The organism is Streptomyces sp. NPDC051940 (assembly GCF_040680895.1).
Lineage (GTDB): Bacteria > Actinomycetota > Actinomycetes > Streptomycetales > Streptomycetaceae > Streptomyces.
On sequence record NZ_JBFAXR010000018.1, the window covers coordinates 1 to 56,023 of the forward strand.

At 72.3% G+C, this 56,023-nt stretch carries 51 protein-coding genes and 2 pseudogenes (1 of these 53 cut by a window edge); 15 read left to right on the plus strand and 38 right to left on the minus strand.

Annotated elements, in window-relative coordinates; genetic code table 11:
• Positions 1 to 133: 133 nt before the first annotated feature.
• From AB0M28_RS10210 to AB0M28_RS10220, 3 genes are read right to left on the minus strand one after another with little or no spacing between them, the layout of a single operon-like run.
• Complete coding sequence (locus AB0M28_RS10210) at positions 134 to 934, minus strand: DUF3710 domain-containing protein (RefSeq protein ID WP_365400791.1); 801 nt, start codon at positions 932 to 934, stop codon at positions 134 to 136.
• A complete protein-coding gene (gene dut, locus AB0M28_RS10215; RefSeq protein WP_365400794.1) occupies positions 894 to 1,409 on the minus strand; it encodes a dUTP diphosphatase in 516 nt (171 codons plus the stop codon). Before dut ends, AB0M28_RS10210 begins: the two co-directional genes overlap by 41 nt.
• Positions 1,406 to 1,990: a PaaI family thioesterase gene (locus AB0M28_RS10220; RefSeq protein WP_365400797.1), complete on the minus strand. Its 585-nt coding sequence runs from the start codon at positions 1,988 to 1,990 to the stop codon at positions 1,406 to 1,408. Before AB0M28_RS10220 ends, dut begins: the two co-directional genes overlap by 4 nt.
• 38 nt (positions 1,991 to 2,028) lie before the next feature.
• Between AB0M28_RS10220 and AB0M28_RS10225 the strand changes: the two genes are divergently transcribed.
• Positions 2,029 to 2,475: a DUF3093 domain-containing protein gene (locus AB0M28_RS10225; RefSeq protein ID WP_365400800.1), complete on the plus strand. Its 447-nt coding sequence runs from the start codon at positions 2,029 to 2,031 to the stop codon at positions 2,473 to 2,475.
• A 47-nt stretch (positions 2,476 to 2,522) separates the two neighbouring features.
• On the opposite strand, the gene AB0M28_RS10230 is transcribed toward AB0M28_RS10225, so the two are convergent.
• The 4 genes from AB0M28_RS10230 to AB0M28_RS10245 all read right to left on the minus strand — a co-directional run bounded on the left by AB0M28_RS10230 (position 2,523) and on the right by AB0M28_RS10245 (position 5,855).
• Positions 2,523 to 3,218: a hypothetical protein gene (locus AB0M28_RS10230; protein ID WP_365400992.1), complete on the minus strand. Its 696-nt coding sequence runs from the start codon at positions 3,216 to 3,218 to the stop codon at positions 2,523 to 2,525.
• Between the two features lie 75 nt (positions 3,219 to 3,293).
• Positions 3,294 to 3,593: a DUF4193 domain-containing protein gene (locus AB0M28_RS10235; RefSeq protein ID WP_153452506.1), complete on the minus strand. Its 300-nt coding sequence runs from the start codon at positions 3,591 to 3,593 to the stop codon at positions 3,294 to 3,296.
• A 328-nt stretch (positions 3,594 to 3,921) separates the two neighbouring features.
• Positions 3,922 to 5,196 carry a HAMP domain-containing sensor histidine kinase gene (locus tag AB0M28_RS10240; RefSeq protein WP_365400804.1) on the minus strand — a complete coding sequence of 425 codons (1,275 nt, stop codon included), beginning with the start codon at positions 5,194 to 5,196 and terminating at the stop codon, positions 3,922 to 3,924.
• A 5-nt stretch (positions 5,197 to 5,201) separates the two neighbouring features.
• Positions 5,202 to 5,855 carry a response regulator transcription factor gene (locus AB0M28_RS10245; protein WP_365400807.1) on the minus strand — a complete coding sequence of 218 codons (654 nt, stop codon included), beginning with the start codon at positions 5,853 to 5,855 and terminating at the stop codon, positions 5,202 to 5,204.
• A gap of 329 nt (positions 5,856 to 6,184) precedes the next feature.
• Between AB0M28_RS10245 and AB0M28_RS10250 the strand changes: the two genes are divergently transcribed.
• Entirely contained in the window at positions 6,185 to 6,358 is a 174-nt protein-coding gene (locus AB0M28_RS10250; RefSeq protein ID WP_365400810.1) for a hypothetical protein, read from the plus strand.
• Positions 6,359 to 6,453: 95 nt separating this feature from the next.
• On the opposite strand, the gene AB0M28_RS10255 is transcribed toward AB0M28_RS10250, so the two are convergent.
• Positions 6,454 to 7,266 carry an inositol monophosphatase family protein gene (locus AB0M28_RS10255; protein WP_365400813.1) on the minus strand — a complete coding sequence of 271 codons (813 nt, stop codon included), beginning with the start codon at positions 7,264 to 7,266 and terminating at the stop codon, positions 6,454 to 6,456.
• Positions 7,263 to 8,396: a ferrochelatase gene (locus AB0M28_RS10260; protein WP_365400816.1), complete on the minus strand. Its 1,134-nt coding sequence runs from the start codon at positions 8,394 to 8,396 to the stop codon at positions 7,263 to 7,265. The genes AB0M28_RS10255 and AB0M28_RS10260 overlap by 4 nt, the downstream gene beginning before the upstream one ends.
• A 157-nt stretch (positions 8,397 to 8,553) precedes the next feature.
• Between AB0M28_RS10260 and AB0M28_RS10265 the strand changes: the two genes are divergently transcribed.
• The gene (locus tag AB0M28_RS10265; protein ID WP_365400819.1) at positions 8,554 to 9,807 is read left to right on the plus strand and encodes an MFS transporter; all 1,254 of its coding nucleotides are present in this window, start codon (positions 8,554 to 8,556) and stop codon (positions 9,805 to 9,807) included.
• Entirely contained in the window at positions 9,758 to 11,086 is a 1,329-nt protein-coding gene (locus AB0M28_RS10270; RefSeq protein ID WP_365400822.1) for a D-arabinono-1,4-lactone oxidase, read from the plus strand. Before AB0M28_RS10265 ends, AB0M28_RS10270 begins: the two co-directional genes overlap by 50 nt.
• Positions 11,087 to 11,093: 7 nt before the next feature.
• On the opposite strand, the gene AB0M28_RS10275 is transcribed toward AB0M28_RS10270, so the two are convergent.
• Positions 11,094 to 11,855, minus strand: coding sequence for a hypothetical protein (locus AB0M28_RS10275; RefSeq protein ID WP_365400825.1), 762 nt, complete (start codon positions 11,853 to 11,855; stop codon positions 11,094 to 11,096).
• 572 nt (positions 11,856 to 12,427) lie between these two features.
• On the opposite strand from AB0M28_RS10275, the gene sepH reads away from it, so the two are divergent.
• Positions 12,428 to 13,516 carry a septation protein SepH gene (gene sepH / locus AB0M28_RS10280; protein WP_365400828.1) on the plus strand — a complete coding sequence of 363 codons (1,089 nt, stop codon included), beginning with the start codon at positions 12,428 to 12,430 and terminating at the stop codon, positions 13,514 to 13,516.
• Between the two features lie 101 nt (positions 13,517 to 13,617).
• Here sepH and AB0M28_RS10285 read toward each other — a convergent pair whose 3' ends face one another.
• A complete protein-coding gene (locus tag AB0M28_RS10285; RefSeq protein WP_365400831.1) occupies positions 13,618 to 14,445 on the minus strand; it encodes a sulfurtransferase in 828 nt (275 codons plus the stop codon).
• A gap of 329 nt (positions 14,446 to 14,774) precedes the next feature.
• Between AB0M28_RS10285 and AB0M28_RS10290 the strand changes: the two genes are divergently transcribed.
• Positions 14,775 to 15,500, plus strand: coding sequence for a VOC family protein (locus AB0M28_RS10290; RefSeq protein WP_365400834.1), 726 nt, complete (start codon positions 14,775 to 14,777; stop codon positions 15,498 to 15,500).
• A gap of 9 nt (positions 15,501 to 15,509) precedes the next feature.
• On the opposite strand, the gene AB0M28_RS10295 is transcribed toward AB0M28_RS10290, so the two are convergent.
• Positions 15,510 to 16,301: a LysR substrate-binding domain-containing protein gene (locus tag AB0M28_RS10295; protein ID WP_365400837.1), complete on the minus strand. Its 792-nt coding sequence runs from the start codon at positions 16,299 to 16,301 to the stop codon at positions 15,510 to 15,512.
• 83 nt (positions 16,302 to 16,384) lie between these two features.
• On the opposite strand from AB0M28_RS10295, the gene AB0M28_RS10300 reads away from it, so the two are divergent.
• Together AB0M28_RS10300 and AB0M28_RS10305 are read left to right on the plus strand one after the other, a co-directional pair.
• Positions 16,385 to 16,774 carry a DUF5997 family protein gene (locus tag AB0M28_RS10300; RefSeq protein WP_365400839.1) on the plus strand — a complete coding sequence of 130 codons (390 nt, stop codon included), beginning with the start codon at positions 16,385 to 16,387 and terminating at the stop codon, positions 16,772 to 16,774.
• A gap of 78 nt (positions 16,775 to 16,852) precedes the next feature.
• Complete coding sequence (locus tag AB0M28_RS10305) at positions 16,853 to 17,413, plus strand: type VI secretion system tube protein Hcp (protein WP_365400842.1); 561 nt, start codon at positions 16,853 to 16,855, stop codon at positions 17,411 to 17,413.
• Between the two features lie 50 nt (positions 17,414 to 17,463).
• Here AB0M28_RS10305 and AB0M28_RS10310 read toward each other — a convergent pair whose 3' ends face one another.
• On the minus strand, positions 17,464 to 18,261 hold the full coding sequence (locus tag AB0M28_RS10310; RefSeq protein WP_365400845.1) for an FCD domain-containing protein: 798 nt from the start codon (positions 18,259 to 18,261) through the stop codon (positions 17,464 to 17,466).
• A gap of 459 nt (positions 18,262 to 18,720) precedes the next feature.
• Between AB0M28_RS10310 and AB0M28_RS10315 the strand changes: the two genes are divergently transcribed.
• Entirely contained in the window at positions 18,721 to 19,920 is a 1,200-nt protein-coding gene (locus AB0M28_RS10315) for a Gfo/Idh/MocA family oxidoreductase (protein WP_365400995.1), read from the plus strand.
• Between the two features lie 15 nt (positions 19,921 to 19,935).
• Here the strand turns inward: AB0M28_RS10315 and AB0M28_RS10320 are convergent, their stop codons facing one another.
• Genes AB0M28_RS10320 through AB0M28_RS10330 form a run of 3 tightly spaced genes read right to left on the minus strand, consistent with a single transcriptional unit; the run spans position 19,936 to position 23,044 of the window.
• Positions 19,936 to 20,766: a carbohydrate ABC transporter permease gene (locus AB0M28_RS10320; RefSeq protein ID WP_365400848.1), complete on the minus strand. Its 831-nt coding sequence runs from the start codon at positions 20,764 to 20,766 to the stop codon at positions 19,936 to 19,938.
• Positions 20,766 to 21,764 carry a sugar ABC transporter permease gene (locus tag AB0M28_RS10325; protein WP_365400851.1) on the minus strand — a complete coding sequence of 333 codons (999 nt, stop codon included), beginning with the start codon at positions 21,762 to 21,764 and terminating at the stop codon, positions 20,766 to 20,768. The genes AB0M28_RS10320 and AB0M28_RS10325 overlap by 1 nt, the downstream gene beginning before the upstream one ends.
• Complete coding sequence (locus tag AB0M28_RS10330; RefSeq protein WP_365400853.1) at positions 21,764 to 23,044, minus strand: extracellular solute-binding protein; 1,281 nt, start codon at positions 23,042 to 23,044, stop codon at positions 21,764 to 21,766. The genes AB0M28_RS10325 and AB0M28_RS10330 overlap by 1 nt, the downstream gene beginning before the upstream one ends.
• 450 nt (positions 23,045 to 23,494) lie before the next feature.
• On the opposite strand from AB0M28_RS10330, the gene AB0M28_RS10335 reads away from it, so the two are divergent.
• Positions 23,495 to 25,873: an Ig domain-containing protein gene (locus AB0M28_RS10335; RefSeq protein WP_365400856.1), complete on the plus strand. Its 2,379-nt coding sequence runs from the start codon at positions 23,495 to 23,497 to the stop codon at positions 25,871 to 25,873.
• A 67-nt stretch (positions 25,874 to 25,940) separates the two neighbouring features.
• On the opposite strand, the pseudogene AB0M28_RS10340 reads toward AB0M28_RS10335, so the two are convergent.
• The 5 genes and pseudogenes from AB0M28_RS10340 to AB0M28_RS10360 all read right to left on the minus strand — a co-directional run bounded on the left by AB0M28_RS10340 (position 25,941) and on the right by AB0M28_RS10360 (position 30,946).
• A pseudogene (locus tag AB0M28_RS10340) lies at positions 25,941 to 26,962 on the minus strand (hypothetical protein).
• 251 nt (positions 26,963 to 27,213) lie between these two features.
• A complete protein-coding gene (locus tag AB0M28_RS10345; protein ID WP_365400859.1) occupies positions 27,214 to 27,945 on the minus strand; it encodes a DUF6069 family protein in 732 nt (243 codons plus the stop codon).
• 5 nt (positions 27,946 to 27,950) lie between these two features.
• Positions 27,951 to 28,976 (minus strand): RNA polymerase subunit sigma-70, encoded by a 1,026-nt coding sequence (locus AB0M28_RS10350; protein ID WP_365400862.1) that lies wholly within the window; start codon positions 28,974 to 28,976, stop codon positions 27,951 to 27,953.
• Positions 28,977 to 29,131: 155 nt separating this feature from the next.
• Positions 29,132 to 29,971, minus strand: a complete 840-nt coding sequence (locus AB0M28_RS10355) for a hypothetical protein (protein ID WP_365400865.1) — start codon at positions 29,969 to 29,971, stop codon at positions 29,132 to 29,134.
• A gap of 279 nt (positions 29,972 to 30,250) precedes the next feature.
• Positions 30,251 to 30,946, minus strand: coding sequence for a hypothetical protein (locus tag AB0M28_RS10360; protein ID WP_365400868.1), 696 nt, complete (start codon positions 30,944 to 30,946; stop codon positions 30,251 to 30,253).
• A gap of 223 nt (positions 30,947 to 31,169) precedes the next feature.
• On the opposite strand from AB0M28_RS10360, the gene AB0M28_RS10365 reads away from it, so the two are divergent.
• The gene (locus tag AB0M28_RS10365) at positions 31,170 to 32,411 is read left to right on the plus strand and encodes an ATP-binding protein (protein WP_365400871.1); all 1,242 of its coding nucleotides are present in this window, start codon (positions 31,170 to 31,172) and stop codon (positions 32,409 to 32,411) included.
• Positions 32,408 to 33,148, plus strand: coding sequence for a response regulator transcription factor (locus tag AB0M28_RS10370; RefSeq protein WP_365400874.1), 741 nt, complete (start codon positions 32,408 to 32,410; stop codon positions 33,146 to 33,148). The genes AB0M28_RS10365 and AB0M28_RS10370 overlap by 4 nt, the downstream gene beginning before the upstream one ends.
• 88 nt (positions 33,149 to 33,236) lie before the next feature.
• Here the strand turns inward: AB0M28_RS10370 and AB0M28_RS10375 are convergent, their stop codons facing one another.
• From AB0M28_RS10375 to ltnD, 9 genes are all read right to left on the minus strand, one after another.
• Positions 33,237 to 33,857, minus strand: a complete 621-nt coding sequence (locus AB0M28_RS10375) for a hypothetical protein (protein ID WP_365400877.1) — start codon at positions 33,855 to 33,857, stop codon at positions 33,237 to 33,239.
• Between the two features lie 155 nt (positions 33,858 to 34,012).
• Positions 34,013 to 34,645, minus strand: coding sequence for a hypothetical protein (locus AB0M28_RS10380; protein ID WP_365400880.1), 633 nt, complete (start codon positions 34,643 to 34,645; stop codon positions 34,013 to 34,015).
• 399 nt (positions 34,646 to 35,044) lie between these two features.
• Positions 35,045 to 35,803, minus strand: a complete 759-nt coding sequence (locus tag AB0M28_RS10385; protein WP_365400883.1) for a FadR/GntR family transcriptional regulator — start codon at positions 35,801 to 35,803, stop codon at positions 35,045 to 35,047.
• Between the two features lie 10 nt (positions 35,804 to 35,813).
• Positions 35,814 to 36,860: a D-erythronate dehydrogenase gene (denD, locus tag AB0M28_RS10390; RefSeq protein WP_365400886.1), complete on the minus strand. Its 1,047-nt coding sequence runs from the start codon at positions 36,858 to 36,860 to the stop codon at positions 35,814 to 35,816.
• Positions 36,857 to 37,651, minus strand: coding sequence for a 2-oxo-tetronate isomerase (gene otnI / locus AB0M28_RS10395; protein WP_365400889.1), 795 nt, complete (start codon positions 37,649 to 37,651; stop codon positions 36,857 to 36,859). The genes denD and otnI overlap by 4 nt, the downstream gene beginning before the upstream one ends.
• A 76-nt stretch (positions 37,652 to 37,727) precedes the next feature.
• Positions 37,728 to 39,038, minus strand: a complete 1,311-nt coding sequence (locus AB0M28_RS10400; protein WP_365400892.1) for an MFS transporter — start codon at positions 39,036 to 39,038, stop codon at positions 37,728 to 37,730.
• A gap of 121 nt (positions 39,039 to 39,159) precedes the next feature.
• Complete coding sequence (locus AB0M28_RS10405; RefSeq protein WP_365400895.1) at positions 39,160 to 39,843, minus strand: aldolase; 684 nt, start codon at positions 39,841 to 39,843, stop codon at positions 39,160 to 39,162.
• Positions 39,840 to 41,123, minus strand: coding sequence for a 3-oxo-tetronate kinase (otnK, locus tag AB0M28_RS10410; protein ID WP_365400898.1), 1,284 nt, complete (start codon positions 41,121 to 41,123; stop codon positions 39,840 to 39,842). Before otnK ends, AB0M28_RS10405 begins: the two co-directional genes overlap by 4 nt.
• 1 nt (position 41,124) lies before the next feature.
• Complete coding sequence (gene ltnD / locus AB0M28_RS10415) at positions 41,125 to 42,090, minus strand: L-threonate dehydrogenase (RefSeq protein ID WP_365400901.1); 966 nt, start codon at positions 42,088 to 42,090, stop codon at positions 41,125 to 41,127.
• 259 nt (positions 42,091 to 42,349) lie between these two features.
• On the opposite strand from ltnD, the gene AB0M28_RS10420 reads away from it, so the two are divergent.
• Positions 42,350 to 45,118, plus strand: coding sequence for a LuxR C-terminal-related transcriptional regulator (locus AB0M28_RS10420; protein WP_365400904.1), 2,769 nt, complete (start codon positions 42,350 to 42,352; stop codon positions 45,116 to 45,118).
• Here the strand turns inward: AB0M28_RS10420 and AB0M28_RS10425 are convergent.
• The gene (locus tag AB0M28_RS10425) at positions 45,087 to 45,506 is read right to left on the minus strand and encodes a hypothetical protein (RefSeq protein ID WP_365400907.1); all 420 of its coding nucleotides are present in this window, start codon (positions 45,504 to 45,506) and stop codon (positions 45,087 to 45,089) included. The two genes, AB0M28_RS10420 and AB0M28_RS10425, sit on opposite strands and share 32 nt — an antisense overlap.
• 207 nt (positions 45,507 to 45,713) lie before the next feature.
• On the opposite strand from AB0M28_RS10425, the gene AB0M28_RS10430 reads away from it, so the two are divergent.
• On the plus strand, positions 45,714 to 46,709 hold the full coding sequence (locus AB0M28_RS10430; RefSeq protein ID WP_365400910.1) for a DUF948 domain-containing protein: 996 nt from the start codon (positions 45,714 to 45,716) through the stop codon (positions 46,707 to 46,709).
• A 63-nt stretch (positions 46,710 to 46,772) separates the two neighbouring features.
• Positions 46,773 to 48,707, plus strand: coding sequence for an SGNH/GDSL hydrolase family protein (locus AB0M28_RS10435; protein WP_365400913.1), 1,935 nt, complete (start codon positions 46,773 to 46,775; stop codon positions 48,705 to 48,707).
• Between the two features lie 10 nt (positions 48,708 to 48,717).
• On the opposite strand, the pseudogene AB0M28_RS10440 reads toward AB0M28_RS10435, so the two are convergent.
• The 7 genes and pseudogenes from AB0M28_RS10440 to AB0M28_RS10470 form a co-directional block, all read right to left on the minus strand.
• Positions 48,718 to 49,025, minus strand: a pseudogene (locus AB0M28_RS10440) (hypothetical protein); the annotation flags it as partial.
• A 546-nt stretch (positions 49,026 to 49,571) separates the two neighbouring features.
• Positions 49,572 to 50,381, minus strand: a complete 810-nt coding sequence (locus AB0M28_RS10445) for a hypothetical protein (protein ID WP_365400916.1) — start codon at positions 50,379 to 50,381, stop codon at positions 49,572 to 49,574.
• Positions 50,381 to 51,637, minus strand: coding sequence for a VWA domain-containing protein (locus AB0M28_RS10450; RefSeq protein WP_365400919.1), 1,257 nt, complete (start codon positions 51,635 to 51,637; stop codon positions 50,381 to 50,383). Before AB0M28_RS10450 ends, AB0M28_RS10445 begins: the two co-directional genes overlap by 1 nt.
• 369 nt (positions 51,638 to 52,006) lie before the next feature.
• Positions 52,007 to 52,657, minus strand: a complete 651-nt coding sequence (locus AB0M28_RS10455; protein WP_365400922.1) for a thymidine kinase — start codon at positions 52,655 to 52,657, stop codon at positions 52,007 to 52,009.
• A gap of 65 nt (positions 52,658 to 52,722) precedes the next feature.
• Positions 52,723 to 53,895, minus strand: coding sequence for a nucleotide pyrophosphatase/phosphodiesterase family protein (locus AB0M28_RS10460; RefSeq protein WP_365400925.1), 1,173 nt, complete (start codon positions 53,893 to 53,895; stop codon positions 52,723 to 52,725).
• 13 nt (positions 53,896 to 53,908) lie between these two features.
• The gene (locus AB0M28_RS10465; RefSeq protein ID WP_365400928.1) at positions 53,909 to 54,502 is read right to left on the minus strand and encodes a DUF5998 family protein; all 594 of its coding nucleotides are present in this window, start codon (positions 54,500 to 54,502) and stop codon (positions 53,909 to 53,911) included.
• Between the two features lie 88 nt (positions 54,503 to 54,590).
• Positions 54,591 to 56,023: the 3' portion of a GNAT family N-acetyltransferase gene (locus AB0M28_RS10470; RefSeq protein WP_365400931.1), read on the minus strand. It continues 1,273 nt past the right edge of the window; only the last 1,433 of its 2,706 coding nucleotides appear in the window; its start codon lies off the right edge, out of view — the gene reads right to left on this strand; it ends in the stop codon at positions 54,591 to 54,593.

Here is a 56,023-nt window from a genome sequence, read left to right on the forward strand (position 1 = left end):
TCTGGCGGCCCGGGGACCGCGAACTTCGCCATCTGCCACCGCCGCTGGGCTGGGTCCCGGGCACCGCCTTGTGGACCGCCTCCGGCGAGCTCCGCCCAGAGGGAACCGCCCGGCGGCCGGAAACGCGAACCCGCTACCGGATCTCGGAGATCTCCGGACCCCGCTGCAGCGAGTCGATACCGCCCGCGAAGCGCGACCCCTCCGCCTCGTCCTGCTGCACGCCGTCGGGCACCATCTGGGCGTCCGTGGGCAGCTTCAGGACGATCGGGTCACGAGGCGCCATCGGCGAGTCACCGCGCGTGATCACCGCGCCCCGGAAGATCTGCTCGAGCACCCCGGCCGCGGCCGGCTGCACCGCGCCCTGACCGGAGATCACACCGCGCAGGAACCAGCGGGGCCCGTCGACACCGACGAAGCGCACGACCTGCACGCCGCTCTTGCCGTCGGGCAGCTGCACGGGCACCTGCGCCCGCAGCTCCCAGCCGAGCGGTCCCTCGACCTCGTCGACGATGCCGCCCTGCTGGGTGATCCCGGACGCGATCTCCGACCGCACCTCGCCCCAGATCCCCTCGTTGCGGGGCGCCGCGAACGCCTGCAGCTGGATCGCGCTGTCCCGCAGCACGACCGTCGCGGCGACGATGGCCTCTCCGGCCACCTCGACCCGCAGCTCCATGCCGTCGACACCGGGGACCTGCAGGCCGCCCAGGTCGATCCGCCCGTCCCCGGGCTTCTCGACCTCGCTGATGTCCCACGGCCCCTCGGGCCGCGGTGCGGGAGGCAGGGCGTACGAGGACGCCTCTTCTTCCTCCGCCTGCTCCTCGGCCTGATCGTTCAGGCCGTCGGCGAGCTCGTCGACAGCATCCTCATGCTGCTTGCGACGACGTCCGAACACGTCATTGTCCTTCCCGGTCGGCAACGACCGAAGCGTACCCATGGGCGACCGCGGATTGCCCCAGCGAGGCATGACCTCCTGTGGATCCGTGTCCGCCCTCGCCCCTGGCAGAGCCCGGAAGCTCCTCCACCTCATGGAATCGCACGGTCTCCACCCGCTGGACGACCAGCTGGGCGATGCGGTCGAAACGCTCGATCCGCACGCTGCGCCGCGGGTCGAGGTTCTGCAGAATCACCTTGACCTCCCCACGGTACCCGGCATCCACCGTTCCCGGTGCGTTGACCACCGTCACCCCGCACCGGGCCGCCAGCCCGGACCGGGGGTGCACGAAGGCCGCGTACCCCGCGGGGAGCGCGATGGACACCCCGGTCCCGACCATCGCCCGCTCACCGGGCGGGAGTTCCACCGTCTCGGTGGAGACGAGGTCGAGTCCGGCGTCCCCGGGATGCGCGTACGACGGGAGCGGGACCTCGGGGTCGGTCCGGCGGATGAGCACGTCCACGGGTTCACGGGTCACGGGTTCACCTCGAAGGCGCGTACGCGGCGGAGCTGGTCGGGGTCGGCCATGGCGGCCTGGATCTCCTCCGGCCTGCCGTGCTCGATGAAGTGGTCGACCTTGACCTCGATGAACAGGGCGTCGGCCCGGACCGCGACCGGTCCGTCGGGGCCGCCGATCCGGCCGGTGGCGGTGGAGTAGATCTTGCGGCCGACGACGCCGGTGACCTGCGCGTCCAGGTGCAGGACGGTGTCCACCGGCACCGGGAGCAGGTAGTCCGTCTCCAGCCGCCCGGTGACCGCGATCGTGCGCAGCAGCCAGTTCAGCGAGCCCAGGGTCTCGTCCAGGGCCGTCGCCAGCACACCGCCGTGCGCGAGCCCGGGTGCCCCCTGGTGCGCCTTCCTGACGGTGAACTCGGCGGTGACGGTCACCCCCTCGCCGGCCCGGGCGGCGAGGTGCAGTCCGTGCTCCTGGCCGCCGCCGCAGCCGAAGCACTCGTCGTAGTGGGGGCCGAGCAGCTCGCCGGGCGCGGGGGCCTCGGGGTGCCGCACCGGCGCCACCGCCCCTTCGGGCGGCCGCGGGGAAGTGTTACGGGGGCTCACGCGTCAGACCCTACCTGCGTACATGCAAAGCTTTGGTCATGGAGAGTTACGACGAGCGGCTCAGCGCGCCGCGCTCGTGGTGGGTGGTGGCGGCCCTGGTGGGCGTCAGCATGGGTCTGATCTTCCTGCCGTTCGGCACCCTGGCCATGCTGGCCGCCCTGGTGGGCGGCATCGCCCTCGCCTCGGTCGGCGTCTCGGCCTACGGCTCGGCCCGGATCCGGGTGGTCTCCGGCTCGCTGGTGACGCCCACGGCCCGGATCCCGGTCTCGGCCCTGGGCCCGGCGGAGCCGCTCGACGCGGAGGAGGCCCGCGCCTGGCGTACGCACCGGGCGGACGTCCGGGCGTACATGCTGCTGCGCAGCTACATCCCGACCGCGGTCCGCATCCCGGTCACGGATCCCGAGGACCCGACGCCGTACGTGTACCTCTCGACGCGCTCGCCCGAGCGCCTGGCGGCGGCCCTGGAAGCGGTCCGCGCCGGCTGACGCGGCAGGAGCGCCCCGGCCGGGTCCAGCCCGGCCCGAGGGCCCTCTCAGGCCTCCAGCGCCCGCTCGCCCCGCACGGTGCCCCCCTCGAGGGGGACAGCGCCCCCCTGGAGGGGTACGGCGGTGAGATCGCCGTCCTCCGCGGACGGCAGGGCGCCCCACGGCAGCTGGCGGGGCCGCAGATCGGCGCGCACCCGCTCGGCGAGCCGATGGGTGTCGCGCCGGTTCATGATCGCCCCGGCGGCCGCCCCGACGAGGAACGGGATCAGCACCGGGAGGTTGCGGATCAGCCGCTTCAACACCTGCTGCCGCAGCTGCTTGGCCAGCTCCCCGCCGAGCATCGAGTGGACGCCCTTGGCCCGCTCGGCCTTGCGGCCGCCGTCGGACGCCCACACGGTGACGAACGCGTTCGCCCGCTGCATGGCGGTGCCGGGCGGACGCAGCCCGTAGACCTCGTGGAGCTCGGCGAGCAGCTTGATCTCGATCAGGGCGACCCCGATGATCTCGCCCGCGAGCTCCGCGGGCATGGCCGGTGGGACGGGCAGCATCGAGGCGGCCCCGACGCCCGCTCCCACCGTGGAGGTGCCTTTCACGGCCCCGGCGACGAGCTTGTCGGCAAGCTCTTCGGGTCCGAGGCCGGGAAACTGGCGGCGCAGGGTCGCCAGGTCGCGGACGGGGATCCGCGGCGCGCCGTCGACGATGGCGTCGGCCGCCAGGTCGAGCGCCCTGCGGGCGCGGCGCAACGCGGCTGCACGGGCACGCCCCGGGGGGCGTGCCTCACCGGTCTTCTCCCCGTCTGCCACGGCCTGTGCCGCCTGTCAGGCGGCGCAGTCGCGGCAGATGGGGTTGCCGTTCTTCTCCGCCGCGAGCTGGCTGCGGTGGTGTACCAGGAAGCAGCTCATGCAGGTGAACTCGTCAGCCTGCTTGGGCAGCACCCGAACCGCCAGCTCCTCGTTGGAGAGGTCCGCACCGGGCAGCTCGAGGCCCTCCGCGGCCTCGAATTCGTCGACGTCGACCGTCGAAGTGGCCTTGTCGTTACGACGGGCCTTCAGCTCTTCGATGCTGTCCTCGTTGACGTCGTCGTCGGTCTTGCGTGGAGTGTCGTAGTCCGTAGCCATCGCTCTTCTCCCCCTCTGGGTGTCTGTGGTGTCTCCAGCGCTCGTAACGCGTGAGAGGCCGGACTTGTGCCCGACCCGAGGCGGAGATTTTGCCTCACATCAAGGTCTGTTATGCAATCGACACCCACTCGGGCCCCTGAAGAGGTGATCCTGGCAGGTGGCGAACGGGACCGTACACGATCCGGATGGCCTGCGCGCGCACGCCATGCCCGGTACTTCCCGTGAGCGCTGTGCGGGTAAACCCGGATCATCACGGGAAAATTCCGGACATTGCTGATCACGCAACGCAGTCGCCCCAAGGGCCACCGGCTGTGATCGATCACACACCTTAGACGGGCAGCGAGACACGCACGACCAGACCCCCGCCTTCGCGCGGCTCCGCCGTCACGGCACCCCCGTGGGCCCGCGTGATGGATCGCACAATGGAGAGCCCCAGACCGACGCCCTTGTCGCTGCCTGTACGCTCTGTGCGCAGCCGGCGGAAGGGCTCGAAAAGATTGTCCACCTCGTACGCCGGGACGACCGGGCCGGTGTTGCTCACCGTCAGCACGGCCACGCCGTCGTGGGCCTGCGTCGTCGCCTCGACCCAGCCCTCGCCCGGCACGTTGTAGCGGACGGCGTTCTGCAGCAGGTTCAACGCCACCCGTTCGAGGAGCACACCGTTCCCCTGTACGTATGCGGGCTGGCGGACGCCGCGCAGCTCCACGCCCTTGGCGTCGGCCTCCGAGCGCACCTGGTCGACCGCCTGCGAGGCGACCTCGGCCAGGTCCACGGGCTTGCGGTCGACGATCGCGTTCTCGGAGCGGGCGAGCAGCAGCAGGCCCTCCACGAGCTGCTCGCTGCGCTCGTTGGTGGCCAGCAGCGTCTTGCCGAGCTGCGCCAGCTCCGGCGTCGCCTCGGGGTCGGCGAGCTGGACCTCCAGCAGCGTCCGGTTGATGGCCAGCGGCGTGCGCAGCTCGTGCGAGGCGTTGGCGACGAACCGCTGCTGCGCGTTGAACGCCCGGTCCAGCCGGTCCAGCATGTCGTCGAAGGTGTCCGCGAGTTCCTTCAGCTCGTCGTCCGGGCCGTCCAGCTCGATCCGCTTGTGCAGGTCGGAGCCGGCCACGGAGCGCGCGGTGCGGGTGATGCGGCCGAGCGGCGACAGCACCCGGCCGGCCATCAGGTAGCCGAGGGCGAAGGCCAGCACGGTGAGGCCCAGCAGGGCGAACAGGGAGCGGCGCAGCAGGGAGTCCAGCGCCAGGCTCTGCTGGGCCTGGATGCAGACGTCCTGGATGCGGTTGAAGTCGCTGACGTCCATGTTGGCCACGGTCTGCGCCTCGGCGCAGTTCGTGAGCGGCTTGACGTTGACGAGGCCCTGCTGGTTCGGCGCCAGCCGGAAGTTGGCCGCGCCGCCGTCGTGCAGGGCTTGGGCGGCCAGCAGGTAGATGATCGTCAGCAGCACCATGCCGGCCATCAGGAACATGCCGCCGTACAGCAGCGTGAGCCGTATCCGGATGGTGGGCCGCAGCCACGGGTAGACCCGTGCCGGCTGCGGGTCCCAGGTGGGCTTCGGCGGCGTCGTGGCGGGCGGCGGGGCCGTCGGCTGGGCGGGTACTTCGGTCATGTGCATCAGATCCGGTAACCGGAGCCGGGCACGGTGATGATCACCGGCGGCTCGCCGAGCTTGCGGCGCAGGGTCATCACCGTCACGCGGACGACGTTGGTGAACGGGTCGGTGTGCTCGTCCCAGGCCTTCTCCAGCAGCTGCTCCGCCGAGACCACGGCGCCCTCGCTGCGCATCAGGACCTCCAGCACGGCGAACTCCTTGGGCGCCAGCTGGACCTCCTTGCCGTCGCGGAAGACCTCGCGGCGGTTCGGGTCGAGCCTGATGCCCGCCCGCTCCAGTACGGGCGGCAGCGCCTGGGTCGTACGGCGGCCGAGCGCCCGTACCCGGGCGATGAGTTCGCTGAAGGCGAAAGGCTTGGGCAGATAGTCGTCCGCCCCGAGCTCCAGACCCTCCACGCGGTCGCTGACGTCGCCGGAGGCGGTGAGCATCAGCACCCGGGTGGGGATGCCCAGTTCCACGATCTTCCGGCACACGTCGTCGCCGTGCACGAGCGGCAGGTCGCGGTCCAGCACGACCACGTCGTAGTCGTTCAGCTCGATGCGGTCCAGGGCGGCGGCGCCGTCGTACACCACGTCCACGGCCATGGCCTCACGGCGCAGCCCGGTGGCCACGGCATCGGCGAGCAGCTGCTCGTCCTCGACGACGAGTACGCGCAAGATCGTGTCCTTCCATGCGGGCGGCCCGGCGGGCGCGCCTGGGGTCCCCGGAGCCGGGGCCGGGTTCCATCCTGCCTGGAACCGCGGTAAACCGGTCGTAAGCGCCAGGTGACGTGCGCCGCGGACGGGCGGGAGCCGCCCGCTCCCGGGAATTTCCCGGAATCATGTTTCCGCCCCCGGCGGGGTGGGGAGTACGACTGCACACCCGCCGATCACATCTGTCCGGCCACCCCGAAGGCACGGCACTCGAGCTGTAGCCGCCGGATCACCCGTGATCACCTGCCGTCGGCACACCCCCGTGCCCTTTGACCTACGCCGAGGGGGCTCACATGGACGCATTCACCGCTGGCATTCTGCAGCGCATAAGGAGCACCGAAACCGACATCGACCGCGCCCGTGAGTCGGGTGACGACTTCCTCGTCGAGGTCGAGACCGCGGAACTGGAAGACCTCCGGCGGCTCGCCGCCGACCACGGCGTCGAGGTGGGGGCGCTCCACAACTGACCCCGCCGGCGACGACGCCCCGGTGCATCCGGCACCGGGGCTTCTTGCTGCGTACGAACGCCGGCTGCGAGGGCCGCCCGCGAGAGCCGCCGCCGTCAGTCGTGCCAGGCGCCCAGCTCGTCCAGGAGGCGCTGCAGCGGGCCGAAGACGCCCGGGGACGCGGCGACCGTCAGGTCGTACGACGGGGGCTCGCCCGGCCGGGAGCCGGTGAGCGCGCCGGCCTCACGGGCGATGAGGTCGCCGGCGGCCAGGTCCCAGGGGTGCAGCCCGCGCTCGTAGTAGCCGTCCAGCCGGCCGCAGGCCACGTCGCACAGGTCGATCGCGGCGGAGCCCGCCCGGCGGATGTCGCGGACCTGGGGCAGCAGGACGCGCGCGACCTCGGCCTGCGCGGTCCGCACCGTCCGGACGTAGTTGAAGCCCGTGCCGATCAGCGCCTCCGCCATCGGCGGCGAGGGCCGGTGAGCGATCCGTTCGCCGTTCAGGTACGCGCCCCGGCCGAGCACCGCGTGGCTCGTCTCGCGCCGGGTCGGGACCTCCACGACGCCGACGACGCGCTCCCCGTCCAGCTCGGCCGCCACGGAGACGGACCACTCCGGGCGCCCGTAGAGGTAGTTCACGGTGCCGTCGATCGGGTCGACGACCCAGCGCACCCCGCTGGTGCCCGTGACGCTGGCGCCCTCCTCGCCGAGGATGCCGTCCCGCGGGCGGGCCTGCGCGATCAGCCCGGTGATGAGCTTCTCCGCGGCGAGGTCCATCTCCGTGACGACGTCGATGCTGCTCGACTTGGTGGCCGCGACACCGAGGTCGGCGGGGCGGCCGTCGCGCAGCAGCTCGCCCGCCTTGGCCGCGGCTTCGAGGGCCAGGGCGAGGAGTTCGTCCTTCAGCTGTTCCGTGGTCCGGTCCGTCATGCCCGCGCCTCCTCGGCGGCCGCGGGGGCGGCCTCCGCCCCGGCGACGACCGGCTTCCACACCCGTCCGGGACAGCAGCCGGGCCGGCACACGTCGTGGCTGGGGCCCAGCGCGCCGAGCGCGCACCGCTCGGGGTGCTCGCCGCGCTCGGTCGCGGCCCGCTCCAGCACGAGTTCGCGCAGTCCGGCGACGAATCCCGGGTCGGCGCCGACCGTGGCCGACCGTACGGCGGGCAGGCCCAGCTCCTTCGCCTTGGCGGCCGCCTCGGTGTCGAGGTCGTACAGGACCTCCATGTGGTCGGAGACGAAGCCGATCGGCGCCATCACGACGGCCGGGGCCCCGGCCTCGTGCAGGGCCTCCAGGTGGTCGCAGATGTCCGGCTCCAGCCACGGGATGTGCGCGGCGCCGCTGCGCGACTGGTAGACCAGCTCCCAGGGGCGGTCGACACCGGTCGCCTCGCGGACGGCCGCGGCGACGAGGCGGGCGACGTCCCGGTGCTGGGCGACGTACGCGCCGCCCTCGGGGCCGGAGGTGTCGGCCGACGACGTCGGGATGGAGTGCGTGCTGAACGCGATGTGCGCGCCGTCACGGACGTCCTCGGGCAGCTGCTCGAGGGCGCTGAGCACGCCGTCGGCCATGGGCCGTACGAAGCCCGGGTGGTTGAAGTAGTGCCGCAGCTTGTCGACCCGCAGCTCGACGCCGCGTTCGGTCCGCAGCCGGTCCAGGGCGGCCGCGAGGTCCTCGCGGTACTGGCGGCAGCCGGAGTACGAGGCGTACGCGCTGGTGACCAGGGTCAGTACGCGGCGGTGGCCGTCGGCGGCGATCTGCTCCAGGGTCTCGTACAGGTACGGCGCCCAGTTGCGGTTGCCCCAGTAGACGGGGAGGCCGACGCCGTTGTCCGCGAAGTCGTCGCGCAGGGCCCCGATCAGCCTGAGGTTCTGCTCGTTGATGGGGCTGACGCCGCCGAAGAGGTAGTAGTGCCGCCCCACCTCCTGCAGCCGCTCCCGGGGGATCCCCCGGCCCCGGGTCACGTTCTCGAGGAACGGGACGACGTCCTCCGGCCCCTCCGGGCCGCCGAAGGAGAGCAGCAGCAGAGCGTCGTACGGTCGTACGTCGGGCGTTTCGCGCATGCCCCGATCCTGCCACGCCCCGCCCCTGGCGGCCGTCGGCCCCCGAGGGCCCCGGGGCGTTCCCCGCGGCCCAGGGCGGACCCTGACGCGGCTGTCGGAGGCCCCGCTTACGCTGAGGATCGCCCCACAACCGACCCCACCGAACTGTGAGCCGCACGTGCTAGCCCCGTACCGCGCGATCTTCTCGCGCCGAGGCACCCTCGCCTTCTCCACCGCCGGCTTCGTCGGCCGGATGCCCCTGGCCATGACCGGCCTGGGCATCGTGACGATGATGTCCCAGCTCACGGGCAGGTACGGCCTGGCGGGCGCGCTCACGGCGACCCTCGCACTCGCGGCCGCCGTTCTCGGCCCGCAGGTCTCACGCCTCACCGACCGCCACGGCCAGCGCCGCGTGATGCGCCCGGCGATGCTCATATCCGTGGCCGCGATCGGCATGCTGTGCCTGACCGCCCGCGAGGGCTGGCCGGACTGGCTGCTGTTCGTCTTCGCGGCGACGGCCGGCTGCGTACCCAACGTCGGCTCGATGGTCCGCGCCCGCTGGTCGCTGATCTACCGCGACGACGACCCCACCCGGCTGCACACGGCGTACTCCTTCGAGTCCGTCGTGGACGAGATCTGCTTCATCATCGGCCCGATCCTCGCCATCGGCCTGGCCACCTCCGTCTTCCCCGAGGCCGGACTGCTCCTGGCCGCCGTCTTCCTGGGCGTGGGCGTGTGGTGGCTGACCGCCCAGCGCGCCACCGAGCCCCCGCCGCACCCGCCGGGCCACCATGCCGCCGGCAGCGCCCTGCGTACGCGCGGACTGCCGTGGCTGATGGCCTCGTTCGTGGCGACCGGCGCGCTGCTGGCGGCGACCGAGGTGTCGACGGTCGCGTTCGCCGAGGAGGAGGGCCACAAGTCCGCCGCGAGCATCGTGCTCGCCCTGTGGGCGCTGGGTTCCGGTATCGCCGGGCTGGTCTTCGGGCTCGTCCAGCCGAAGGGACCGCTGTCCAGGCGATTCCTGCTGGGTGTGGCCGCGATGGCCGTGAGTATGATCCCCCTCCAACTGGTCAGTAGCCTTCCGCAGCTGACCGTGGCGCTGTTCGTCTCCGGCCTGGCGGTCGCCCCGACCATGGTGACCACCATGGCCATGGTGGAGCGGCTCGTCCCGCCGTCCCGGCTCACCGAGGGCATGACCTGGGTGAGCACCGGGCTCGCGGTGGGGGTGGCCCTGGGCTCGGCGGTGGCCGGGTGGGCCATCGACGCGGGCGGGTCCGAGGCCGGTTACGCCGTCCCCGGGGTCTCGGGAGCGCTCGCGGTCGCGGTGGCGCTGCTGGGACACCGCCGGCTGCGGTCGGCGCCCGCACGGGAGGGAACGCACGTTGCAGAGCGGAAGCAGCCGGGGGACGAGGAGCAGGAGCACGTGGCGTAACTGGGCGGGGAACGTCTCCGCCCGGCCCGCGCTGAGCGTGAGCCCGTCGAGCGCGGAGGAGGTCGCCGAGGCCGTCCGGCTGGCCGCCGGGAAGGGGCTGCCCGTGAAGGCGGTCGGCACGGGCCACTCCTTCACACCGGTCGCAGCCACCGACGGGCTGCTGATACGCCCCGAACGCCTGACGGGCATACGGGAGATCGACCGGGCCGCCGGGACGGTCACCGTGGCCGCGGGGACACCGCTGAAGGTCCTCAACCGCGAGCTGGCCTCGGCGGGGCTGTCGCTGACCAACATGGGCGACATCATGGAGCAGACCGTCTCCGGGGCGGTCAGCACGGGCACCCACGGTACGGGCCGTGCCTCCGGTTCCGTCTCGGCGCAGGTCGTGGGGCTGGAGCTGGTGACCGCCGAGGGCAAGGTCCTCCACTGCTCGGCCGCCGAGAACGCGGACGTCTTCGCCGCGGCCCGGCTGGGGCTGGGCGCGCTGGGTGTCCTCACCTCGCTCACGTTCGCCGTGGAGCCGGCGTTCCTGCTCACGGCGCGCGAGCAGCCGATGGGCTTCGACGAGGTGACGTCGCGCTTCGACGAGCTGGCGGCGGAGAACGAGCACTTCGAGTTCTACTGGTTCCCGCACACCGCGAACTGCCACACCAAGCGCAACAACCGCAGCGCGGGCCCGGCGAAGCCGCTCGGCGCCGCCGGGCGCTGGGTCGAGGAGGAGCTGCTCTCCAACGGCGTCTGGGAGGTGGCCTGCCGGGTGGGCCGGGCTGCCCCCGCGACGGTCCCGTCGATCGCGAAGATCGCCAGCAGGGCCTGGTCGGACCGGACGTACACGGACGTCGCGTACAAGGTCTTCACCAGTCCGCGCCGGGTGCGGTTCGTGGAGATGGAGTACGCCGTGCCCCGGGCGGCCGCCGTCGGCGCGCTGCGGGAGCTGCGGGCGCTCGTCGACTCCTCCGGCCTGCGGATCAGCTTCCCGGTGGAGGTCCGCGTCGCGCCCGCGGACGACATCCCGCTCTCCACCGCCTCCGGCCGGGACTCCGCGTACATCGCGGTCCACCTCTACCGGGGCACGCCGCACGAGGCGTACTTCGGGGCGGTGGAGCGGATCATGACGGCGCACGAGGGCCGCCCCCACTGGGGCAAGATGCACACCCGCGACGCGTCCTACCTCGAGGGCGTCTACCCGCGCTTCGCCGAGTTCCGCTCCCTGCGCGACCGGTTGGACCCCGAGCGGCGGTTCACGAACGCGTATCTGCGGCAGGTCCTGGGGGACTGAGGGACGCTCAGTCCGTCGCGGTCTGCGGCGTGACGCCCGCCTCCGGGGACTGCGTCGGGTCCGCCTCCGGAGTCGTCCCCGGGTCCTCGGCCGGGTCGGACTGCCCGTCGTCCGGTGTCTCCGCGTCGTTCGACGGCGTGGGGGACGGTGCGGTGGTTTGGTCGCCGTCCTGCGAGGCCGACGGGGTCGGGGTGTCCGCCGGGTCCGGGGTGCCGGAGGGGTGCCGGCCGGTGGACGGCTCGTCCGTGTCGTCCGCCGGCTGCTGCGAGTCGTCCTGGTCCGCCGGGCCGCCGTCGCCGGAGGGCCCCAGGACCCGGCCGATGCTCGTGCCGGCGCCCGTGTCGTCCTTGCCCCACCAGCTCGCCATCGTGCCGCCGCCGGCCGCCTCGACGCCCACGACGACCGCCATCCCGGCGGCGAACACCCCCGCCGCGGTCAGCGCGGTGCGCCGCCAGCCCCGCAGCCGGGTGCCGTGCACCGTCGCCTCGGAGAAGCCGCCGGTGGCGGGCAGCACCCGCGTGGCGTCCGCCGCCTCCTGCGGCATCCCGTGTGTGGCGTCGCGCAGTTGCTCGCCCGTACGACGGAACACGTGCTGGAACACCGCGCCGCCCGCCGTCGCCACCACGCTGACCACACCGGCGCCGATGATCGTCCCGTACACGCCCATGCTGGACGCCAGGAACGCGGCGACGACGGTCGCCGCCGCGCTGCCCGCCACCTGCGACCCGCTCAGCTCGAGCTTCCCGCCGGACTCCGCTTTCTGCCCCATCCCCATCCAAAGGCCGTTCTTTCCGACTCCAACCGTCAGAAAGGACTCCCGGGCGGATCTCGCGGTTCCGGATGTGGAGACTCTGTGATCCTTCGCACGGATCCGGCCTCCGGTGCGCGCACTCCGGCCCTGCGGAACCCCCCGCTCCGGCCACGCTCCGCGACCATGAGCGCTCTGGCCGCAATTTCGCCCTTTCGGCCGACTGCGGCCCGGAAACTGGCAACATGCCGGACCACATGCTTCCGAATCGGCGGATTACGTGACGGACCACCCCCGCATCCGTGCAGGTGAGGGGAGGGAAAAGCGGCAACTCCCGCGCTCCGTGAGAACGTAGACGGCGTGGCGGGCCCACCTTCCGGGGCGAACGGAGCCCGAATGGAGTACTGTGACGAACCCGTGCTCCGGTGTCCCGTCTGACGGGTGACCCGCATGGTCACTCAGCGTTGCAAATTGGTAACCGTGCCATAACGGCGCTTTGGGCCCAAGGTCCGACACGCCGGGCAACTCGGCAATGTTGTGGCAGGCCGCACTCCGGCAGGCCACACTCGACTAGCGGAAGCAGCGACGCACACGTGACGTCGGCAGGCACGACCCGGGAGGTCCCCATGCCCGAACTGCGTGTCGTGGCCGTCAGCAACGACGGCACACGGCTGGTGCTGAAGGCTGCGGACGCCACGGAGTACACCCTTCCGATTGACGAACGGCTGCGCGCGGCCGTCCGCAACGACCGTGCCCGGCTCGGCCAGATCGAGATCGAGGTCGAGTCGCATCTGCGGCCCCGCGACATCCAGGCGCGGATACGAGCCGGTGCCTCCGCCGAGGAGGTCGCGGCGCTGGCCGGCATCCCCGTGGACCGTGTGCGGCGCTTCGAGGGCCCGGTGCTGGCCGAGCGGGCGTTCATGGCCGAGCGGGCCCGTAAGACGCCCGTGCGGCGTCCCGGCGAGTCCACCGGCCCGACCCTGGGCGACGCCGTCTCCGAGCGGCTGATGATGCGCGGGGCGGACAAGGACACCGTCCAGTGGGACTCCTGGCGGCGGGACGACGGCACCTGGGAGGTGCTGCTCGTCTACCGCGTCGCGGGCGAGCCCCACTCGGCCGGCTGGACCTACGACCCGCCGCGCCGGCTGGTGCAGGCCGTGGACGACGAGGCGCGGGCGCTCATCGGCGAGTCCGACGACCCCCCGGAGCCCTCGTTCCCGTTCGTGCCGCGCATCGCCCGGCTCCCCCGCCCCGACCGTGACGGCGAGGGCCCGGAGCGGGACGCCGGCCAGGGTCGCGGCGGCGCGTCCGGCGGCGCCAAGGACAAGGGCGGCGACTCGCTGACCAGCCTGCTGGAGGCCGTGCCCAACTACCGGGGCGACCTGGCGGTTCCCGAGCAGTCGGGTCCGCCGTCCCCGCCCCCGCCGGAGGCGCCGGTCCAGCAGCCGCCCGCCGAGGCGGAGGAGCCCCCGGCGCCGGCCGCGTCCGCGGGATCCGCCGGTTCGGCGTACGCGGACGTGCTGATGCCGCGGAGCGTGCGGGGCCACCGCGACCGGCTCACGGGCCACACGGACCGGCAGGCGGAGGCGGACGGCGTCCGCCCGGGCCGCCGGGCGTCGGTGCCGTCGTGGGACGAGATCGTCTTCGGGTCGCGGCGGAAGAAGCCCGAGTCGGGCGGCTGACGGAGAAGTTGATACGACGAGGGCCGGGTCTTTCGGAAGACCCGGCCCTCGTCGTACGCGGCGCCGGGCCCTTCGCAGGACCCGGCCCTCGTCGTACGCCCTCAGCCGCGCTCCGGGCCCGTCGCCACGGGGCGGGACGGGTCTCCCGACCACTCCGACCACGAGCCGACGTACAGCGACGCCTCCACGCCCGCCACGGCCAGCGCGAGGACCTCGTGGGCGCCGGAGACGCCCGAGCCGCAGTAGACGCCCACCTCGGCGCCGGGGACCGCGCCCAGCGCGCCGAAGCGCTCGGCGAGTTCGGCCGCCGGTCGGAACGTGCCGTCGGGGGCGGTGTTCTCCGTCGTGGGGGCGTTCAGCGCGCCGGGGATGTGTCCGGCGACCTTGTCGATGGGCTCCGTCTCGCCGCGGTACCGCTCCCCCGCCCGCGCGTCGAGCAGCACGCCCCGGTGGGCCAGCGCGCCGGCCTCGTCGGCGGTGAGCAGTCCGCGGGCGCCCGGGATCGGGCGGAAGTCGCCGGGCTCCGGCGACGGCGTCTCAGTGGACAGCGGGCCGTCCCAGGCGTCCAGACCGCCGTCAAGGACACGTACCGAAGGATGACCCGTCCAGCGGAGCATCCACCAGGTGCGGGCCGACGCCCAGCCCTGCCAGCCGTCGTACACGACGACGTCCCGGTCGGCGGACACCCCGGCCCGGCGCATCGCGTCCTCGAAGACGTCCGGTTCCGGCAGCGGGTGGCGGCCCCGGTCGCCGGGCGGGCCGGCCAGTTCGGTCTCCAGGTCGACGTAGACCGCCCCGGGGATGTGCCCGGCCTCGTACGTCGGGCGCCCGGGCGGCCCGCCCATCTGGTAGCGGACGTCGAGCAGGACGGGCGGGCGCGGCGAGCCGAGTTCGGCGGCGAGTTCGGCGGCGGATACGAGCGGAGTCATGGCCCCATCCTCGCGCAGCCGCCGCCCGGCCGGGCGGCGGGGGCGCCGACACGGCCCCGCCCGGACCTCACCCGCGTGGCGCAACCCCACCCCCACCCGGGGCTCGGAAGCGGAACCCCCGAGCCCCTCCCCGCTCACACCCCTGAGTGAGCACGCCGACACCCTCCGGAAACTTCGCGGAAACCCCACGCACCGACATTTCGCCGTTGATTTGACCCCAATTCGCCGCAGAGGGGGCGCGCTTTCGGGTACCGGATGGGAATATCGTCCCCATGACCGAGGGAGCGAGCGACCCCACAGCCCCACGGCCCCCCGGCACACCATGCTGGGTGACCCTGCTGGCCCACAACCTCCCCGCCGCCCAGGACTTCTACGGCACCCTGTTCGGCTGGCGGTTCGAGACGGGCCTGCAGCGGGTGGGCCCGTACACGCAGGACCTGCGCGCGCAGGCGGATGGGCAGGACCTGGCGGGGATCGGCGAGCTGCCCCCGGACAGCCGGCAACATCCGGTCTGGACGCCGTACTTCATCGTCCGCGACGCCGACGTGGCCGCGGCGAACGTGCGCAGCACGGGCGGCACGGTGGCGGTCGGGCCGCTGGACCTGACCACGCGCGGCCGGATGGCGCTGTGCTCCGATCCGACCGGGGCGGTGTTCGGCATCTGGCAGCCGCGCGAGCACCTGGGCTGGTCACGGCGTCCGCTGCCCGGCACGCCCGTGTGGAACGAGCTGTGGGTGCCGGAGCCCTCGATGGTCAGCCGGTTCTACGAGTGGATCTTCGGCTGCACGATGGACAAGCAGGCGGACGGCTCCCTTACCCTGCTGGCGGGCGGCCAGGCCGTCGCCGCCATCCGCCCCCTGCCGCCGTCCCTCGCCACGCAGACGCCGCCCCACTGGAGCACGCACTTCGCGGTGAAGGACGCCGCCGAGACGGTCGCCCTTCTCGGCAGCCTTGGGGGCCGGTTGCTCCGGGGTCCCTACGACGTGCCCGGCGGTGTGCGGGCGGAGGTCGCGGACCCGGAGGGCGCGGAGTTCACCCTGGTGTCGGACGGCTGAGGGTTCGGGTCAGGAGTGGCGGCGCGGCCGCTTGGCGGGCTTGCCGCCGCGCGCGGCGCCCTTGCGCGCGCCGGCGCCGCCGGCCTTGGCGCCACGCCCGGGCGGAGGCGGCTTGCGCCGCGCGGCGCCCTTGTCCGCCTGCCGGGCCGCCGGCTCCGCCTCCCCGCGCCGGCCGCGCGAGCTGTTCACGGTCCGCCCGCGCACGACGCCGATGAAGTCGTCCACCGCGTCCGTGGTGGCGTCCTCCCGCCAGGAGAGCGCGACCTGCGACTGCGGCAGCCCGCCGACGGTCCGGTACGTCAGGTCCTTGCGGTGGTGCAGCCGCGCCAGCGACTGCGGTACGACGAGCACACCGACGCCCGCCGCCACCAGCTGCACGGCGTCCGCCGTGGTGGCGGGGCGCTCCAGCGCGGGGCGGCCCGGCGGGTGCTCCCAGTCCAGGGTGTCGTCGAGCGGGTGCAGGACGAGCTCGTCGGCGAGGTCCTCGGCGGTCAGCTCGTCGTCGGCGGCGGCGAAGAGGTGGTCCTTGGGGATCACGACGACGGTCGTCTCGACGTACAGCGGGATCGCGTGCAGATCGGCGCGGTCGACGGGCAGCCGTACGAAGGCCGCGTCCAGCTCCCGCTCCCGCAGCGCGCCGGGGGCCTCGGCGGTGGTGACGGCGACCAGCTCCAGCGGGGCGGCGGGGTAGCGCTCCTCCCAGATCCGCACCCACTTGCCGGGCGTGACGCCGGGGACGTAGCCGAGGCGGAACGCCGAAGGGGCCGTGGGGGCTGCGGGACGGTGCTGGGGGTCGCTCACGCCCCCAGGCTAGCCGGGCCCCCGGGGACCGGCTCATCCGCGTGGCGCGGGCGCGGTCCCCGACTGCTCGTATCCTTGATCCCATGAACGCGCACCAGAGCACCCAGACCATGAAGCCCGCCACCGCGGCGAAGAAGCTGGGTGTGTACCTCGACGCCACCCCCGAGGAGTTCCGGACGGGCGTCGTCTCGCGCGCCGAGCTGAACGCCCTGCAGACCGACCCGCCGCAGTGGCTGCGCGACCTGCGCGCCGACGGCCCGCATCCGCGCCCGGTGGTCGCGGCGAAGCTGGGCGTCTCCATCTCCGGCCTGGCCCGGGGCGGCGTGACGGAGGCCCTGACCACGGCGCAGATCGAGGCGCTGAAGGCGGAGAACCCGGAGTGGCTGCAGAAGGAGCGCGCCACCCAGGCCGAGGTCCGCAAGGAGGCGGCCCGTATCAAGGCGAAGAAGGCGGAGCAGACCGACGAGGCCTGACCGCGCCGCTCCCGGTGGGCGAGCGGCGTTCAGTCGTTTGACGGATTCCGTGCGGACGCGTCCGCTCGTTCTCCCGGTATGAAATCCCTGTTGAAACTGGGCGCCGTCGCGATGACCGCGACGGCGCTGCTGGCAGGTCCCGCGACCGCGGCAGAGCCTGACCAGCGGGTCCCGCGCACCACGCTGTTCCTCAAGATCGACGGAATTCCGGGCGAGTCCACGGCCGACAAGCACCGGGGCGAGATCGAGATCTACTCCTACTCGCTGGGTGCCTCGCAGTCCGGTACCGGTGGCGCCGGCGGTGGCGGCGGCACGGGCAAGGTGACGTTCTCCGACTTCACCTTCGCCAAGACGACCGACTCCGCGAGTCCCCTGATCTTCAAGAGCGTGGCCACCGGCACGCACCACAAGGAGGCCGTGCTGACGGCCGAGAAGGGAAGGGGAAGGCCGCAGCCGTACCTCACGATCAGACTCCAGGACGTGCTGATCTCCGGCATCAGTTCAGCCGGCCAGGAGGCAGGCACCGCACCGACCGACAAGGTCACGCTCGACTTCGCGAAGGTCACGATGACGTCGCGGGCGCCCGACGGCTCCCTGGTCTCCACCTGCTGGGACGTCAAGACTTCGCGCTCCTGCTGAGAGCGCCGCCGCGGGCGGTCCGGTGTGCGTGAGCCGGCCCGCCCGCGGCGCTACGGGCGGGAGTGCGGGACCGGGGAGTCGTCCTCCGGGATCACGCGGCGCCAGATCTCGCGCTGGAACTGCTGTGCCGTCATGTCGATGTGCTCCGCCATCAGGGCCTGGGCGCGGGCGGCCTCGCCGGATCCGACGGCCTCCGCGATGGCTTCGTGCTGGTTGGCGGCCTGCAGCAGTGAGCCGCCCGCGATGCCGGCCAGCCCTATCGTCGTGACCTGGCGCTGCAGTCGCCGTACGGCGTCGACCGTGGCCGTGTAGAACGTGTTGGCGGCGGCCGTGGCGACGGCGGCGTGGAACGCCTCGTCGGCCAGGGTGAAGGCGTCGATGTCGTCGTCCAGGGCGGCCCGGGCGGACTGGTGCGCGGCTTCCCGGACGGCCTTGACCTGGGCGGGGGTGGCGCGCTGGGCGGCCAGCTCGGCGGTGGTGGTCTCCAGGTGGCGGCGGAACTCGAAGAGTTCGTCGACCTGGCGGAGGTCGGCCGGCAGGAAGTTGGTCAGGGACTGCTGCCAGGAGGAGTGCTCGGGCTCGGCGACATAGATGCCGCGCCCCTTCTGTACGGACAGCCGCCCCAGGGCGGAGAGGATCTTCACCGCTTCCCGGACGACCGTCCGGGACATCCCGACCTCCTCGGCCAGGTCCTTCTCGGTGGGCAGCCGGGCGCCGGGCTGCAGCCCGGCCCGCACCACGTACTCCAGAATGCGCTCGGCCGCGACCTCGTAGCCGGGCCGGTACGCGCCGCCGCCCGCGGGTTCCGGCGCGGCGGCCTTCGCGGCGCCCCTCTGTGTCTGGTTCAACGACGTTCCCTCGCTCTCCCCGTGAGGCCGCCGGCCGACATGCCCTGGTCTCACTCCCGCTGCATGTTTCAGATACATCGAACAGTCTGCCGCCAGTGAATCACATCAACCATCTTGACGCCAGGATCGCACGGCCGCAGACTCGTGTACGCCTTCCTCCGCATCCACACAGCAGCCGCACCGATTTCACCGACGGCTCGATCCGACGCCCGAGCTCACCGCCATGCCCCCGCACCGTTCATGCAGCAGACCATGTATCAGAGCTATTCCCGGCCGGGCGCAGCCGGCAGCGGCAGCCGAGCGCAGCGACGGGCGGCGCGCCGAGGTCGGTCACTACTACACCATCTCCGGGTCCCGCGGCGCGAGCGTCTCGCGCCACCGAAAGCCCCGGAGGCACCACGCACCCGCAGCGGCCGGCCGGACCGGCGGCCGGCTCATCTCCCGTAAAGGACACGCATGTTGAACGACGTGAGGCTCGGCGTGATCGGTCTCGGCGTGCGCGGCGGCCTGGCCGCGCTGGCCCACCGTCCCGGCGCGGGCGCGCGCGTGACGGCCGCCTGCGACACGGACCCGCGCATGGCCGCACTCGCCCAGGACCGCCTCGGCCGCTCCGTGCGCACCACCACCGACCACCGCGACCTGCTCGACGCCGGGCTCGACGGCGTCCTCGTCCTCACCCCGGACCACACGCACGAGCGGATCGCCACGGACTTCCTGGCGGCCGGCGTCCCGGTGTTCCTGGAGAAGCCGATGGCGATCACCACCGACGGCTGCGACCAGGTGCTGCGCACGGCCCACAAGCACCGCACGCGGCTGTTCGTCGGCCACAACATGCGGCACATGCCCGTCGTCACCGCCATGCGCGAGCTGATCGAGCGCGGGGAGATCGGCGAGGTGAAGGCCGTCTGGTGCCGCCACTTCGTCGGACACGGCGGGGACTTCTACTTCAAGGACTGGCACGCCGACCGGCGCAACACCACCGGCCTGCTGCTGCAGAAGGGCGCACACGACATCGATGTCATCCACTGGCTGGCCGGCGGGTACTCCCGGCGCGTGAACGCCATGGGCGCACTGACCGTCTACGGCGGCATCACCTCGCGGCGCGACCGCGACGCGCACCGGATGACCGACTGGCTGTCGGAGAACAACTGGCCTCCCCGCACCCTGACCGGGCTCAACCCGGTGGTGGACGTGGAGGACCTGAGCATGATGCAGATGCAGCTCGACAACGGCGTGCTCGCCAGCTACCAGCAGTGCCACTACACCCCGGACTACTGGCGCAACTACACGGTGATCGGCACCGAGGGACGGCTGGAGAACTTCGGCGACTCCGAGGGAGCGGAGATCCGGGTGTGGAACCGGCGCTCCGGCTACCGCGCCGAGGCCGACGTCACCAAGCCGGTCCACTCCCCGGACGGGTCGCACGGCGGCGCCGACCCCCTGCTGGTCGACGCGTTCCTGCGGTTCCTGCGGGAAGGCGGGACCACCGTCACCTCGCCGGTGGCGGCTCGCGAGGCGGTGGCCGCCGGGTACGCGGCCACCGTGTCGCTGCGGGACGGCGGCAGGCCGGTCGACGTGCCGCCCGTGGACGCGGAGACGGCCGCCTACTTCGACGGCGGCCAGCCCGGGTCGACGGCGGTCGGGGCTGAGCGCGGCTGAGCGCCGCCGCCCGGATCAGCCCTTCGTCGCCCCGCCCGTGAGTCCCTTCACGAACTGCTTCTGGAACGCCAGATAGAAGACCAGCACCGGCAGCGTCGCGAGGAACATGAAGGCGAACACCGAGCCGAAGTCGGCCTGGTGTTCGCCGATGGCGCGGTAGATGCCGACGGTCACCGTGGTGCCGGCGTCCGGTCCCAGGATGATCAGCGGGTTGAGGAAGTCGTTCCAGATCCAGACGCCGAGGAAGATCAGCACGCTCGCCGACGCCGGCCGCATCAGCGGGAACACCACCTGCCAGAACGCCCGGAACGCCCCCGCCCCGTCGAGCGCCGCCGACTCCTCGAGCTCCCGCGGGATCGTCTTGACGAAGCCGGCGAAGACCAGGACGCCGAACGGCATGTAGTAGCCGACGTACGCGAGGATCAGGCCGGGCACCGTGCCCATCAGGCCGAGGGTGCGCAGCACCTCGGTGATCGGGGTCAGGATGACGGCGGGCGGCACCATGAGCCCGCACAGCAGCACCACCATGGCGATCTTGGCGAGCGCGCCGGCCGACCGGGCCAGATAGTGGCCGAGCATGGCCGAGAGCGCCGTGACGACCAGGATGGAGATCACGGTGACCTCGGTGCTGTTGACCAGCCCGTACCAGAAGAGGCGGTCCGGCCTGGAGAGCACGCTGTCGACGTTGTCCACGGTCGGCGGCACGGGCAGGCCCACCGGGTGGGCCACGATGTCCGGGCCGTTCTTGAACACGTTGACGAGGACGAGGTAGATCGGCAGGAAGAAGAGCAGGCCGGCGAGGGACGCGGCGAGCGGACGCACCCAGGTCCTGGTTGCGGTCGTCATCAGAAGGTCACCTCGCGTCGCTGGAGCAGGCGGAGCGCGGCGACCGAGGCGGCGGCCACGAGGGCGAGCATCACGACGGCCATCGCGGAGGCGTAGCCGACGTGGTTGCCGTTGAAGGCGGTCTGCACCACCTGGAAGGCGAGGGTGGAGGTGGTGCCGGGTCCCGGGCCGCCGTTGGTGAGGACCTGGACCTGGTCGTACGCCTTGAAGCCGCCGATCAGCGACATCACCGTGTTGATCGTGACGGCGGGGGCCAGCATCGGCCAGGTGACGTGGCGGAAGCGGGCGAGCGGGCCGCAGCCGTCGAGCGCCGCCGCCTCGTGCAGCTCCTGCGGGATGCCCTGCAGCCCGGCCAGATAGATCACCACGCAGAAGCCGAGCCCCTGCCAGGCGATCACCCAGGACACCGTGTAGAGGGCGAGGTCCGGGTCGGACAGCCAGCCCGGCGGATTGCTCATCCCCAGTTGCCGCAGCATGGAGTTGAGCAGGCCGTCGTCGACGAGGATCGCCTGCCAGATGACGCTGACCACGACGGCGCTCAGCACGACGGGGACGAAGAACACGCTGCGCAGCGCGTTGTACAGCCAGCCGCGGCGGTCCAGGAGCAGCGCGATCGCCAGACCGCCGGCGTTGGTCACGAGCGTCACGAGCACCGTGATGACGAGGGTGTTCCGCAGCGCCGTGAAGAACTCGTCGTCGGAGGCGAGGCCGGTGAAGTTGTCCAGGCCCACCCACTGGGTCGGCGGGTCGAAGGGGTTCTTGTCGGTGAGGCTGTAGCCGGTCGCGACACCGATGGGTACGAGGACGACGGCGAGGTAGGCCAGCAGTCCGGGGGCCGCGAACAGGGCGAAGCGGCCGAGTCGTTCGCGGCGGCCGCGGCGGCGCCGGCGCGGAGCGGCCGCCTTCTCGGGAGCGGGGGTCCGCCCGGGCGCCGGGCGCCGGGCCGGGGCCGCAGCCCCGGCACGGAGTTCCACCGGGTCGTGGGTGCGGTTGCGCATTACCGGGTGGCCTTCTCCCACTGTTCGTCCAGGTAGGCGGCGAACTCCCGGGCCGTCATACGGCCGCTGAGCAGGTTCTGCATCCCCGCGGCGGCCTTGTCGGCCATGCCCGGCGGCAGGGAGCCGTCACCGGTCTCCTGGGAGAAGGAGTTGACGATGCCGTCCTCCTTCTGGGCGCTCTCGTACGCGGCCACGGTCGCCTGGTAGACGGGCCCCATGTTCGCCGGTGCCTGGTAGCCCTTGATGGCGATGATGAGGGCGTCGGCCTTCACCGCGGCGTCGAGGTTCTTGTCGTCCTCCATGAACGCCTTCGCCCACTTCTTGGCCAGCGCCACGTCCGGCGCCTTCGAGCTCACCGTCATCCCGCCGCCGAGGACGCCGGGCAGCGCCGGTGCGCCCTGGTCGGTGGGCCAGGCGAACACGCCCGTCTCGAAGTCCGGCTTCTTCGCGTCGGCCGACGCGGCGAACCAGCTGCCCATCGGGTACATGGCGCCCTTGCCGTCGCGGAACGCCTGCTCGGTGTCCGCGTACGAGCGGGAGAGCCCGGCCCGGTCGACGTATCCCTTGCCGGCGAGGCCGGCGACCTTCTGCGCGGCGTTCACGAAGGCGTCGTCGGTGAACTCGACCTTGCCCGCGGCGCGCTGCGTCAGCCAGTCCGGGGTCCCGTCGTAGACCTCGGTGGCGACGGTGCAGATCAGGGGGAACATGTCGGCCCAGGAGTCCTTGCCGCCGCCGCCGACCACGAACGGGTTGATGCCCTTCGCCTTCAGCTTCGCGCTCGCGTCGAGCAGTTCGGCGTAGGTGCGGGGCGGGGTGGCCACGCCTGCCGTGGCGAAGTCCTTCTTGTTGTAGTAGACCAGCGTGGTCTGGGCCGCGTACGGCAGCTGGTAGACCTTGCCGCCGTAGGTGTTGGCGTGCGGCTGGGTGTACGGGGCGAGGTCCTGGTCCGTCCAGGCGGCGAGCTTGCCCGACTCGGCGAATCCGGCGGGGTTCAGCCCGATCATCACGTCCGGGAACTGGCCGGTGCTGTCCAGCTGCTTGGCGTATCCGGTGCGGTCCGCGCTCGGCGACACGAGCTTCTTGATCCGCACGCCGGGCACCTTCGCCGAGGCGCGGGCGATGGACGCGTCCCAGTACTTCGCGTCCAGGTTGGGCGTTTCAAAGGTGAGGAACGTCAGCGTGACCTCGCCGTCCGACGACGACGCCTTGTCGTCGCCGCTGCCGGCCGTGCATCCGGTCAGGGCGAGGGTGGCCGCGAGGGCGGCGGTTCTCAGAAGCATCGGTGTGCCCGTGCTGCGTATCCTGCGTGTCCAGCGTGTCGTGCGTGTCATGTGCCGTCCTCTGTCCGCCTCATGATTCAGACTCTTGCCGCGGTGCCGCGCCTCCCAAGAGCCCGCCGCCCGGCAAGGAGTCCGCCGTTGAGCGCGCTCCGAGTATCGAAGTCGCTTCGCGACCATGTCAAGGAAAGAAGCAGATCTATCGGACCCTGCAACCCGGGGTTATAGATCCTAACTAAGCCTTGACTGACTGGGCCGGTGCTAGCAGGCTGTGCGGAACCAGGGGCGATCAACTGCCGGGAAACGGTGGAGATTTCCCCCATTTCGGAGATCCGAGCAGCCCGTTCCCGTACCCGAAGAGTAGGAACTATGCGGTCCGGGCCGGAGCAGTCATCCCCACCCGCACGCGCATGCCCCGTCGGGTTGCGCCCTCGAGGAGAACGCGGAGAACCCATGGACCGACGCAGCTTTCTGGTCGCCGGCGGCCTCACTTCCATCAGCGCGCTGGGGCTGACCGCCACCCCGTCCCAGGCGGCATCGCGCGCCGACGGCGACGGGTCCGGTGGATACCGGATCACCGCCGGGTTCCTGGCGGTCGAGCTGGACCGGACCGGCCGGGTGGCCGGACTGGTCGACGTACGCGACGGCACCGACCATCTGGCTCCGGGCCGGTCGGTCCCGCTCGTCAGCGTGGTGGCCGACGGCGAGCAGGAGATCCCCACCGCGGTACGGCGCTCCGCGGTCGACCACCGGGTGCTGGAGTTCACCGGCGAGCGGGTCACCCTCCGGGTGCGGGTCGTCCCGCACCCCACCCACACCACCCTGGAACTGGTCGGCCTCGAGGCCGCCGACGGCGTCGACGTACAGACCCTGCTGTGGGGCCCGCTGCCGACCACGATCACCCGCACCATCGGCGAGACCGTGGGCGTGGTCGACGACGGCACCTTCGCCGTCGGCGTCCGCCCGCTCAACGACAGGACCGTGGGCGGCTGGCCCAACGAACACCTGGCGTACGGCTTCGGCCCCGACCTCGTCTGGAACCCCTACGGCCTGCAGACCGGCGTGAAGGACGAGTGGCTCGCCTCGAACGTCGCCGCGAAGACCAGCTGGGGCAGTGTGCTGCGGGCCACCACGTACGACTACAGCCGGGTCCGGACCCGGCAGCGCACCAACGGCTACGAGATCCCGCTGGGCCCGCTGCCCGCGCCCGAGGGCCGCATCCCCGGCTCGCGGATCGCGCTGTTCGGCTGCGCCTCCGCGCTCACCCTGACCGTGCTCAGCGAGATCGCCCAGGCGCACGGCCTGCCCTACCCGACCCTGGACGGCCAGTGGCAGAAGGCGGCCCAGCGCACCGCGCAGTCCCACTTCTGGGTGCACGGCCTGGACACCTCCAACGCCGCCGTCGCCGCCGGGTTCGCCGCCCGGGCCGGGATCCGGAACATCTACGCGATCAGCGGCGACGGGCCGTGGCAGTCGCACGGGCACTACGAGTTCAACAGCGCGTTCGGCGGCTCGGACGCCGCGGCCGCGCAGCTGGTGTCGACGGTGGCGAAGGAGGGGGTCGAGGTCGGTGTGCACACCCTGTCCGACTTCGTCGACGCCCATGACCCGTATGTACGGGCCCCTGCCGACCCCCGCCTGGCGCTCGGCGGCTCAGCCCTGCTCACCCGCCCGCTCGACGCGACCGGCACCACGCTGTACGTCGACGGGCAGGGGTTCCTCCGGTCCGGTGTCGACGGGCAGCGGCTGCGGATCGGCGACGAGTTCGTGACGTACCAGACGGTCACCCAGATCGGCGACGCCGAATGGCAGGTCACCGGGGTCTCCCGGGGCCAGTGGAGTTCGGCCGCGCGGTCCTACCCGGCGGGGACGCGTGTCGCCCGGCTCATCCAGAACGGCTACGGGGGCGCGCTGGGCGGCCTGCCGATCATCGACGAGATCGCGACCCGGCTGGCCACGGCGTACAACACCACCGGTATCCGCGCCACCTCGTACGACGGACTGGAGTCGGCGGGCTACAACGGCTGGGGCGGCTACGGCTTCGCGCACCTGGTCAACGGCGTCTACCGGCAGCTGGACTCGAAGGAGTTCATCACCGAGTGCAGCAACCTCGCCTCCAACACCTGGGACGCCCAGTCCCGGGCCAGCTGGGGCGAGATCGGCCGCACCGACTACGCCCAGCTGCTGCGCAGCAACACCTTCTACCGCGCCAACCACCTGCCCGGCATGCTGGGCCAGCAGGGCCTGTCCGGCAACACCACGCTCCCGTCGATCGAGGTCACCATGGCGCGCGCCGCCTCCCTCGACGCCGGCGTCAACTTCGAGACCAGCGTGTCGAGCCTGTCCTCCGGGACGAACACGGCCGCGGTCCTGGAGGCCGTCAGGACGTGGGAGTCCGCGCGCGCCATGGGCGCGTTCACCGCCGAGCAGAAGACGGCGCTGGGTGCCGTGAACCGGTACTGGCACCTGTCGGAGGTCACCGCGGACGAGGAGTGGACCCTGCAGGAGACCGACTCCGCCGGCGCGCCTCTCGGCGACCCGCAGCAGGTGAAGGCCCCCACGCCGGGCTTCAGTTCACCACGGCCGCCGGCGGCGCGGGCGGGCGAGCTCTACCAGTTCAAGGTGACCTCGACGACACCGCGCACCCTCCGCTACGAACTCACCGCGGGCCACCTCCCGACGGGCCTCACCCTCAACCGGGACACGGGCGGCCTCACCGGCGTCCCCACCCAGCCAGGCACCAGCCGCTTCACGGTCACGGCCCGCAACGGGGGGCGGGTGCGGGACGCCTCGATCACGTACGACCTGGTCACGGCACCGCGGCTGCGGTGAGGGGGCCGTCCCGGGCAGCGTCCGCGGATCGGCGCTCGGCGTCGATGGGGGCTGCCTGGGGCGTGACCTACGACCGCGTTGCTCTGCCGCAGCCCTCGTCTGCGGCTTCGGAGCGCTCGTCCATCGAGATGCTGCGGTCGTACGGGTCGACCTCGGGGCCCGTGGCGGCTTCCGATTCCCCCGCGCCGAACGGAGGGTGAGGTAGCCGGTGGTGACGTCGCAGCCCGCGTTGGTCATGTCGGCCTGGTACGAGACGAGGGAGAACGTTCCCGGCTCGGTGATCACCTTCGCGGGGTCGTCCCAGTTCAGCACCACCTCGCGTCGTACGATCGTCCGGACGATCCCGCTGCCGCCCGCTGCGGGCTCGACCGGGTACACGTAGGTGACGTCGGTCGTCACCTCGAGAGCGCCGCGCTTGCCCTCCCGGTACGTGATCCGGCCCCGGGTCCTGACCACGTCCCCGACGAGACGCGTCTGTTCGGTGTCGAAACGGCTGAAGAGCAGCCGCGGGTCGTTGTCTTCGCTCGGTGAGCGGAAGGCCGCCTTCAGGAAGGTCTGCATGTCCTTCTGATGGGGATTCATCAGCGCGATGGCCTTCGTGGGGTGCCCGCCCCGAAGCACCCCCGGATCCAGGCTTGCCGCGGCGAGGAAGTCCCTGGTCCTCTTCAGCGCCCGCTCCACCTGCGCCCGGCTCATCCAGCCGGTCGCCTTGGCGGCCGGCACAGTGATCCCGGCTGTGCCGTCCGACCAGCGGGCGGCCGGTGAGCCCCGGAACGGATCGTCACGCGTGGGCTGTTGGGCGTTCTCCACCGGAGGCGCCTGCGACGGGCGCTCCGACTCGGCGGCGAGCGGTGTGTCGTCACCGCCGCGGTCGGTGAACCAGCCGACCACGCGCCCCGGATCCAGCGCCACGATCACCAGTGCCACCGCGACCAGCAGCCCGACCACGTACCTGCCCGTCTTCCGGCCGGGCCCGGCCTGCGCGTACGTCCGCCCTCCCGGCGCGCCCCCGGACTCCCCCCGCTGCCGCGCGGCCACGACCCGGGCGCGTGCCGACGGCTCCCGGGGAGCGTCCGCCGTGCCCTCCATGGAATCGCGGAGAAACCTCTCCCACTCCTCGTCAGGCACTGACGAACCGTTCTTCTCCCCGCCCGCCGCCACACCGGACTCCTCACGTCGTGGGCCTTCGGCCCGCCCCCAGGTTCGCGCTCCGCGTCATGGCACCGCCTCCGGTGCCTCGGGGAGCGCACGAGGGCGCATCCTCCCAGGTAATGGACGAAAGGTCACCGGGTAGGCGTGAGTTGCGGTGCTGGCCGGGAGCGCCCCCCGTTGCGGGATCGTCAAGCGGTCCGGGTGTGGAGGCCGCGCGCCAGGGTGGGGATCATGACCGTCGCGGCGACGAGGTGCAGCCCGATCAGGGTGGCGGTCGTGGCGGCGTCCGCCCCTGAGAGGAGGGGCGGGAGCAGCGAGATCACGGTCAGCGACACGGCCGTCCACACGAATCGGCGGGCGGGGCGGGCGCTCAGCCGTAGAAGTGCCAGGGCGATGACCACGCCCACGAGCGAGAAGAAGCCCGTCACCACCGCGAACCCGGGCAACGGGATCGCCTCGCCGCCCTCGGGTATCTCGAAGTCGACGCCGGCGGCCCGCGCGAGTGCGGCGGCGAGTGCGGTGGCCGCCACCGCTGCGAGCGCGGTCATGCAGCCGATGCCGGCGAGCCCGCGGAAGGGGTGGGTACGGGTGCCCGTCGCCGGGCCGGCGACGAACCCGGCGCCGTTCGTGCGGTTCATGTCGTTCCTCTCCGTCGGTTCGGTTCGCGGCGTGCGGGTGTGCGAGGGTCGCGGCCTCGGCGTGACGACGCGCACCCGCGCCGTACGGCGGCCGGGGTTGCGCAGGGCGCGTACGCCGGTGCCGCGCAGCCAGAACCCGGCGCCGCGTCCGAGAACCGGCCCCGGCCCGCCGTCGCGCAGCTCCAGCTGCACCCGCCCGCGGACGACGACGCCGAACGCGTCGCGCCAGTCCGCCGCGACCACCGCGACACGCGCGCCACGTCGCAGCGCGAGCGTCCGCACCGGGACTACTCCGTACCGTCCGCCGGCAGGCGCTCCGGCAGCCCGAGCCGCGGGAACCGGTCGTCGTGGAAGATGACGATCTCGGTGATCGCCCCGCCGGTGACGCGCAGTACATCGATCGTCAGCGGCAGATACGCGCCCTCCGGCTCCCGCCAGAGGTAGAAGGCGACGGCGGGCTGCCGGTTCACGGACGTGGGGACGGCGCGCAGGCCCGTCATACCTTCGAAGCCGCTCTCGACCCAGTCGTTCACCACCGCGTCGCGGCCGACGTACAGGCCCGGCGTGGGCGGCATCGAGCAGCGGACGTCGTCCCGCAGCAGTGCGGCGAGTGCCTTGACGTCCGTGGCGACGCTGGCCTCGGTGAAGCGGCGCACCAGCTCACGCGTCCCGGAGTCCTCCTCGCCGCCGGTCCAGTCCTGCCGCTCGGCGGGCAGGTGCTCGCGCATGCCGGCGCGGGCTCGCTGCAGCGCGCTGTTCACGGAGTTGACGGAGTCCCCGAGGAGCTCCGCGACGTCCTTCGCCGGCCAGCCGAGCACGTCCCGCAGGATCAGCACGGCCCGCGGGCGCGGCGCGAGGTGCTGGACCGCGACCAGGTACGCCAGCTCGATCGTCTCCCGCGCCACGGCGACGGCCTCGGGCTCGTCCGCGTCCGCCGCGGGCAGCTCGTCGAGCAGCTGGTCCGGATAGGGCTGCAGCCACAGCACCTCGCCCCCGGTCGCGGGCTCCGGGCGGCGTTTGGCGAGCAGGTCCAGGCAGGCGTTGGTGGCGATCCGGTACAGCCAGGCCCGGAACGTCGACCGCCCCTCGAAGGTCTCCCGCCGGCGCCAGGCCCGCAGGAACGTCTCCTGCACGGTGTCCTCGGCGTCCTCGAACGACCCGAGCATCCGGTAGCAGTGCACGTGCAGCTCCCGCCGGTGCCGCTCCGCCAGCCCGGTGAACGCGGGCTCGTCGACCTCCCCCAGACCGCTCACGTTCAGCCTCCCGCCCGAGTCGGTCCCGCCCGGCTCCTCCAGCCGCGTGTCCGCATCCATCACGTCATCCTTCCCTCTCGCAGTGCCCCGTCGTACGTGTGACGGCTGCGGGCGCGACAACTCATCACCGGGGCGGGCCGCGGCTGCGGCGGGCGTCCTCCTGCTGACCGCGGGCGGCGTGCTGGCGGTGACGCGGATGGGGGGCTGACGCCGCCTCAGGCGGTGCTGTCGCGGCGCCTGTTGCGGTAGAAGGCGCGGGCCTCGGCCGTGTTGAGCAGCACCACGGGCGTCGCCAGCAGGATCAGGAACGTGCCCTTGATCGCCCCGTACCCGAACAGCAGGGCCAGGCCCGCCGCCGCGTACACCCCGGACAGCACCGTCGCGGCCCAGCGGGCGGTGGGAGAGCCGCGCCGGGTCAGCACGGCGACGAGGAAGTGCGCCCCGGCCACCGCGCCCCACAGCAGGATCCACGGCCCCCAGTCGCGCAGGCCGCGCAGGATGTCGTCCTCGTTGACGGCCAGGAGCAGCAGCATGCCGGGCACGAAGGCCAGTCCGTACGACAGGTACAGGAAGGCCGCCCCCGCCTTCTCCACCGCCGGCGGGATCTCCGCGGTGGGGCGGGACGGGCGCAGGAACACCCCGGCGGCGGCGCGGGTGTCGGGGCTGAACAGCATGCCGTAGCCCATGACGGCCGTGAGCAGCCCGAAGAAGTTGAAGAACAGATCGAAGTCGGTGGCGCGCAGCACGCCGACGTGGGCGACCAGCAGTCCGGTGGTGAGCAGCACCAGCGCGAACCACGCGGCGGACGAACCCGCCTTCAGCCTGCGCGCCGCCGGTATCATCCCGATGCCCAGGACACACAGCCAGACACCCAACGCGACGAGCCCGCCGGTGTCCCAGTCGCTCTCGGCGAGGAATCCCCCGCCGCTGCAGATGAACGCGAAGACGGCGGTGAGGAGCGCGAGCGGCACCTGCGCGATATAGACGCATCCGAGGGCAGCACTGGGATCGCCGGGCTGCACCGGCCCCTGCGGAGTCGTGGCGGGGATCTGCACGGGGACACACTCCCGGTGGTCGATGGGGAGAGCGAACGGTCCCACGCATTGTCGAACCGCGTGGGTTACACGTAAAGGAGGTATGTACATCCGTCGCCGGAGGCGGACATTCCAGGAGGGGGTCTGCGTGCCGAGTGGAAGAGCAACCCGGAGCCCGAGCCCCGGTGGGCGTGCCGGACTCTCCGCCGACCAGCAGACGTTCGGCGGCGCGCCCTCGGGTGCGCGGACCCTCAGCCCACGTTGCTGTCGAGGACCGGGCCAACTCCCCTTGGTGCACGCTCAGTTCTGCGGGGCGGCCGCGTTGAGGAGCTGCTTGACCGCGGTCGCGCTCTTGCCGTTGGCGGCCTTCTCCAGACCTTCGAGCGCGTCCGTGCTGCGACTGGATACGACCGTCCCCTCGTTCTCGCCGGTGCCGACCTTGCCGTCGTCGTAGGGCATCGCGTGCAAGGTGGCGCCCCACTTGCCGTCGTCGCCCTTGATCAGCAGGGCGATGTACCGGTGGCCCTCTTCGTAGCGGGGCTCGTCCTTCCAGGCGAACTCGCGCTCACCGCTGCCGTCCCGCCACCATCCCGGGAGCTCGGTCCGGTAGGTCTTCGGCGCCGCTGCCGCACCGGGCCTGGACCACAGCACCTGATCGACCCTCATCGTCGCGATGCGCGGGATGTGCCCTTCCCTGCCGGACGTCTCGCCGTCCGGCAGGGCGCCCCTGTGTTCACTGCCGGGCACCATCTCGATCACCACGGCGTGGTCGCCGTTCGTGACCCAGTCCGACGCCGTCAGGGTCGGCAGCCCGGACATGTCGGTCCGGCCGACCAACGGGCCCTTGTCGCCGGCGTCGTCAGCGATGACGACGCCGACGACAGTCCCACCGGTCAGGGTGGCCGCCACGACGGCCAGGGTTGTCAGGCGGCTGCGGCGGGTCGTGGGCAGCCACCGCCGGCCCGCGACGGGCTGATCACTGCTGGTGTGAGGCATGGAAGGGATTCCCGTCGTCTGGTCTGGTGCGGCGGCCGCTGTCAAGAACGCTCGTGACGGCCGCCGTCGGCAGATGTCGTCACTCCTGACCCCATCGTGTGACCGCACGGGTTACAGGGGCCGAACAGGCGCTGTCATGTTGTTGTTAGGTGCCTCCGCATAGGCTGGCCACAGGGACTTGGCGGGAGGTCCCCGGTTCGGATCGTACGGAAGGGGCCGACGGATGAGGTGGGGACTGCCTCGGCGGCCGAACGGCCTGGCCGCCCTGCCGGGCCCGCTCCGTGGCACCGCCCGCGCACGGTACACCGCCCTGTACGCCACCGCGTTCCTGCTCTCCGGCACAGCACTGCTCGGCATCGCCGCTGTGGTCTCCAGTCAGGCCGGTTCTGATGATGGCGTTGGCCGGCCCTCCATGACGGGAAGCGCCCAGGCGCGCATCGCCGAGCTGGAGCGGCAGTTGGAGCAGGCGCACGACGACCGGTCCACGGAACTCCTGATCGGATCCGCCATCGCGTTCGGCGTCATGGCGGTGGTCTCGGTCGGCCTCGGCTGGTTCGTCGCGGGCCGGGTGCTGCGCCCGCTGCGCATGATGACGGCATCCACTCGCCGGATCACCGCCGAAAGCCTGCACGAACGTCTGGCCGTCGGCGGCCCTGTCGACGAGGTGAAGGACCTCGCCGACACCATCGACGACCTGCTTGCCCGCCTGGAGCGCTCATTCGAGGCGCAGCGTCTCTTCGTCGCCAACGCCTCCCACGAACTGCGCACGCCGCTCGCCACGATGCGGGCCTCCCTGGATGTGGCCCTCGCCAAGCCCGGCCCCCTGCCCGAGACCACGGCCACGCTCGCCGCCCGGATGCGTGCTGGGCTCGACCAGGTGGACCTGCTGCTGGAGAGCTTTCTCATCCTGGCGCGTGCACAGCACGGCGAGTTGGCCGACGCGGGGCGGCTCGTGCTCGGCCGCCTCGTCGTGGACGCCCTGTCCGGGCGAGCAGAGGACATCGCGGCCAGGGGTCTGACGGTACGGGAAAGCCCGAGCGAGAGTTCCGCGGGGATGTGGGGCAGCCGTACGCTACTGCGCCGCATGGTGGACAACGTGATCGACAACGCGATCGTCCACAACGACCCGGAGGGCTGGATCGGCGTCGCGATACTGAGTGACGAGGGTGAAGGACAGGGCCCGGGTTCGATATCCCTCGTGGTCGAGTCCGGTGGCCCGGTCCTGGACCAGCGGCGGGTGGCGGATCTCGCACAGCCCTTCCGCCGCCTCGGCGCCGACCGGACCGCCACCGGCCGGGGCAGCGGCCTCGGCCTCTCCATCGTCGCGGCTGTCGCCGAGGCCCACGACGGCACGCTGGACTTGCGGGCCCGCCCGGCCGGCGGTCTGCGCGTCGCCGTCACCCTCCCCCGTACGAGCGGCAGGCCGGCCCGGGTCCTCGACGCGGAGAGGGAGACGGCCCGTTGAGAGTCCTGGTGGTCGAGGACGCCCGCTCCCTCGCCGAGGTCGTCGCCGAGGGGTTGCGCGACCAGGGGATGGCCGTGGACGTGGCCCACGACGGGCTCAGCGCCGCGGCCAGACTGGATGCCAACGCCTACGACGTCGTCGTGCTCGACCGCGATGTGCCCGGCATCCACGGCGACACCCTCTGCCGGATGATCGGCGAGCGGGACGACCGGGTGATGGTGATCATGCTGACCGCCGCGGGCTCGCCCGGCGACCGTGTCAGCGGCCTGGCCCTGGGGGCCGACGACTATCTCGCCAAACCCTTCCACTTCCCCGAACTCGTGCTGCGCATCCGCGCCCTGGCCCGTCGCCGCCCCACCGCGCCGCCCCGCGTCCTGCGTGCGGCGGGCATCGCAGTCGACCCGTTGCGCCGCACAGCCGACCGCGATGGCCGCCCCCTCGATCTCTCCGCCAAGGAATTCGCGGTACTTGAAGCCCTCATGAACGCGAGCCCCGCCTTCCTCAGCGCGGAGGACCTGCTCGAACAGGTCTGGGACGAGAACGCCGACCCGTTCACCAACACCGTCACGGTGACCATCAGCCGCCTGCGCCGCAAACTCGGTGATCCGCCGGTGATCGCCACCACACCCGGCGTGGGTTACCGGATCAGCGACCCGGCCGCCGGGGCTTCCCAGGGCCCGCGGCCGTCAGGTGGCCCGTACGACGGGGACGGCGGGAGTGATCGCGACCGGGCGTGAAGCGCCCCGGGCGCCCTCAAGAACGGGTGCCGGCCCTGCGGCAGGTCGCGGATCGCTCCCGCCGCAGGGCCGGTATCAGGGAGTGCGGTCAGTTCCGCGGGGTGGCCGCGTCGAGGAGCTGCTTGACCGCGGCTGCGCTCTTGCCGTTGGCTTCCTTCTCCAGGCCCTCCAGCTCGTCCGTGCCACTGGCGATGCCGACGGACCCGTTGCTCTCGCCGGTGCCGACCTTGCCGTCGTCGTAGGGCATCGCGTGCAAGGTGGCGCCCCACTTGCCGTCGCCACCCTTGATCAGCAGGACGATGTACTGGTGGCCCTCCTCAAAGCGGGGCTCGCCCTTCCAGGCGAACTCCTGCTCCCCGCTGCCGTCCCACCACCAGCCCAGGAGGTCGGCCTGGTACGTCTTCGGCGCCGCTGCGGCACCGGGCCTGGACCACAGCACCTGATCGACCCTCATCGTCGCGGTGCGCGGAATGTGCCCTTCACCGTTTTCCTTCTTGCGCGCCGAGAGAGCACCCTTGTGTTCACTCCCGGACACCATCTCGACCACGACGGCGTGGTCGCCGTTCGTGACCCAGTCCGACGCCGTCAGGGTCGGTATGCCGGTCATATGAGCCTCGACTGCCAGCGGCCCCTTGTCGTCGCCGGCGGAGACGGTGCCGGCGAGGGTCCCGCCGACTAACGCCGCCGCCGCGACGGCAAGCGCTGCCAAGCGGCCGCGGCGGGTTGCGGGCAGCCACCGCCGGCCCGCAGCGGGCCGACCAGTGTTGTGACGGAGCATGGACACGATCCCCTTCGATGTGGTCTGGTGTGGCCTGCGCTTCGACGGCCGCCCGGCAGGGGTGTCCCCCTGCGGCGACGGGCCGGTCACGGCGCCGCGTAGGTGGCGTTGATCTGGGTTGCGTTGTGCGACCCGAGCGCGGTCCAGGAGATGATCTGGTCCACGGTGCCCTCGGTGCGCATGCAGCCCAGATCGCCGTCCGTCTGGCTCTGCCTCGGCGCGGCCTCATGGCCGTGCGTGAGGCCTACGGCGTGCCCGGTCTCGTGGCAGACGACGCCCTTCCAGGGATTGGCTTCGCTGCCGCCCATGTTGTCGAAGCTGATGTACTCCTGGTCGCATTCGGTGGAGCTGCTGGCGTCGTTGCACCAGGTGATACCGAATGTGCCGGCGGGCAGGGCGGGGTCGGCCCAGTCGTAGATGATGTCCGTCTCGGTCGAGCCGCTGTACTCGACGTCACTGCCGGTCTGCTCATGGCGTTCGAGGTCGGTGGGCCCGAACTGGTCCCGCAGCACCTCGCGCACATCGTTGTCGCCGGCGGTGGTCATGCCCGGCTCGATGGCGAACGTCAGATAGCCGTTGTCGGTCCGGCAGTACAGGCCGTTGCTCGCGGTGCCGTCCCAGCAGTCCCAGTTCGCGTTGCTGGTCTTGTACATGCTGTCGAAGTGCGACGCCTGGGCGGTCATCGCCGAACCGGCGAATAAGGCGAATGCCATGCCCATGACAGCAAGGATCTTCCCTGCGTTCCCTCGGATACGTGCCTGCACGCGTATGCCCCTCCTCGACTTCCGGCCGGACCCTCACTCGGCCGGGAACAGGCATTCGAGCCTATCCACGCGGCAGGGGCATGCCACCCGGTGGATCACGTTCCGTTTGTAAATGTTCACCAGAGCGCTACTTCTGCAACACCTTCCCAGGGTGGCGCCAGGCGCCCCGTCCTGGTGATCCGGCCCGGAGTACAGGTCCACCGCCGGCAGCGCCTCCACCGCGTCGGCCACCAGCCCCAGCCGACCGGTTGTGCACGATCTGGAGCGCCAGCGTCCTTTCGCCGGGGCATCCAGACCGTCGCGATCAGCGTGCGGACGGCTACCCGGGCGGCACGCCGACAGGCCGCGCCGGTGTCACGGCGCGGTGTCGAGGTCCACGTCCAGGTTCTCGGCGCTGTCCCAGAACTCCGGGCCCGCCTCCAGCAGACGGGCCGCGGCGTGTTCCATGTGGCGGCGGGCCGCCGCGCGGGCCGCTTTCGGGTCGCGCTGCTCGATGGCGGCGAGGATCGCGTGGTGCTCCTCGCGGACCGCCTCGAAGAAGTCGCCGCGGCGGGCCTCGTTGGCGCGGGTGATGCGGATGCCGGCGTGCGAGACCTCGCCGAGGTAGCGGACCGTGGAGACCATGATCGCGTTGCCGGTGGACTCGGCGATGGAGCGGTGGAAGGCGAGGTCCTCCGCCACCCCGTCGCCGCCGGCCGCCACCGCTGCGTCGATGGCGTCGAGCGCCTTGCGCATCCGGGCGAGGTCGGACGCGGTGGCACGGGTGGCGGCGAGGTGGGCGGCCTCGCCCTCCATGGGGCTGCGGACCTCGACGATCTGCAGCACCTTGGCCTTGGTGCCGGTGGCCCCGGCGTCCGTCTCCAGGTCGAGCGGGCGGGTACGCCGGGGCAGTACGAACACGCCGCGGCCCTGGCGCGGCTCGACCAGGCCCGCGTTGCGCAGCCGGGAGACGGCCTCCCGGATCACCGTGCGGCTGACGCCGAGCTGCTTGACCAGTTCCACCTCGGTCGGCAGCTTGTCGCCCTCGGACAGCCGTCCGGACTCGATCTCCTCCGCGAGCACGGCGGCCACCCGGTCCGCGAGCCGGACGGGCCCGTCCACCTTGGAAAGCATGTTCACCAGTCTATCGGCGCGGTTCCTTCGTCCCGGTTGCGGCCAGGGCATCCGCGGTGACCGCGTTCGCGTGGTCCGCGACGTACTGGCGTACCACCGCGGTGAAGTCCGGGTCCGCCTCGAGGCCGAGCCCGGCCGCCCTGGTGTTGTCGAACGCCGCGGGCCACGAGCCCACGATGGCCTCCGTCGACGGGTCGGGCACCACCGTCACCAGGTCCGCGACCGCGTCGCCGGCCACCGCGCGCAGCGTGGCCAGCATCTCGGCGACGGTGACGGTGAGTGCCGGGAGGTTCACCGGCAGAGCACCGGAGAGCTCGCCCGCGCCCTCGCCGCGCGCGGCCTGCGCGACCCGGAGGATGCCCTCGACCGTACGGCGCGGGGAGGCCAGCGCGACCCGCAGCTCCGGGCTGACCGGGCACACGGTCGCGATGCCGGCCAGCGGCTCGCGGATGATGCCGGAGAGGAAACCGGAGGCCGCGGCGTTCGGCTTGCCCGGGCGCACCGACACCGTCATCAGGCGGGTCACCCGGCCGTCGAGGAAGCCGCGGCGCGTGTACTCCGCGATCAGCTGCTCGCAGATCCGCTTCTGCACGCCGTAGCTGGACTGCGGCGTCGGCAGCGTCGACTCGCTGACGACGGCGGGCAGCGGCAGCGCGGCGTCGGAGCCGTAGACGGCGACGCTGCTGGCGAAGACGACCCGTACCGCCGGACCGCCCGCGGCCTGCTGGGCGCGGGCGGCCTCCAGGAGGGCGCGGGTCGTGTCCAGGTTGGCGTCCATGCCGAGGTCGAAGTCGGCCTCGCACTCGGCGGAGACGGCGGCCGCGAGGTGGATGACGACGTCGACGGGCGTCGCGAACAGGTCGTCGAGGCGCTCGGTCAGGTCGCCCCGTACGACGTCGACCAGAGGGTCGGCCGCCAGCGGCGTGCCGTCCGGTACGAAGCGGTCGGCGAGCACGAGCCGGTCGACCGGCGCACCACCGAACGTACGCTGCTCCAGCAGGGCCTCGGCGACCTGACGGCCCAGGAAGCCGAAGCCACCGGTGATGACGATCCTCATGCGTTCTCTCCTCGAACGGTGTGCAGCCAGCCGAGACCCTCGCTCGTGCCGGCCTTGGGGAAGTACTCGCAGCCGATCCAGCCGTCGAAGCCCGACTCGTCGATGGTGTCGAGGAGATGGCGCAGGTTCAGCTCGCCCTCGTCGGGTTCGTGGCGGTCGGGGACGCCCGCGATCTGCAGATGTCCTACCCGGCCCGTCGGCAGGTCGCGGCGCAGGGTGGTGGTGAGGTCGCCCTCGACGATCTGGCAGTGGTAGAGGTCGAGTTGGACCTTGAGGTTGGCGGCGCCGACTTCCTGGACGACGGCGTGGGCGTCGGCCTGCCGGCTCAGGAAGTAGCCCGGCATGTCGCGGCCGTTGATCGGCTCGATCAGGATGTCGACCCCGGCGGCCGCGGCGCGCCCGGCGGCGTACGCGAGGTTGGCCGCGTACGTCTCGCGGTGGGCGGCGGTCTGGGCGCCCTGCGGGAGAAGGCCCGCCATCATGTGGACGCGCGGGCAGTCCAGTGCGGCGGCGTAGTCGAGGGCGCGGTCGATCCCGGCGCGCACCTCCGGCTCGCGGCCGGGCAGCGCGGCGATACCGCGCTCGCCGGCGTCCCAGTCGCCGGGCGGCGCGTTGAACAGCACCTGCCGCAGACCGTTCTCGTCGAGGCGGCGGCGCAGCTCCGCGGGCTCGTACGCGTACGGGAAGAGGTACTCGACGGCCGTGAAGCCGTCCGCCGCGGCAGCAGTGAAGCGGTCGAGGAAGTCGTGCTCGGGGTACATCGTGGTCAGGTTCGCGGCGAACCTCGGCATGGCGGTTCCTGATTCCTTCAAACGGGTTCGGAGGTGCGGGGCGGGTGCGCGTGCACCTGCCCCACACCTCTCCCGGTCAGTGGTTGACGGTCTGCTTCTTGGTGGTGAGCACCGCGGCGGCGCCGATGACCAGTGCGGCCGCCAGGACGTACATCGGGATCGCGGTCGAGCCGGTGGAGTCCTTGAGCGCGCCGATCATGTACGGGCTGACGAAGCCGGCGAGGTTGCCCACCGAGTTGATCGCGGCGAGACCGGCCGCGGCGGCGGTGCCGCTCAGGAACGCGGTCGGCAGCGACCAGAACAGCGGGGCGCAGGTCAGCACGCCGGCCGCCGCGATCGACAGCGCGACGAGGGACAGCGCGGTCGAGCCGGTGAAGCTCGCGGCCATGGAGAAGCCGACGGCACCCATCAGGGACGGGATGACCAGGTGCCAGCGGCGCTCGCGGCGCTTGTCCGCGGACCGGCCGAACAGGTTCATCGCGACGAGAGCGGCCACGTACGGCACGGCGCTCAGCACGCCGATCGCCAGCGCGCCCTCGATGCCGGTCGACTCGACGAAGGTCGGCATCCAGAACGTCAGCGCGTACTGGCCCATCACGAAGCAGAAGTAGATGAGGCACATGAGCCACACCCTGCCCTCGCGGAAGGCGTCCAGGGCGCGGCCGTGCGCGGTCCGGGGCGCGGTGTCCTCGGCGAGGGCGCGCTCGACGACGCTCTTCTCGTCGTCGGTGAGCCACTTGGCGTCGCGGACGCCGTTGTCCAGGTAGGAGAGGACGATCACACCCACGACGATGGCCGGCAGGGCCTCGATGAGGAACAGCCAGCGCCAGCCCTCCGAGCCGCCGACGCCGTCGAACACGTCCATGATCCAGCCGGAGAGGGGGTTGCCGAAGATGCCAGCCACGGGGATGGCCGACATGAACAGGGCGATGACCCGGGCCCGGCGCTGCGACGGGAACCAGTACGTGCAGTAGAGGATGACGCCCGGGTAGAAGCCCGCCTCGGCGGCGCCGAGGAGGAAGCGGAGCACGTAGAACGTGGCCTCGTTGTTGACGAAGTAGAACGCCGCCGAGACCACACCCCAGCTGATCATGATGCGGGAGATCCAGCGCCGGGCGCCGACCTTCTGCAGCATCAGGTTCGAGGGGACCTCGAACAGGAAGTAGCCGATGAAGAACAGACCGGCGCCGAGGCCGTACGCCGCCTCGCTGAGGCCGAGGTCGTCGGACATCTGCAGCTTGGCGAAGCCGACGTTGACGCGGTCCAGGTAGGACACGACGTAGCAGAGGATCAGGAAGGGGACGATTCGCCGGACCACCTTGCGGTAGACGGCGTTCTCGCGAGCGAGCTCGGGGCTCTCGGCCGTTTTCACGGTCATCGAGGACATGAGGGGCACTTCCTTGTGCGGCTCAGGCTCAGTGGTGCGCGAGCGGTCAGCGGATGGGGGTGGGGACGGGGACGGGGGACGGGGGACGGGGAAACAGGGAGCCGGGGAGACCGGGGGACGGTCACCAGGCCGCGCCGAAGGTGTCTCTCAGCTCGGCGATGGCGTGGTCGGGGAGCGGCTCCGGCTTGCGGTCGGTCGTCAGCCACAGGCGTGCCGTCTCCTCGAGCTCCTCGAGGACGGCGAGCGCCGAGGCCGCGTCCGGACCCCAGACGACGGGCCCGAGGCGGTCGAGCAGCACAGCCCTGATGGGCGTGCCCGCGGCCGCACGGGCGGCGATGCGCTCGGTGACCAGATCGGCGACGAGCGGGTCGCCGGGCCGGTGGTACGGGATGTGCGGGACGTGCCCGACCTTCATCACGTAGTACGGGGTGATGGGCGGCAGCACGTCGTCCGGGTGCCACACGCCGGCCAGGGTGAGCGCGACCAGGTGCGTGGAGTGGGTGTGGATGACGAAACGGGCCGCGGGGTCGGCCGCGTAGATACGGCGGTGGAGCGTGAGCGTCTTGCTCGCACGGTCGCCCGCGAGCTGCGTGCCGTCCCCGTCGACCAGCGCGAGGCGGTCGGCTTCGAGGAAGCCGAGTGCGGCGTTGGTCGGCGTGATCAGGTGGCCCTGGCCGTCGTCGAGGCGCGCGCTGATGTTGCCGGCGCTGGCGTGGACGTAGCCGCGGGCGAACAGGCTGGTGCCGACCCGTACGATCTCGGCGCGTGCCGCGTCGGCGGCAGCGTGGAGGTCCTGCGAGGTCATCGGGACTCTCCCGCCAGCAGGGCGAACGAGGTGGTGAAGAAGTCCGGGCCGCCGAAGTTGCCCGACTTGAGGGTGAGGTGCAGCGTGTCGCCGCCGGGCAGCGGGGCCGCGCACCACGGCACGCCCGGGTCGATCTGCGGGCCGATCCGCAGACTGGCCAGGCCGAGGGCCCGGACCACGGCGCCGGAGGTCTCGCCGCCGGCGACGACGAGCTGCCGTACGCCGCGCTCCACGAGCCCCTGGGCGACGCGGGCCAGGGTGCGCTCCACGAGCTCACCCGCCTCCGCGGCTCCGACCCGGCCCTGGACGGCGCGGACCGCCTCGGGCGACTCGGTGGAGTAGACGAGTACGGGCCCGTCGGCGAGGTGGCGGCCGGCGAAGGCCAGCGCCTCGGCGGCGACGTCCTCACCGGCGGCGATCCGCAGCGGGTCGACGCTGAACGCGGGCCGGCCGGTGTCGAGGAACGCGCGCACCTGACCGTTCGTGGCCGCGGAGACGGAACCGGCGACGACCGCCTGGTGGCCGACTGCCGGCGGCAGCTGGGCGGCGGCCGGTGACGGCTTGAAGCCCCAGTTCGCGGGCAGCCCGATCGCCAGACCGGAGCCGGCGGTCACCAGCGGCAGGTCCCGCACCGCGGCGCCGAGCCGCAGCAGGTCGTCGTTGGAGACGGCGTCGGCGATCGCGACGCCGTCGCCCGCGGCGCGCAGCTCGGTGATCCGCGTACGGACCGCGTCGGCGCCGGCCGCGACGGCCCGGTGGTCGATGAGGCCGACCGGGCGGGTGGTCTGCGCGGCGAGCACGCTGACCAGGTTGGAGTCGGTCATCGGCGTGAGGGGGTGGTGGCGCATGCTGCTGTCGCCGAGCAGGACGTCGCCGACGAAGAGGTGCCCCTTGAAGACCGTGCGGCCGTTGTCGGGGAAGGCGGGCGTGGCGACCGTGAAGTCGGTGCCGAGGGCGTCCATCAGGGCCTCGGTGACCGGGCCGATGTTGCCGGCCGGGGTCGAGTCGAAGGTCGAGCAGTACTTGAAGTAGATCTGCTCGGCCCCCGCGTCGCGCAGCCACTCGAGGGCGCGCAGCGACGACTCCACCGCCTCGGCCGCCGGGACGGTCCGCGACTTCAGGGCGATGACGACGGCATCCGCGTCGGGCGCCGGCTGTGCGCCGCCCACGGCCGGTACGTCGATCAGCTGGACCACGCGCATGCCCGCGCGCACCAGGTTGTTGGCCAGGTCGGTGGCGCCGGTGAAGTCGTCGGCGATGCATCCGAGACGGACGGTCATGTCAGGCTTCCTTCTCTGCCGGGTGCTCCGCCGAGCGCTCCGCCGGGTGCGGCTGGGGCAGGTCGATCCCCGGGAAGATCTTGATGACCGCGCTGTCGTCCTCGCCGCCGAGGCCGGACGCCGACGCCTGCAGGAACATCTGGTGGGCGGTGGCCGACAGCGGAAGCGGGAACTTCTCCGGCCGCGCCGCGTCCAGCACCAGGCCCAGGTCCTTCACGAAGATGTCGACCGCGGACAGCGGCGTGTAGTCGCCCGCCAGCACATGCGCCATGCGGTTCTCGAACATCCAGGAGTTTCCGGCGCTGTGTGTGATGACCTCGTACAGCGCCTCCGCCGGGACCCCGGCCTTGATACCCAGGGCCATGGCCTCGGCCGCCGCGGCGATGTGCACGCCCGCGAGCAGCTGATTCACGATCTTGACCTTCGAGCCGAGACCGGCGCGGTCGCCGAGACGGTACACGGTGCCGCTCATCGCGTCCAAAAACGGGTCGGCGAGTGCGTACGCCTCGGCGGACCCCGACGTCATCATGGTCAGCTCGCCGGCGGCGGCACGGGCAACGCCGCCGGAGATCGGGGCGTCGAGGTAGCGCACGCCGAGCCCGGCCAGGCGGCCTTCGAGCGCCGCGGACCAGGCGGGGTCGACGGTGGAGCACATCACGTAGACGGCGCCCGGTCGCAGCCGCCGGGCCGCGCCGCCGTCGCCATCGCCCTCACCGAAGAGAACGGATTCGACCTGTGCCGCGTTGACCACGACCCCGACGAGCACGTCCACGTCGGCGGCGAGGTCGCCCGGCGACGCGTAGGCCGTGCCGCCGTCCCGGGCGAACTCCTCGGCGACGTGCGACCTCAGGTCGTGGACACCCACGTCGTATCCGGCGGCCCGCAGGCTGCGGGCCATGCCGAGGCCCATGGCCCCGAGCCCCACCACACCCACACGCGGCCGTGCCGGCTGATCCAGGTCGTTCATTTCATCCTCGCGTTGCTGCCATGGCGTGCGGCTGTCCGCCACACCCCGGTAGTGCGCAGGTCATATGATGACCTGATGTCGCGTGGAGGTCCACTGTGACGCCGATCACCATCCGGTTGCCTGATCCGGCAGCCCACGGCGTCCGTGACCAGACCCAGCCGCGAAGACAGCTCCCCCAGAGCGCGTGTTCGGCCGACAAACAGCCTTCCTCCCTCTGGCGGCCGGTGCTGAACTTGAACAGGAAGGCTGGGGGGCTGCCATGAGCACATCCGGAGCTCGGCCAAGGAGCGACAGGCTCACGTTCCTCGGGCGGGGCGGTGAACTCGCCGGGCTGCGGGAGCTGTACGGGGAGGCGTCCGCCGGACGTCCGCGACTGGTCGTCGTCGAAGGGCCCGCCGGCATCGGCAAGTCGGCGCTGATACGGCACTTCGTCGACCAGACCGCGCGGGGCCGTGTTCTGACGGCGTCCGGCGAGGAGCAGGAGGCGGCGCTGCCGTACGGAGTGCTGACCCAGCTGACCGGCGGACCGGTACACACCGATCCGCTCACCGCGGGGGCCGGTCTCCTCGAACCGCTCAGCGATCTGCAGTCCGTCGACCCGGTGGTGGTCGTCCTGGACGACGGGCACTGGGCGGACGCCCCGTCCCTGCGCGCCCTCACCTTCGCGCTGCGCCGGCTGCGCGCCGACCGGGTCCTGTGCCTCCTCGCCGTGCGTGACGCGGACGACCCGCGCATACCCGAGGGACTGCGCCGGGTCATCGCCGACGACAGCACCGTCCGGCTACGGCTGGGCGGCCTCTCGGTCGCGGACGTCGGCGAGCTCAGCGCCCGGCTACTGCCGGAGCCGCTTCCGCCGGCTGTGGCCCTGCGGCTGCACGCCCATACCGACGGCAATCCTCTCCATTGCCGGGCGCTGCTGGAGGAGGTGCCCGCGGCGGCGCTCCGCTCCCCGGAGATCCCGCTGCCCGCCCCGCACGCGTACACCAGCCTCGTCCTCGACCAGCTGACCCGGTGCGGTCCGCCCGCCCGTGGTCTCGTACAGGCCGCGGCCGTCCTCGGCTCCTCCTGTGCGCTGGCCAGGACCGCCGCGCTCGCGGGCGTCGCGGAACCGTTGGCCGCCCTGGCCGAGGCGCTGGTCCACGGCCTGCTCCGGGAGGCCCCGCTCGGCGGGGTGACCGTCGTCGCCTTCACCCACCCCCTGGTCCGTGCGGCCGTCTACCACCAGCTGGGTCCCGTGCGCCGCACGGCTCTGCACATCAAGGCCGCCGAGACCGAGGACGACGAGTTCACCCGACTGCACCACCGGGTGCTGGCCGCCCTCGGACCGGACGACGCCTTGTCGTCAGAGCTCGCCGACTGCGCGCGGCGCCGTACCGTCCAGGGGCGCTGGGCGGAGGTCCCGCAGTTGCTGCGCTACGCGGCCAGGCTTTCCGTCCGGCCCCGCGATCGGGGACGCCTGGACGGGGCGGCCGTCGAGGCGTTGCTGTTCGACGGCCGGGTGGCGGAGGCCGGGAGCGTCCTCGACTCCCTGCCGGAGGAGACCCACGCGACGGTCCGGTGCTGCGCCCGGGCCCATCTCGCGCTGGTCGCGGGTCGCGTCGAGCAGGCACGGACTCTGCTCGACGAGGCATGGAAGCAGCGCCTTCCCGGCGCGGACCCCGAACTCGAGGCGCGGATCGCGGAACAGAGCGTGACGGTACACATGATGTTCGGCCAGGGCTCACAGGCGATCCGCTGGGCGGAGCTGGCCCAGCGGATCACGGGCCGGGACCGGGTCGGAGGGACCACGCGCTTCATCCACATGGCCGCCCTGGGTCAGGTCGGCAGATACGAAGAGGCATTCCGCCTCGGTGCCGGGCTGCCGGACGTGCCGCTGGTGGCGGCCGGCGACGTCGACCTCCTCATCGGCCGCGGGGTGCTCCACATGTACGGCGATCGCCCGGACCGGGCCCGCGCCGATCTGGCGCACGCGGTGGACCTCGTACGGCAGGGGCCGGCGCCGCTGCGGGTGGTCGCCCTCGCGCTCCTGGCGAAGGCCGAGTATCTGAACGGCGCGTGGGACCTGGCGACGTTGCACTGGGAGGCGTCGTCCACGGTGGCCGCGGAGCTCGGGCAGACCTGGATCGCACCGGTGGTGCTGGCGGAGGCCGCCCTCCCACTTGCCGCCAGGGGCGACTTCGGGCGTGCCGGTGAGTATCTGCGGACCGCACGGGCGGCCCCGGTGTTCCCGGAGTCCGCGATGGTGCAGATCTTCGTGGCGTACGGGACGGCCTTCCGCTCGCTCGTCCTCGGCGACCCCGCCGCCGCCGCGGTCTCACTCAGGCCGCTCCTCGCCCACGAGGACCTGGACTTCACCGCGGAGACCACCGCGATGCCCTGGCGCGATCTGCTGGCGGACGCCCTGATCCGGTCGGGCGAACGGGACGAGGCCGAGCAGCTCCTGGACGCGCTGGAAGAACGTGCCCGGAGGCGGGCGCGGGCCTCGACGCTCGCAGCTGTGTGCCGTCTGCGCGGCACCCTGTACGGGGCGCGGCGCGAGAACAAGCGCGCCCAGGACGCGTTCGCCGAGGCGCTGGACCGGTCCCACGACCTCGGCATTCCCTTCGAGCAGGCGCGCGTCGACCTCGACTTCGGCGCCTTTCTGCGTCGCGCCGGCCGACGCGGCTCGGCCCTGGAGCGCCTGCGCGTGGCGCGCTCGCGGTTCGAGGAACTGGGGGCCGTGCCCTTCCTGGCGGCCTGCGACCGGGAGCTGTCCGCCTGCGGTGCCCCTCCCGCCGGCACCCCGGCGCCCCGCCTGCGCGTGCGGGAGCAGCTCACCGCGCAGGAGTACGCGGTGGCTCGGCTCGCGGCGACCGGGCTGACCAACCGCCAGATCGCGCGCGAGCTGATCCTCAGTGCGAAGACCGTCGAGTACCACCTGAGCCACGTGTACGCCAAGCTGGGCATCCGCTCCCGCGTGGAGCTCGTCGCCCGGGTGGGGGCGGCCGTCGCACCCGCTACCGGCGAAGGATCTGGAACGGCGGGCTGACCGCGAGGGTCGCGCCCGGATACTGCTGGCCGTACACCACGGATCCGTACGCCTGCAGGATGTGTCCGGCGTGGTTCTGCAGATCGGCGCTGCTGATCACGAAGCGGAACTGCGCGGCGGGCTTCGGCCAGTTGCCGTCCGAGAAGTTGCCCGCCACCTCACCGGGCTGAGGGGCGCCGGCCGTCGTGGCGGGAATGGCGCTGCCGTCGCTGAGATCGCGTACGACGAGGGTCACCCAGTACTTGCCCCCGCCGTCATGCAGGATCTGGCCGGCCTCGGCCTCCAGCACGACCTCGCCCGGCTTGGTGGGGTCCAGCGTGCAGTCGGCGATGGGCGCGGTCGGTTCGCGGCTGAACACCCGGACGATCTGCGCGTCGTTGGGTCCCATTGGTTCCCCCTCTCCCACGGCCGGCTGGTCCGGCCGTACAGCGCACGCTAGGAGGCCGCTCCACCCCCCGCCTCCGGCAACAACCCGGGGAAGTCCCCAGCACGGGAAGGCGATCCGGGGATTTCCCCGATGCGTCGCCGGAGGCGGGGTCCAAAACGGTCTCGTACGGTGCGCAGACGGCCGGATCCGTCGGCCGGAGGGGGACCCATGAGACCGGAAAGAACACAGACGGCTCCGGAGACCTGGCGGGACGGGGACGGAACCGCCCCGGATGTGGCGCCGGATTCCGGGACGTACGACGAGGTACCGCCCGACACCGAGGCGAGCGGGAGGTGGAGCCGCCGCACCCGGGAACTGGCCGCGGGAGCCGCGATCGGCCTCCTTCTCGTCGGACTGACGGTCTTCTTCTTCACCACCGAGGTGTGCGGCCAGCAAGTGACACCCGATGGACGCGTCGTGCAGGTGTGCCGCCGCATGCGGGGCGAGGATCCGCCCGTGATCGCCATCGGTCTCGCCGTGCTCGTACTCCTGGGGGTGTTCTTCTCCGAGATCTCCGGCTTCGGCATCACACTGCGACGCCGTGTCGAGCAGGCCGAGAAGACCGCGACCAGAGCGATCCGACGTGTCGAGAGGATCGGCCGCACCGCCGAGCGCCTCGACGAGACCACGTCCGACCTGCAGGAGGGCACCACCGATCTGCGGCACCATGTGGACCGGCTCCAAGGCGCCGAGCCGGACGGCGTCCCCCAGGATCCGGTCGACCAGCTCGCCCACGAGTACAACAGGATCCGCTGGGAGATGCCCAGCGGTGAGGAACGGACGCGGGCGATGACCCGCATCGCCGACCAGATGAAGTCGGAGCTCGTACGCCGACCGGACTTCGACTTCCGCACGCACTTCGCGGATCCGGATCGCGGCCGGAGACTCGCCGCCTTCGCCTATCTGTGCCTGCATCCCCACCCCGAGTCGGTGCCCCGACTCGCGGAGGCGGCGACCGCGGAAGACAAGCCCTTCGGGCAGTACTGGGCGCTGAAAGCATTGGGACAACAGCTCAGACACGATCCGTCCGCCCTGGACCCGGCCAGCGCGGACCGTCTGCAGGGCTTTCTGCGAACAATGCCCTATCGAACCGACAGGGCAGCCAGGATTCGCCACATTCTGCGCCAGTACGGCCACCGGCTGGATCTCTACGGCGACACCTGATGACTTCTCACGCCTGCTGCACGATTCTGGGTCAACGATGACCGTACCCGGGGGGCGATGGTCATGAAGTCCGTGAAACGTTGGGGGCCCCGCGTCGCTTTCGTCGTGGGGGCCGTCCTGCTCGTCGTCGTGGCCGCTTCAGGGGCGCGGCCGTGGCTGCTGTACGTGGCACTGGTGGTCTTCGGCGTCTGCAGCGCTGTCCTCGTCCTGCGCCAGCTGACGTGGGCGCGGGACCGGAGCGGGGTCAAGCTGGCCCTCCTCGGCGCAGCCGTCTTCGTCCTCGGGCTCGTGGTGCTGCTCGCCTACTTCCCGCTCAGGGTGGATTGGCTGCCTCTCGCCGGCTCCGCCCTGACGGTCATCGGTCTGGGCTGGATCATCGAGTGGGCGCGTGAGCAGCGGGCGGGAGTTCAGTGGTGGGGAGGAGTCGCGGCCCTCGCCGGTACGTGCGTTCTTCTCGCTGTCGGCGTCCCCCTCCTTCTCCGGCCGGAGGCGAAGGGAGCGGGATTCGTCACGCCTGCCGTACTCCTGGGCGTCGCGGTCCTCCTGGTTCTCCCGGTGGCACTCAACCTCCTGTCCGAGTGGGGCCTGGGGAGGGTCCGTCGGCTACGGGACAGCGGCGAGGGCGGCCGGCTGCTACGCCATCCTCGGCTCCTGGGAGTTCCCGTGCTGGTCGCCGCGGCCGGGTACCTCGCGTGGCTCGTCTCGGAGGACTGGATGCTGGCCGCGACGCTGGCCGGCATCGGGGTCGCACTCCTCCTGGCGATCGTCTCCAACACCCATGCTGATGCGGCACTCGTGCTGGCAGGGCTTTGTCTCGTCGCTGCCGCCCCGCCCGAGCAGTCCCTGCCGAAGGAACTCGAACTGCCGGCCGGGCAGCGGGTACTGGTGGCGATGGGTGACTCCTTCATGTCCGGCGAAGGCGCCGACAGCTACTTCGCGGGCACGGACGACGCCGGAGGCAACGAGTGCCGACGGGCACCGTCGGCGTACGCGGTACGAACCGTCACCAGCGGGCGGAGTCCGTTCGACCGGCTGCTGTTCCTCGCCTGCTCCGGAGCCAGGACGACCGCCGTCGTCGCTTCCTCGGACGACCCCGAGTTCGCACGGCCTCAGACCGGCGAAGAGGGTACCCAGACCGACCAGATCAAGGCGCTCGGCTCCCGGCTGCGCCCCGCGCTCGTCATCGTCAGCATCGGGGGCAACGACGCCGGTTTCGGCGTTCTCGCCGAGGCATGTCTGATGCCGGGCGACTGCGATACGCAAGGAGCCGTGTTCACGGACAATCTGCCGAAGGTGGGCCGGGCCCTCACCGAGACGTACCGGTCACTCAAGAAGGCCCTCCCGCAGGACGTACCGGTCGTGGCCGTGCCCTATCCGCAGCCGATCGCCGCGACGGGACGCTGCCCCGGAGTAGCTCTGTCGAAGAGCGAGCGCGACTTCGTGCGCGCGTTCACCGACAGACTGGATGCCGTCGTGCGGTCCGCGGCCGAGGCGGCCGGCGTCCACTACCTGGCGGAGATGAAGGACAGCCTCGCGACCCACCGTCTCCAACTGTGCCAGGGCAGAAAGCGGGGGCTCGGCGTCAACTTCGTGGACGTCAAGTCGGTCAACGGGCCCGCCACTCAGCGCTTCAGCCCGGCCAAGTGGCTCCACAACAGCCTGCATCCGAACGAAACCGGTCACGCGGCCATGCGCGACACCCTGGAGACCTGGCTGGCCGCCCATCCGGACGTGCTGAAGGGGAGCCCGCCCGCGCCAGGCAGCCCGAAACCCCCGGCTCCGCGCGGATCGGTGGCCGAACCCACGCCGCAGTGCGGCATGACCGCCGCAGGCGAATCGGGTTGCCAGACCAGGCTGCGCGCGTGGCAGCTCGACCAGATCGCACGCCTGTGGCCGCAGACGCTGGGAGTGCTGACCGCGGCGGGCCTGATCTGGCTCTCGGCCATCGCAGTCCTGAGCCGGGGCACCCCGCGACGTGGCGGGGCTGGGACACACTGACCGCCGCGCTCGTCATCCGGCGGCGGTGATGCCGCCGGCACCGCCCACCGTACGGGCGTTGTGCGTGGCCCGCGCCCCGCACCAGCACATGGCCTCGACCTGGAGCGTCTCCACCCGGTCTATCTGCTCCGGTGCCAGGAACTGCGCCTCGTCCACGATCAGGTAGTCGACCCGGCCGCCCTGCGACATCCGCTCGACCACGAAGTCGTACAGATCCACCGCCGGCAGCGCCTCCACCGCGTCCGTCACCAGCCCCAGCCGCGTGGCGGGCAGTACGTGCTGCGAGAACAGGACGCGGCCCCGATGCGTCGTCCCCAGCGTGACGCCGCGGAGCACCAGCTGCTGCGGCACCACGTCGCCCTGGCCCCCAGCTGCTGGAGGGCGGGAGCGCGCGACCAGTCCTGGCGCGCGGTCTTGGCGGACCGGATCTCGGCGGCGTGCATCGCCACGCGTACCAGCGGTCGGCGCGGACAGCACGCCCGCCAGCTCCGGCACCAGCCAGCAGATCCCGGCCGCCTGCACGGCGATCCGCGTCCGCAGACCGGCGATCGCCCGGATGGAGACGAGCACCGCGTCCGGCCGCGGCGACAGCCGGGCAGCAGCTGCGCGACGGCGAACCCGTCGAGGTCGGGCAGATGGACCTCGAACAGCACCACATCGGCCCGAGGCTCCCCGCCAGCCGCACCGCACCGGCCCCGTCCGGTGACGTCTGCGAGCGCCGAGCCGACCGGCACGGGCACGTGATCATCGCAACGTACTGTCCGGTGCGTTGAGCAGCGGCCCCGCACCGCTGTCCCCGGGGGTGCGCCCCGGGGACAGCGATGGGTCAGCCGGTCCGCCTGATGGTCCCGGCGTGAGTGACGGCTATCGCCGCGGCGCCGGTGCGGGCCGTCGCGAGCCGCGGGTGAGGGTGTAGCCGCCGACGCCCGCGAGGGCCGCCAGGATGCCGCCGATCCCGGTCCATACCCAGCGGTCGGACCACCAGCCGGAGCCCCAGCCGCCGTCGGGTTCCAGGGAGAACAGCCTGGCCTCCGTGTCCTCCTCGGCGCCCTCCGACTCGGCCGCGGAGGTCACCGCGATCCCCGGTACCAGCGGCTGCGCCAGCGAGCCGTCCACCGCCGACGCGCCCCCGATGTGCTTCGACCGCACCTCGACCTCGGCGCCGAACGGCAGCCCCCGGCCGGCCGCCGCCAGGTCGACGGCGGTCAGGCGGACGTAGTACGTGCCGGGCAGCGGGTCGTCGGCCCACGGCTCCGACCAGGCGCGGACCGTGCGCAGGGTGCACGCCAGGTCCACGGAGGCGGCACCCGCTGCGGCGGTGCGCGTCTGTGCCCCGTACTGGCAGGCCTGGCGGCGGCGCAGGCCGTCGTAGACGTCGATCTGCCAGGTGGACGCCGTGCTCGCCGCCTCGGGGAGCGTCACCACGGCTTGTACGGTGGGCCGCTGTCCGGCCTCCGCCGGGAAGGACCAGTACAGGTAGTCGCCGGTCGAGCCGTTCGCGGTCGCCTGCCGGTCCTGCTCGATCTGTGTCGCCGTACGGAAGGACGTGCCCGCCTCCGTCGGCGCGTCGGCGTCCTGCTCGGGGCTCGCGGAGGGCGAGGAGTCGGCGACGGCCGCGGGGGCGGCGAGGCCCAGCAGGAGCAGGGCCGCGGTGAGTGTGCGTGCGATGCGCATCAGTTGGTCCTCCAGACCGCGATCCGCCAGCGGGTCAGCCAGCCCCAGACGATGCCCGACAGGAACCCGACGGCGATCAGCACGCCGAGCAGCCACCAGCCCCGTCCCAGACCGAAGGAGGCCACATCGGCCGCCCGGTCGGTGCCGTCCACGATGTCGACGGTGAGTTCGAGCGGCAGACCGGGGGAGGTCGCCACACCGGCGGCCGGCGCGAAGGAGTTGGTCACCTGCAGGCATACGGCCTCGGTGGCGCCGTCGTCGTCCTCGGCCTTCGGATAGCGCAGGCCCGTCGAGATCACATCCGTACGGCCGCTGCCCCCGGCCTCCCCGCGTACGATCTCCCGGCCGTGCAGGGTCACCGCCCGCAGCAGCACTCCGTAGTCGGGGTTCACGGACCGGTCGGCGGCCACGCTCACCGATGTGCGCAGCTCCTGCCCGGGCTCGAGGTCCACGCGGTACCAGCGCTGCTGCCCGGTCTCCTCACGGTCGGTGTACAGCCCGGAGGTGACCACGGGTGCCTGCGCGCAGTCCTGGGCGCCCTCGACGGCCTTCGGCACGACTACCGGGTCGGCCGCCCGCTCCACCAACTGGTTCACGCGCTCGGTGAGTTCCGACCGGCGCTCGACCGACGTGTACGTGCCGCCGGTCGCCTCGGCGATGCAGCTCAGCTGCGCACGCATCTTGGCGTCCGGCACCAGGCCGAGCGTGTCGATGGTCAGCCCGACGCCCTTCGCGGCGATCTCCCGGGCGACCTCGCACGGATCGAGCGGGGCACAGGTGTCCTCGCCGTCGGTGATCAGCACGATGCGCTTGCTGCCCTCGCCGCCCTCGAGGTCCTCGGCGGCCTTCAGCAGCGCGGGGCCGATGGGCGTCCACCCTGTCGGGCTGAGTGTGGCGACGGCCGCCTTCGCCTCGGTGCGGTCCAGCGGTCCCACGGGGAAGAGCGACGCGGTGTCCTTGCAGCCGGTCTTGCGGTCGTCGCCAGGGTAGTTCGCGCCGAGGGTGCGTATGCCGAGCTGCACCTCCTCCGGGGTGGCGTCGAGCACTTCGGCGAACGCCTGCTTGGCTGCGGCCATGCGGGATTCTCCGTCGATGTCCCTGGCGCGCATGGAACCGCTGACGTCGAGTACGAGGTCGACCTTGGGCGCGGTGGCCGTGGTCTCGTCGGCGAGGGCGGCCGACGGGACGGCGACCCCGGCGGTCAGGGCGGCGAGCAGGGCGGCCGCCCCGGCCGCCAGCCGTTGTCTTGTGATCATCGGCGGATCCTAGTGACCGCGAGCGGTCCGCACCAAAACGGCCCCGCCCGCTGACAAACCCTCCACCGAAGGCCACTTGAGCCGACCGGAGCCGCACCGGCCCGACCGTACCCCCACTCGGCCCCCGCAACTCACCGTCAGTCGACTGCCTTCCCTCTGCCGCGGAGATCCGTGGGACACCGGCCGCCCGTCGGGGCGGGCCGGTCCTCGCCCCGACTGCCTGCATGGGTTGAGACTCGCCGCGCAACCAGTGCGGTCAGAAACCTGTCCGGAAAACGTGGGGATCCTCAGGCCGGCGCCTGCTGTACTGCGCCAATACCGGCACCGGGAAGACCAGGCCCTCAGCTCAACCCCACCCCCCGCCGGGGCTCAGGCGGACGTCACCGGCAGCACATCCGGCGACAGCGCCCCCGCGCGGGCCGCCGCGCTCGTCATCCGGCGGCGGTGATGCCGCCGGCACAGCACCTCGTAGCCGATCTCCTCCGCCGCGACGCCGACGTCCCCCACCACGACCTGCTCGCCCTCCACGACCATCACCCCGCCCACCGTACGGGCGTTGTGCGTGGCTCGCGCCCCGCACCAGCACATGGCCTCGACCTGGAGCGTCTCCACCCGGTCCGCCAGCTCGATCAGCCGCTGCGAGCCGGGGAAGAGCTTCGTGCGGAAGTCCGTCGTGATACCGAACGCGAACACGTCCAGATCCAGGTCGTCCACGATCCGCGCCAGCTGGTCTATCTGCTCCGGCGCCAGGAACTGCGCCTCGTCCACGATCAGGTAGTCGACCCGGCCGCCCTGCGACATCCGCTCGACCACGAAGTCGTACAGATCCACCGCCGGCAGCGCCTCCACCGCGTCCGTCACCAGCCCCAGCCGCGACGACAGCTTCCCCTCACCCGCCCGGTCGTCACGCGTGAAGATCAGCGCCTGCAGACCCCGAGCCGACCGGTTGTGCTCGATCTGGAGCGCCAGCGTGCTCTTTCCGCAGTCCATCGTCCCGGAGAAGAACACCAGCTCGCTCAAGACTTCCTCGCTTCTCGACTGCTACGGCACGTGGGCAACGGCCCTCAAGCCGCCGCGGGCAAACCCTAAGAGCGTACTTCGATCAGCGGGACGAGCTGCTCGCGGGGGGTCAGCGTGCCGTGCATGCCGACCAGGGCCGACTCCTTGGGCTCCGTGCGGGTGGCGACGATCGCGATGTCGTCCGCCGCCGCCACGATCACGTCGCCCAGGCGGTCGTACACGCGGCTGTCGATGTCGCGGCCGAACCAGCCGAGCGCGATCGCCTCGTCGCGGCTCGCCACCCACGCCTGCTCCCCCAGGACGTCCCGCCACACGGCGAGGACGTCGTTCGCGGCGCCGGGTACGGCGTAGACGTGGCGGGCGCGGCCCTCGCCGCCCAGCAGGGCGACGCCGGCGCTGAGTTCCCAGTCCTCGTCGAAGTCGTAGCGCGCCTCGGGGGTGAACGGGATGTCCGTCATGCCGTGGTCGGCGGTGACGTACAGGGCGGAGCGCGGCGGGAGTTGCTCGGCCAGGCGCTGGGCGAGGCGGTCGGCGTACATCAGCTGGCCGCGCCAGGCGTCGGAGTCGACGCCGTAGCGGTGGCCCTTGCCGTCGACCTCGCTGTAGTACGTGTAGACCAGCGACCGGTCCGCCGCCGCGAGCTCCTGAGCCGTCAGGTCCATGCGCTCCTCGCCGGAGAGGCGGCCGTGGAACCTGCCGCCGCTCAGCGCGATCTTCGTCAGCGGGGTGTGCGCGAAGTCCGGCGCGGAGACCTGGCAGGTGTGGATGCCGGCGGCCTCCGCGAGCTGGAAGACCGTGGGGTAGGGCTGCCAGGTGTACGGATCGGTGTACGGGTTCCAGCGCAGCTGGTTCATCAGCCCGCCGGTGTCCGGGTTGCGCACCGCGTACCCCGGCAGACCGTGCGCTCCCGGGGGCAGGCCCGTACCGACCGAGGCCAGCGAGGTGGCCGTCGTGGAGGGGAAGCCGGCGGTGAGCGGGCTGCCGTCGGCGTGCGCGTTGAGGAAGGGGGCCTCCTCCGGGTGCTCGAGCAGCTGCTGCCAGCCGAGGCCGTCGATGAGGAAGACGCAGGCCCGGTCGACGGGCTCCAGCGGCAGCGCGTTCGCCATCCCGGGTACGCCGAGGCCGGCCGCGAGGGTGGGCAGGAGGTCCGCCAGGCTCGCGTCGCCGTACCGGGGGGCCGGCGCCTGGGCAGGGTCGAGGGGGACCGGCCAGGCGCCGCGTTCGGCGGTGCCGGTCATCGGGCGTGGCCCATCAGGCGGACGTGCCGGTCTCGGCCGTGGCCTCCGACAGCGATTTGGCGAAGGAGAGCGCCTGGCGCACGGTCTCCGGACCGTCGCCGGCCTCGCTCACCCGCAGGGAGAGGTCGTCGGCGGTGGAGGAGCCCGTGTAGCCGTGGTCGGCCTCGCAGTTGGGGTCGCCGCAGCTGGCGGGCTCCATGTCGAGGCGGCTGACCGCGCCCCAGCCGACGGTGAGGACGACCTCGCGCGGCAGGGTGCCGGGGGTGTACGACTCGGGGTTGGCGACGACGCGGCTGAGCACCACGGACGAGATCCGCGACAGCTTCACGCTCTCCGTGGAGGTCGTGGCGTACGGCGAGGGGCTGGTCGAGTCGGCGGCCTGCTCGTCGGTGTGGCTGACGATGAAGCGGTTCTGGGTCAGGACCAGGACGGTGACGTGGCGGCGCACCTCGTTGGAGTCGAAGGTCGTCTCCTGGTGCACCAGGTAGTCGGCGACCGGCTCGCCACCCACGGCGGCCTCGACCGCCTCGGCCACGAGGGCCGGGTAGTAGCCACTGCGCTCGATCGCCTCGCGCAGCCCTTGGGTCGGGGTACCGGTCTTTGCCATGGAGCCCAGCATAAGGGGTGCGTGTGACACCGGAAGCCCACGGAGCACGGCCCTCGGCACCCCGGACCGCCACAGCCCGCCGGCCGCGTCAGTACGCCGGCAGCGTCCGCGGCCCCAGGTCCGTGCGCGGCGGCGGCGGGGCCAGGGTGGCCGAGGCGGAGAGGATCGCGACGCCCGTCGGGGACACCACCGCCGGGGACAGCTCCACCGACACCACCTCCGGGTGGTCGTCCACCAGCCGCGACACCCGCAGCAGCAGCTCCTCCAGGGCGTCCGTGTCGACCGGTGCCGCACCGCGCCAGCCGAAGAGGAGGGGCGCGGCGCGGATGGAGCGGATCAGCTCGGCGGTGTCACGCGGGGTGGCCGGGAGGAGGCGGTGCGCGACGTCGCCGAGCAGCTCGGCGGGGGCGCCCGCCACGCCGAAGGACAGCACCGCGCCCGCGCCGGGGTCCACCGCCGCCCGCACGATGGTGTCGACGCCCCTCGGAACCATCCGCTGGACGACGAGCCGCAGCTCCTCGCTCTTGCCGAGGGACGACGTCAGCTCCGCGTGCGCCCGCCGCAGGTCCTCCTCGTCGGCCAGGTCCAGTCGTACGCCGCCGAGGTCCGGGCGGTGGCGCAGGTGGGCGGCGGTGGTCTTCAGGGCGACCGGGTAGCCGAGCGCCGCGGCGGCGTGGGCCGCCTCGTCGGCCGTGGGGGCGGGGGCCGCCGGCCAGACCCGGATGCCGTAGCGGGCGAGCAGGCGGGCGGTCTCCTCGGCGGACAGGACGAGCGCGGCCCGCCCGGACGCGTCGGCGGGCAGCTTCTCCGCGAGCAGGGTCCCGATGTCCGCGCCCGCCGCCTCCTCGTCGACGTCCGCGAACTCGGGCATCGCGCGGCCGGGCGCCGCCGCCTCCCGGCGCCACGCGGCGTACCGGACGGCCTCCGCGAGGGCGCGCGCCGCCCGGTGGCCCATGTCCACGGCGGGGATCGCGCCCAGCGCGGCGGGCAGGTCGTCCATCGCCAGGTGCACCACCATGACGGGCTTCACGGCGTCCTCGGTGGCGGCCCGCAGGGCGTCGGCCAGCGCCCGGGTGTCGGCCGGGGAGGCGACCGCGGCGGCGGCCGGTACGTCGGGGTCGCGCACGGAGGGGATGGCGGTGACGACGACCGCGTCGCAGGCGTCGTCCGCGAGGGCGGCCGCCAGCGCGGCACGGAAGTCGTCCGGCCCGGCGGCCGTGGTGAGGTCACGGGGCTTCAGGGGGCGCAGCCCCTGGGTGAGACAGGCGTCGTACGTCAGCAGCCCGAGGGACTCGGAATTTCCGAGGATCGCGACGCGCGGCCCGGCGGGCAGCGGCTGGCCGCCGAGCAGCAGGCCCGCGTCGATCAGCTCGGTGACGGTGTCGACGCGGATGACGCCCGCCTGGCGCATCAGGGCGGAGACCGTCTCGTACGGGATGCCGGAGGGCGGCACGTGGTGGCCGGCGGGGGCGCTCTCCGTGTGCCGCGCTCCCTTCACCACGACGACCGGCTTGCGTTCGG

Bases quoted from the DNA above. Each gene is read 5' to 3' on its own strand.
- AB0M28_RS10210 (WP_365400791.1), bottom strand. From the start codon at position 934: ATGGGTACGCTTCGGTCGTTGCCGACCGGGAAGGACAATGACGTGTTC.
- AB0M28_RS10360 (WP_365400868.1), bottom strand. From the start codon at position 30,946: ATGCCTCACACCAGCAGTGATCAGCCCGTCGCGGGCCGGCGGTGGCTG.
- AB0M28_RS10225 (WP_365400800.1), top strand. From the start codon at position 2,029: ATGGAGAGTTACGACGAGCGGCTCAGCGCGCCGCGCTCGTGGTGGGTG.
- AB0M28_RS10460 (WP_365400925.1), bottom strand. From the start codon at position 53,895: ATGACCGGCACCGCCGAACGCGGCGCCTGGCCGGTCCCCCTCGACCCT.
- AB0M28_RS10260 (WP_365400816.1), bottom strand. From the start codon at position 8,396: ATGCGCGAAACGCCCGACGTACGACCGTACGACGCTCTGCTGCTGCTC.
- AB0M28_RS10235 (WP_153452506.1), bottom strand. From the start codon at position 3,593: ATGGCTACGGACTACGACACTCCACGCAAGACCGACGACGACGTCAAC.
- AB0M28_RS10445 (WP_365400916.1), bottom strand. From the start codon at position 50,381: ATGCGCATCGCACGCACACTCACCGCGGCCCTGCTCCTGCTGGGCCTC.
- AB0M28_RS10425 (WP_365400907.1), bottom strand. From the start codon at position 45,506: ATGGGACCCAACGACGCGCAGATCGTCCGGGTGTTCAGCCGCGAACCG.
- AB0M28_RS10430 (WP_365400910.1), top strand. From the start codon at position 45,714: ATGAGACCGGAAAGAACACAGACGGCTCCGGAGACCTGGCGGGACGGG.
- AB0M28_RS10300 (WP_365400839.1), top strand. From the start codon at position 16,385: ATGAACGCGCACCAGAGCACCCAGACCATGAAGCCCGCCACCGCGGCG.
- otnK (WP_365400898.1), bottom strand. From the start codon at position 41,123: ATGACCGTCCGTCTCGGATGCATCGCCGACGACTTCACCGGCGCCACC.
- AB0M28_RS10335 (WP_365400856.1), top strand. From the start codon at position 23,495: ATGGACCGACGCAGCTTTCTGGTCGCCGGCGGCCTCACTTCCATCAGC.
- AB0M28_RS10305 (WP_365400842.1), top strand. From the start codon at position 16,853: ATGAAATCCCTGTTGAAACTGGGCGCCGTCGCGATGACCGCGACGGCG.
- AB0M28_RS10365 (WP_365400871.1), top strand. From the start codon at position 31,170: ATGAGGTGGGGACTGCCTCGGCGGCCGAACGGCCTGGCCGCCCTGCCG.
- AB0M28_RS10240 (WP_365400804.1), bottom strand. From the start codon at position 5,196: ATGACCGAAGTACCCGCCCAGCCGACGGCCCCGCCGCCCGCCACGACG.
- AB0M28_RS10320 (WP_365400848.1), bottom strand. From the start codon at position 20,766: ATGACGACCGCAACCAGGACCTGGGTGCGTCCGCTCGCCGCGTCCCTC.
- AB0M28_RS10435 (WP_365400913.1), top strand. From the start codon at position 46,773: ATGAAGTCCGTGAAACGTTGGGGGCCCCGCGTCGCTTTCGTCGTGGGG.
- AB0M28_RS10255 (WP_365400813.1), bottom strand. From the start codon at position 7,266: ATGACGGACCGGACCACGGAACAGCTGAAGGACGAACTCCTCGCCCTG.
- AB0M28_RS10385 (WP_365400883.1), bottom strand. From the start codon at position 35,803: ATGCTTTCCAAGGTGGACGGGCCCGTCCGGCTCGCGGACCGGGTGGCC.
- AB0M28_RS10330 (WP_365400853.1), bottom strand. From the start codon at position 23,044: ATGCTTCTGAGAACCGCCGCCCTCGCGGCCACCCTCGCCCTGACCGGA.
- AB0M28_RS10325 (WP_365400851.1), bottom strand. From the start codon at position 21,764: ATGCGCAACCGCACCCACGACCCGGTGGAACTCCGTGCCGGGGCTGCG.
- AB0M28_RS10275 (WP_365400825.1), bottom strand. From the start codon at position 11,855: ATGGGGCAGAAAGCGGAGTCCGGCGGGAAGCTCGAGCTGAGCGGGTCG.
- AB0M28_RS10285 (WP_365400831.1), bottom strand. From the start codon at position 14,445: ATGACTCCGCTCGTATCCGCCGCCGAACTCGCCGCCGAACTCGGCTCG.
- AB0M28_RS10350 (WP_365400862.1), bottom strand. From the start codon at position 28,976: ATGGATGCGGACACGCGGCTGGAGGAGCCGGGCGGGACCGACTCGGGC.
- AB0M28_RS10465 (WP_365400928.1), bottom strand. From the start codon at position 54,502: ATGGCAAAGACCGGTACCCCGACCCAAGGGCTGCGCGAGGCGATCGAG.
- AB0M28_RS10405 (WP_365400895.1), bottom strand. From the start codon at position 39,843: ATGACCTCGCAGGACCTCCACGCTGCCGCCGACGCGGCACGCGCCGAG.
- AB0M28_RS10400 (WP_365400892.1), bottom strand. From the start codon at position 39,038: ATGTCCTCGATGACCGTGAAAACGGCCGAGAGCCCCGAGCTCGCTCGC.
- otnI (WP_365400889.1), bottom strand. From the start codon at position 37,651: ATGCCGAGGTTCGCCGCGAACCTGACCACGATGTACCCCGAGCACGAC.
- AB0M28_RS10380 (WP_365400880.1), bottom strand. From the start codon at position 34,645: ATGGGCATGGCATTCGCCTTATTCGCCGGTTCGGCGATGACCGCCCAG.
- AB0M28_RS10250 (WP_365400810.1), top strand. From the start codon at position 6,185: ATGGACGCATTCACCGCTGGCATTCTGCAGCGCATAAGGAGCACCGAA.
- AB0M28_RS10450 (WP_365400919.1), bottom strand. From the start codon at position 51,637: ATGATCACAAGACAACGGCTGGCGGCCGGGGCGGCCGCCCTGCTCGCC.
- denD (WP_365400886.1), bottom strand. From the start codon at position 36,860: ATGAGGATCGTCATCACCGGTGGCTTCGGCTTCCTGGGCCGTCAGGTC.
- ltnD (WP_365400901.1), bottom strand. From the start codon at position 42,090: ATGAACGACCTGGATCAGCCGGCACGGCCGCGTGTGGGTGTGGTGGGG.
- AB0M28_RS10420 (WP_365400904.1), top strand. From the start codon at position 42,350: ATGAGCACATCCGGAGCTCGGCCAAGGAGCGACAGGCTCACGTTCCTC.